The sequence below is a fragment of the Mycoplana sp. MJR14 genome (genome assembly GCF_029210525.1).
In the GTDB taxonomy this organism is placed as follows: domain Bacteria; phylum Pseudomonadota; class Alphaproteobacteria; order Rhizobiales; family Rhizobiaceae; genus Mycoplana.
The window spans coordinates 341,592-399,262 of record NZ_JARGEO010000003.1; the positions used below are offsets into that span (position 1 = coordinate 341,592).

The 57,671-nt window shown below is 66.3% G+C and carries 50 protein-coding genes (2 of these 50 cut by a window edge); 28 read left to right on the forward strand and 22 right to left on the reverse strand.

Annotation, left to right across the window (positions count from 1 at the left end):
* The 5 genes in view from P0086_RS09570 to P0086_RS09590 are tightly spaced (at most 60 nt apart) and all read left to right on the forward strand, a layout consistent with a single transcriptional unit that may run on beyond the window.
* Positions 1-74, forward strand: the 3' end of a protein-coding gene (locus P0086_RS09570; RefSeq protein ID WP_275784950.1) for an aldo/keto reductase. Its footprint begins 925 nt before the window's first position; the window shows 74 of its 999 coding nt (coding positions 926-999); the start codon falls outside the window, past its left edge; the stop codon is at positions 72-74.
* A gap of 60 nt (positions 75-134) precedes the next feature.
* Positions 135-1,913 carry a glycerol-3-phosphate dehydrogenase/oxidase gene (locus tag P0086_RS09575; RefSeq protein WP_275784951.1) on the forward strand — a complete coding sequence of 593 codons (1,779 nt, stop codon included), beginning with the start codon at positions 135-137 and terminating at the stop codon, positions 1,911-1,913.
* The gene (locus P0086_RS09580; protein WP_275785268.1) at positions 1,855-2,697 is read left to right on the forward strand and encodes a class I fructose-bisphosphate aldolase; all 843 of its coding nucleotides are present in this window, start codon (positions 1,855-1,857) and stop codon (positions 2,695-2,697) included. The genes P0086_RS09575 and P0086_RS09580 overlap by 59 nt, the downstream gene beginning before the upstream one ends.
* Positions 2,690-4,183: an FGGY-family carbohydrate kinase gene (locus P0086_RS09585; protein ID WP_275784953.1), complete on the forward strand. Its 1,494-nt coding sequence runs from the start codon at positions 2,690-2,692 to the stop codon at positions 4,181-4,183. The genes P0086_RS09580 and P0086_RS09585 overlap by 8 nt, the downstream gene beginning before the upstream one ends.
* Before the next feature lie 52 nt (positions 4,184-4,235).
* Positions 4,236-5,846: a GMC family oxidoreductase N-terminal domain-containing protein gene (locus tag P0086_RS09590; RefSeq protein WP_275784955.1), complete on the forward strand. Its 1,611-nt coding sequence runs from the start codon at positions 4,236-4,238 to the stop codon at positions 5,844-5,846.
* A 136-nt stretch (positions 5,847-5,982) separates the two neighbouring features.
* Here P0086_RS09590 and P0086_RS09595 read toward each other — a convergent pair whose 3' ends face one another.
* Both P0086_RS09595 and P0086_RS09600 read right to left on the reverse strand, forming a co-directional pair.
* Complete coding sequence (locus P0086_RS09595; RefSeq protein WP_112597132.1) at positions 5,983-6,288, reverse strand: hypothetical protein; 306 nt, start codon at positions 6,286-6,288, stop codon at positions 5,983-5,985.
* A gap of 99 nt (positions 6,289-6,387) precedes the next feature.
* Entirely contained in the window at positions 6,388-7,491 is a 1,104-nt protein-coding gene (locus tag P0086_RS09600; RefSeq protein WP_275784957.1) for an FAD-binding oxidoreductase, read from the reverse strand.
* Positions 7,492-7,708: 217 nt separating this feature from the next.
* Between P0086_RS09600 and P0086_RS09605 the strand changes: the two genes are divergently transcribed.
* The 4 genes from P0086_RS09605 to P0086_RS09620 are packed head-to-tail and all read left to right on the forward strand — an operon-like array spanning position 7,709 to position 13,463.
* On the forward strand, positions 7,709-9,784 hold the full coding sequence (locus tag P0086_RS09605; RefSeq protein ID WP_275784958.1) for a hydantoinase/oxoprolinase family protein: 2,076 nt from the start codon (positions 7,709-7,711) through the stop codon (positions 9,782-9,784).
* Positions 9,785-9,790: 6 nt separating this feature from the next.
* Positions 9,791-11,779, forward strand: a complete 1,989-nt coding sequence (locus P0086_RS09610) for a hydantoinase B/oxoprolinase family protein (RefSeq protein WP_275784959.1) — start codon at positions 9,791-9,793, stop codon at positions 11,777-11,779.
* On the forward strand, positions 11,776-12,099 hold the full coding sequence (locus tag P0086_RS09615) for a (2Fe-2S)-binding protein (RefSeq protein ID WP_275784961.1): 324 nt from the start codon (positions 11,776-11,778) through the stop codon (positions 12,097-12,099). Before P0086_RS09610 ends, P0086_RS09615 begins: the two co-directional genes overlap by 4 nt.
* The gene (locus P0086_RS09620) at positions 12,096-13,463 is read left to right on the forward strand and encodes an FAD/NAD(P)-binding oxidoreductase (RefSeq protein ID WP_275784962.1); all 1,368 of its coding nucleotides are present in this window, start codon (positions 12,096-12,098) and stop codon (positions 13,461-13,463) included. Before P0086_RS09615 ends, P0086_RS09620 begins: the two co-directional genes overlap by 4 nt.
* Positions 13,464-13,473: 10 nt before the next feature.
* On the opposite strand, the gene P0086_RS09625 is transcribed toward P0086_RS09620, so the two are convergent.
* Complete coding sequence (locus tag P0086_RS09625) at positions 13,474-14,388, reverse strand: LysR family transcriptional regulator (RefSeq protein WP_275784963.1); 915 nt, start codon at positions 14,386-14,388, stop codon at positions 13,474-13,476.
* A gap of 44 nt (positions 14,389-14,432) precedes the next feature.
* Positions 14,433-15,758, reverse strand: coding sequence for an FAD-binding oxidoreductase (locus tag P0086_RS09630; protein ID WP_275784964.1), 1,326 nt, complete (start codon positions 15,756-15,758; stop codon positions 14,433-14,435).
* A 247-nt stretch (positions 15,759-16,005) separates the two neighbouring features.
* Here P0086_RS09630 and P0086_RS09635 point away from each other — a divergent pair, with 247 nt between their 5' ends.
* Complete coding sequence (locus P0086_RS09635; RefSeq protein WP_112597145.1) at positions 16,006-16,482, forward strand: Lrp/AsnC family transcriptional regulator; 477 nt, start codon at positions 16,006-16,008, stop codon at positions 16,480-16,482.
* An 88-nt stretch (positions 16,483-16,570) separates the two neighbouring features.
* Here P0086_RS09635 and P0086_RS09640 read toward each other — a convergent pair whose 3' ends face one another.
* The 7 genes from P0086_RS09640 to P0086_RS09670 all read right to left on the reverse strand — a co-directional run bounded on the left by P0086_RS09640 (position 16,571) and on the right by P0086_RS09670 (position 25,017).
* Positions 16,571-18,226, reverse strand: a complete 1,656-nt coding sequence (locus tag P0086_RS09640; protein WP_275784966.1) for an ABC transporter ATP-binding protein — start codon at positions 18,224-18,226, stop codon at positions 16,571-16,573.
* A complete protein-coding gene (locus P0086_RS09645; RefSeq protein ID WP_112597149.1) occupies positions 18,227-19,069 on the reverse strand; it encodes an ABC transporter permease in 843 nt (280 codons plus the stop codon). It lies immediately after the preceding gene.
* Between the two features lie 2 nt (positions 19,070-19,071).
* Positions 19,072-20,022, reverse strand: a complete 951-nt coding sequence (locus tag P0086_RS09650; RefSeq protein ID WP_275784969.1) for an ABC transporter permease — start codon at positions 20,020-20,022, stop codon at positions 19,072-19,074.
* Positions 20,023-20,142: 120 nt separating this feature from the next.
* Positions 20,143-21,753 carry an ABC transporter substrate-binding protein gene (locus tag P0086_RS09655; RefSeq protein ID WP_275784970.1) on the reverse strand — a complete coding sequence of 537 codons (1,611 nt, stop codon included), beginning with the start codon at positions 21,751-21,753 and terminating at the stop codon, positions 20,143-20,145.
* Between the two features lie 78 nt (positions 21,754-21,831).
* Positions 21,832-22,548, reverse strand: a complete 717-nt coding sequence (locus P0086_RS09660; protein WP_275784971.1) for an HAD-IA family hydrolase — start codon at positions 22,546-22,548, stop codon at positions 21,832-21,834.
* Positions 22,549-22,788: 240 nt separating this feature from the next.
* On the reverse strand, positions 22,789-24,165 hold the full coding sequence (locus P0086_RS09665; RefSeq protein WP_275784972.1) for an aspartate aminotransferase family protein: 1,377 nt from the start codon (positions 24,163-24,165) through the stop codon (positions 22,789-22,791).
* 12 nt (positions 24,166-24,177) lie between these two features.
* Entirely contained in the window at positions 24,178-25,017 is an 840-nt protein-coding gene (locus P0086_RS09670) for a GNAT family N-acetyltransferase (protein ID WP_275784973.1), read from the reverse strand.
* A 326-nt stretch (positions 25,018-25,343) separates the two neighbouring features.
* Here P0086_RS09670 and P0086_RS09675 point away from each other — a divergent pair, with 326 nt between their 5' ends.
* Both P0086_RS09675 and P0086_RS09680 read left to right on the forward strand, forming a co-directional pair.
* Entirely contained in the window at positions 25,344-26,012 is a 669-nt protein-coding gene (locus P0086_RS09675; protein ID WP_112600572.1) for a haloacid dehalogenase type II, read from the forward strand.
* Between the two features lie 16 nt (positions 26,013-26,028).
* Complete coding sequence (locus P0086_RS09680; RefSeq protein WP_112597161.1) at positions 26,029-27,303, forward strand: FAD-binding oxidoreductase; 1,275 nt, start codon at positions 26,029-26,031, stop codon at positions 27,301-27,303.
* A 105-nt stretch (positions 27,304-27,408) separates the two neighbouring features.
* Here P0086_RS09680 and P0086_RS09685 read toward each other — a convergent pair whose 3' ends face one another.
* From P0086_RS09685 to argE, 6 genes are all read right to left on the reverse strand, one after another.
* Entirely contained in the window at positions 27,409-28,866 is a 1,458-nt protein-coding gene (locus tag P0086_RS09685; protein ID WP_112597163.1) for an NAD-dependent succinate-semialdehyde dehydrogenase, read from the reverse strand.
* 24 nt (positions 28,867-28,890) lie between these two features.
* On the reverse strand, positions 28,891-29,931 hold the full coding sequence (locus tag P0086_RS09690; protein WP_112597165.1) for a tartrate dehydrogenase: 1,041 nt from the start codon (positions 29,929-29,931) through the stop codon (positions 28,891-28,893).
* Between the two features lie 10 nt (positions 29,932-29,941).
* The gene (locus P0086_RS09695; RefSeq protein WP_275784975.1) at positions 29,942-31,405 is read right to left on the reverse strand and encodes an aldehyde dehydrogenase family protein; all 1,464 of its coding nucleotides are present in this window, start codon (positions 31,403-31,405) and stop codon (positions 29,942-29,944) included.
* Positions 31,406-31,563: 158 nt separating this feature from the next.
* Positions 31,564-31,920 (reverse strand): cupin domain-containing protein, encoded by a 357-nt coding sequence (locus P0086_RS09700; protein WP_112597169.1) that lies wholly within the window; start codon positions 31,918-31,920, stop codon positions 31,564-31,566.
* Positions 31,921-31,945: 25 nt separating this feature from the next.
* On the reverse strand, positions 31,946-32,869 hold the full coding sequence (locus P0086_RS09705) for a glyoxylate/hydroxypyruvate reductase A (RefSeq protein ID WP_112597171.1): 924 nt from the start codon (positions 32,867-32,869) through the stop codon (positions 31,946-31,948).
* A 24-nt stretch (positions 32,870-32,893) separates the two neighbouring features.
* The gene (gene argE / locus P0086_RS09710; protein ID WP_112597173.1) at positions 32,894-34,030 is read right to left on the reverse strand and encodes an acetylornithine deacetylase; all 1,137 of its coding nucleotides are present in this window, start codon (positions 34,028-34,030) and stop codon (positions 32,894-32,896) included.
* Between the two features lie 240 nt (positions 34,031-34,270).
* On the opposite strand from argE, the gene P0086_RS09715 reads away from it, so the two are divergent.
* From P0086_RS09715 to P0086_RS09770, 12 genes are all read left to right on the forward strand, one after another.
* The gene (locus P0086_RS09715) at positions 34,271-35,173 is read left to right on the forward strand and encodes a GNAT family N-acetyltransferase (RefSeq protein ID WP_345799310.1); all 903 of its coding nucleotides are present in this window, start codon (positions 34,271-34,273) and stop codon (positions 35,171-35,173) included.
* A 249-nt stretch (positions 35,174-35,422) separates the two neighbouring features.
* The gene (locus P0086_RS09720; protein WP_275784980.1) at positions 35,423-36,325 is read left to right on the forward strand and encodes a DMT family transporter; all 903 of its coding nucleotides are present in this window, start codon (positions 35,423-35,425) and stop codon (positions 36,323-36,325) included.
* Positions 36,326-36,486: 161 nt separating this feature from the next.
* Positions 36,487-36,858 carry a hypothetical protein gene (locus tag P0086_RS09725; RefSeq protein WP_275784983.1) on the forward strand — a complete coding sequence of 124 codons (372 nt, stop codon included), beginning with the start codon at positions 36,487-36,489 and terminating at the stop codon, positions 36,856-36,858.
* 215 nt (positions 36,859-37,073) lie between these two features.
* On the forward strand, positions 37,074-38,177 hold the full coding sequence (locus P0086_RS09730; protein ID WP_275784986.1) for an ABC transporter substrate-binding protein: 1,104 nt from the start codon (positions 37,074-37,076) through the stop codon (positions 38,175-38,177).
* A gap of 29 nt (positions 38,178-38,206) precedes the next feature.
* Complete coding sequence (locus P0086_RS09735) at positions 38,207-39,235, forward strand: iron ABC transporter permease (protein WP_275784988.1); 1,029 nt, start codon at positions 38,207-38,209, stop codon at positions 39,233-39,235.
* Positions 39,232-39,987, forward strand: a complete 756-nt coding sequence (locus P0086_RS09740) for an ABC transporter ATP-binding protein (RefSeq protein WP_112607412.1) — start codon at positions 39,232-39,234, stop codon at positions 39,985-39,987. Before P0086_RS09735 ends, P0086_RS09740 begins: the two co-directional genes overlap by 4 nt.
* Before the next feature lie 257 nt (positions 39,988-40,244).
* On the forward strand, positions 40,245-42,506 hold the full coding sequence (locus tag P0086_RS09745; RefSeq protein ID WP_112597183.1) for a TonB-dependent receptor: 2,262 nt from the start codon (positions 40,245-40,247) through the stop codon (positions 42,504-42,506).
* A gap of 238 nt (positions 42,507-42,744) precedes the next feature.
* On the forward strand, positions 42,745-43,671 hold the full coding sequence (locus P0086_RS09750; protein ID WP_275784992.1) for an ABC transporter substrate-binding protein: 927 nt from the start codon (positions 42,745-42,747) through the stop codon (positions 43,669-43,671).
* A 9-nt stretch (positions 43,672-43,680) separates the two neighbouring features.
* Positions 43,681-44,490, forward strand: a complete 810-nt coding sequence (locus tag P0086_RS09755) for an ABC transporter permease subunit (RefSeq protein WP_112597186.1) — start codon at positions 43,681-43,683, stop codon at positions 44,488-44,490.
* Positions 44,487-45,236, forward strand: coding sequence for an ATP-binding cassette domain-containing protein (locus tag P0086_RS09760; RefSeq protein WP_112597187.1), 750 nt, complete (start codon positions 44,487-44,489; stop codon positions 45,234-45,236). The genes P0086_RS09755 and P0086_RS09760 overlap by 4 nt, the downstream gene beginning before the upstream one ends.
* Positions 45,233-46,450 carry an NnrS family protein gene (locus P0086_RS09765; protein ID WP_112600565.1) on the forward strand — a complete coding sequence of 406 codons (1,218 nt, stop codon included), beginning with the start codon at positions 45,233-45,235 and terminating at the stop codon, positions 46,448-46,450. The genes P0086_RS09760 and P0086_RS09765 overlap by 4 nt, the downstream gene beginning before the upstream one ends.
* A 3-nt stretch (positions 46,451-46,453) precedes the next feature.
* Positions 46,454-47,659, forward strand: a complete 1,206-nt coding sequence (locus tag P0086_RS09770) for an NnrS family protein (RefSeq protein WP_112597189.1) — start codon at positions 46,454-46,456, stop codon at positions 47,657-47,659.
* 13 nt (positions 47,660-47,672) lie between these two features.
* On the opposite strand, the gene P0086_RS09775 is transcribed toward P0086_RS09770, so the two are convergent.
* Positions 47,673-48,332, reverse strand: coding sequence for a TetR/AcrR family transcriptional regulator (locus P0086_RS09775; protein WP_275784997.1), 660 nt, complete (start codon positions 48,330-48,332; stop codon positions 47,673-47,675).
* 131 nt (positions 48,333-48,463) lie between these two features.
* Here P0086_RS09775 and P0086_RS09780 point away from each other — a divergent pair, with 131 nt between their 5' ends.
* The 3 genes from P0086_RS09780 to P0086_RS09790 all read left to right on the forward strand — a co-directional run bounded on the left by P0086_RS09780 (position 48,464) and on the right by P0086_RS09790 (position 53,997).
* Positions 48,464-49,663, forward strand: coding sequence for an efflux RND transporter periplasmic adaptor subunit (locus tag P0086_RS09780; protein ID WP_112597193.1), 1,200 nt, complete (start codon positions 48,464-48,466; stop codon positions 49,661-49,663).
* Positions 49,660-52,800, forward strand: coding sequence for an efflux RND transporter permease subunit (locus tag P0086_RS09785; protein WP_275785000.1), 3,141 nt, complete (start codon positions 49,660-49,662; stop codon positions 52,798-52,800). Before P0086_RS09780 ends, P0086_RS09785 begins: the two co-directional genes overlap by 4 nt.
* A 105-nt stretch (positions 52,801-52,905) precedes the next feature.
* The gene (locus P0086_RS09790) at positions 52,906-53,997 is read left to right on the forward strand and encodes a lactonase family protein (RefSeq protein ID WP_275785003.1); all 1,092 of its coding nucleotides are present in this window, start codon (positions 52,906-52,908) and stop codon (positions 53,995-53,997) included.
* A gap of 13 nt (positions 53,998-54,010) precedes the next feature.
* Here P0086_RS09790 and P0086_RS09795 read toward each other — a convergent pair whose 3' ends face one another.
* Genes P0086_RS09795 through P0086_RS09805 form a run of 3 tightly spaced genes read right to left on the reverse strand, consistent with a single transcriptional unit; the run spans position 54,011 to position 56,159 of the window.
* On the reverse strand, positions 54,011-54,802 hold the full coding sequence (locus tag P0086_RS09795; protein WP_275785005.1) for an IclR family transcriptional regulator: 792 nt from the start codon (positions 54,800-54,802) through the stop codon (positions 54,011-54,013).
* Positions 54,803-54,837: 35 nt separating this feature from the next.
* Entirely contained in the window at positions 54,838-55,563 is a 726-nt protein-coding gene (locus P0086_RS09800; RefSeq protein WP_275785007.1) for an SDR family oxidoreductase, read from the reverse strand.
* Between the two features lie 53 nt (positions 55,564-55,616).
* Positions 55,617-56,159, reverse strand: coding sequence for a 2,4'-dihydroxyacetophenone dioxygenase family protein (locus P0086_RS09805; protein ID WP_112597202.1), 543 nt, complete (start codon positions 56,157-56,159; stop codon positions 55,617-55,619).
* A gap of 201 nt (positions 56,160-56,360) precedes the next feature.
* Here P0086_RS09805 and P0086_RS09810 point away from each other — a divergent pair, with 201 nt between their 5' ends.
* Positions 56,361-56,783, forward strand: coding sequence for a hypothetical protein (locus tag P0086_RS09810; protein WP_162702332.1), 423 nt, complete (start codon positions 56,361-56,363; stop codon positions 56,781-56,783).
* Between the two features lie 329 nt (positions 56,784-57,112).
* On the opposite strand, the gene P0086_RS09815 is transcribed toward P0086_RS09810, so the two are convergent.
* Positions 57,113-57,671, reverse strand: the final stretch of a protein-coding gene (locus P0086_RS09815) for a site-specific integrase (protein ID WP_275785010.1). It continues 599 nt past the right edge of the window; the window shows 559 of its 1,158 coding nt (coding positions 600-1,158); its start codon lies off the right edge, out of view; the stop codon is at positions 57,113-57,115.

A 57,671-nucleotide genomic window follows, 5' to 3' on the forward strand; every position in this document is an offset into this window, starting at 1 on the left:
TGACGCTTTCCGACGAGGAGGTCGCACATATCGGCGAGTCGGTGGCCCGAAACCTGGTCGATCTCGACCGCTAGCTTCGATCTACAGCATTTGAACCTTGGGACACCGGCGGCAAACCGGTGAATGGGACAGCTATGCCCGCATTTCGCAACGATGCCGTCAGACGGATCCGGCAGGACGGTGACTTCGATGCCGTGGTCGTGGGCGGCGGTATCAACGGGATCGCCACCTATCGCGACCTGGCGCTCCAGGGGCTGCGCGTTCTTCTGGTGGAGCGCGGCGACTTCGCCTCCGGCTGCAGCGCGGCTCCCTCGCGGATGATCCATGGCGGCTTGCGCTATCTGGAAAACGGCGAGTTCGGCCTGGTCGCGGAATCCTTGCGGGAAAGGGATGCGCTGCTGGCGCTGGCGCCACACATGGTGCATCCCCTGCCGACGACCATCCCGATCATGTCTTTTTTCAGCGGCCTGTTCAACGCGGCCGCCGCCTTTGCCGGGTCGAGCGGCCCGCCGACAAGCCGGGGTGCTGTCGCGATCAAGATCGGGCTCGCGCTCTATGACCTGGTCACGCGCAAACGGCGCCGGTTGCCGCGCCATGAATTCCGCAGCCGGAAGAAGACGCTTCAAAAATGGCCCCGGCTGACCCCGGCCTTGCGTTGTTCGGCGACCTACCACGATGCCTGGATCCGCCAGCCGGAGCGGCTGGCCGTGGAACTGATCGTGGACACCGCGCGCGATGCACCCAAGGCCATCGCGCTCAACTATGCCGAGATGCGGCACGGCGGCGACGGCTATCACCTCGTCGTGGAAGGCATGGACGGCACGCTCCCGATCAGGCCCCGGGCCATCGTCAACGCCACAGGCGCCTTTATCGATGTCACGGCCCGCACGCTCGGCAGGACCGGCACGGAGGGGCAGCCCATCGTCTCCGGCACCAAGGGATCACACCTGATCCTCGACAGTCCGGAACTCTACAAAGCCCTGAACGGTCATATGATCTTCTTCGAAAACAGAGACAACCGGGTCTGTATCCTGTTTCCCTATCTTGGCCGGGTGCTTGCCGGATCCACCGATATCAAGGTGGAGCGACCGGAGCGGGTGCGGTGCGGGCCGGAGGAGCGGGACTATATCCTCGAAGCGATCCGCTCTGTGTTTCCCGGCATTCCTATCGATGCCTCGGATATCGTGTTCAGCTTCAGCGGCATTCGCCCGCTGCCGCGCAGCGATGCCGCGTTCACCGGGCGCATCTCGCGCAGCCATTTCGTCCATCGCATCGAGGGCGATCCGCCGCAATTCTGCATGGTCGGCGGAAAATGGACGACGTTTCGCGCCTTTGCGGAGCAGACGGCCGACGATGTTCTGGCGCATCTCGGGCGCAGGCGGACGACGGGCACGCTGACGCGGGCCATTGGCGGTGGCCGCGATTTCCCGGGCTCAAGCGGACGGCTGGCCGAACAATTGCGGCAACGGGCCCCGATCGACGCGAACCGCGCCCGGCACCTGGCCGAGACCTATGGCTCGCGGGCCTTCGATCTCTTGGATTTCTGCTCGTCCTATCCCGACGACCGGCCATTGCTTGCCGGACTTGCCATGACCGAAGCCGAGATCGCCTGGCTGATCCGTAGCGAACATGTGCGCCATCTCGGCGATCTCGTGCTCCGTCGCACCGATCTCGCCATCACCGGCGCGATCAGCCTCGACCTGATTGGCGCGCTCGCCCGGATCGCCGCGCGCGAACTCGGCTGGAGCGAGCAGCAGGCGGCGGCAGAGCAGGCCCACCTCATCGATGAACTCGACGCCATGCACGGCGTCTCGCGGACAACTCTCGAAAACAGATGCAAGGAACACCCAGATGATGCGTATTTCCCCCAAAGCACGGATGAACCGTCTCTTTCGGAGCGGCGGCTGCCTTGACGTTGCCGTCGATCACGGCGTCTGCAACGAGCCCAGCTTTCTTGTGGGACTGGAAAACATGGCCGCGATCGTGGATCGGCTGGTTGATGCCGGCCCTGACGCCATCCAGATGGCCTATGGACAGGCGGACCTGCTGCAACAACGTCCGGCGCGAGACAAGCCGGCGCTGGTCATGCGCATCGACATGGGGAACCCCTACAATTCCACGCGCCATCGCGTGATGTGGTCGCAGTTGCAGAACCATGACGAGCCGCTGATCGGCGCGCTGGAAATGGACGCCGCTTGCGTGGTGGTGAACCTGTTCATGCTGCCGGACGAGCCGGAACTGTTCCGCCAATGCGTCGAGAATATCAGCCGGGTCAGAGCGGATTGCCACCGCTACGGCATGCCGCTGATGATCGAGCCGCTGGTCATGCTGCCGAACGACGTCCGGGGCGGCTATCAGGTGGATGGCGACACCGAGAAGATCGTCACCCTGGTGCGGCTCGCCTCGGAAATGGGCGCCGACATCATCAAGGCCGACCCGACCACCGATCCGGAGGATTTCCACCGGGTGATCGAGGCGGCGCGCTGCCCGGTCCTGGTGCGCGGCGGCGGCAAGGAGAATTTGCGCACCGTGCTGGGAAAATCGGCTGCCTTGATGAAGCAGGGCGCAAACGGCATGGTCTACGGCCGCAACATCTATCAGCATGACAATCCGAAGGCCGTGGTATCGGCGCTGATGGCGATCATCCATCACGGCGCGGGCGGCGACGAAGCGTGGGATATCTACAATCGTGGCTGACGCAATCTATCTTCTGGGTCTAGACGCCGGCAATACCGTCATCAAGGCGGTCCTTTTCGACGAGACCGGGCGGCAGGTCGCCCATCACGCCATCGACGGCAAATCGAGCTATCCGGCGCCGGGCCAGGTGGAACGCGATCTCGGCGAACTCTGGCGCAATTGTTGCGCGGCGATCCGCGAACTGCTGTCCCGTTCAGGTGTCGATGCCGGTTCCATCGCCGGTATCGGCTGCGCCGGCCATGGTAACGGGCTCTACCTGCTGGATCGGGCCCATGAACCGCTTCTCGGCATCCAGTCGCTCGATGACCGTGCCGCGGCCATCGCCCGGGAGATCGACGCGGCCAATGGCGGTGAATTGCAGCGAAGATGCCTGCAACGGCCGTGGCCCGCCCAGACGCCGAGCCTGCTGGCGTGGGTGAAGCGACATGCGCCCGAGATCTATGCCGCCACAGGCGCGGTGCTGTTCTCCAAGGACTACGTCAACTTCCGGCTGACCGGTGAACGCGCCAGCGACATTTCCGATCTCAGCGGCGCAGGTCTGCTCAACATGCCCGGGGGCACGCTGGACCGGGGCCTGCTCGATCTCTATGGGCTCGGGGACGCGCTGTCGCTCTTTGCCAGGCCGGTCGATTCCTGCGAGATCGTCGGCCGGGTCACACGCGAAGCGGCCCACCTGACCGGGCTCGCCGAGGGAACGCCGGTCATCGGCGGCTTTTTCGACGTCGTGTCCAGCGCCATGGGTTCGGGCGTGGTGCGACCGGGCGAGGCATCCGTCATCGCGGGCACCTGGAGCATCAACCAGGTCTTCGCCGCGGCGCCGGTGCAAAGCCCCGACGTGTTCATGGTGGCGACCTTCGGCAGGGATCGCTACGTCAACATCGAATCCAGCGCGACATCGGCGGCCAATCTGGAATGGTACGTCCACCGGCTGCGCGGTAGCCATGGCGAACAGGCCTTCGAGCGGTGCAACGAAGCGGTCGCAGCGGTATCGCCCGCAGCCGACGATCCCTTCTACCATCCTTTCATCTTCGGGTCCCGCCTGGGGGCGGAGTTTCGCGGCGGCTTCTACGGGCTGGCCGGCTGGCACGGCGAGGGGCACGTGCTCCGGGCATTGTTCGAAGGCGTCTGTTTCGAGCATCGCCGCCATATCGACGTGCTGCGGGCGGCGGGCCTTCAGGTCGATGCCGCCGTCATGTCCGGCGGCGGGGCGCGCAGCCCGCACTGGCCGCAGATCATGGCCGACGTGCTCGGCCTGCCGATCGGGGTCGCCGAGGCGCGCGAGACGGGCGCACTGGGCGCGGCGATCGGCGCGGCCGTGGCCGTCGGCCTCCATCCCGACCTTGAAACGGCGGTATCGGCCATGACCCGCATGGCGCGAAACCACCAGCCGGATCAGGCGCTTCGCCAGCACTATGAGCGGCGCTACGGCCTCTATGGCGCGTTGACGGATCGGATGCGCGGCTTCTGGTCGGCGCTGAAATCCTGACCCTCCCTCCCTGAAGCATCGGCAATCCGATGGATCGACGAAAGGACAAGACATGTCTCAGGCGACCAGGCTTGATGGCGTCTACGACTACATCATCGTCGGGGCGGGAACGGCCGGCTGCGTGCTGGCGGCACGGCTGACCGAAGACCCGAGGGTCAAGGTGCTGCTGCTCGAGGCCGGCGGTTCCGATCTCTATCACTGGGTCCATATTCCGGTCGGATATCTCTATTGCATCGGCAATCCGCGCACGGACTGGATGATGACGACGGCGGCCGAGCCGGGGCTGAATGGACGCAGTCTCGCCTATCCGCGCGGCAAGCTCCTGGGCGGCTGCTCCTCGATCAACGGCATGATCTACATGCGCGGCCAGGCCGGCGATTATGACGGCTGGCGCGATCTGGGCAACCAGGGCTGGGGCTGGTCTGACGTGCTCCCCTATTTCCTGAAATCCGAGGATCACCACGGGGGCGCGAACGCCTTCCATGGATCGGGCGGCGAATGGAAGGTGAGCCGCCAGCGCCTGCGCTGGGAAATCCTGGAAGCGGTGCAGCAAGGCGCCCGCGAATTCGGCATCGAACCGCGCGCCGATTTCAACGACGGCAACAACGAGGGCTCCGGTTTCTTCGAGGTGAACCAGCACAGGGGCCTGCGCTGGAGCGCCGCCCGCGGCTTCTTGAAGGGCGCGCTGAAACGGAAGAACCTGCGACTGATCAAGCACGCGCTCGTGCAGCGGCTGACGATCAGGGACAAGCGCGTCACCGGCGTGCGTTTCAGCACGCCCGGCGGGGAATTTGCGGCCGAAGCCGCAGCCGAAGTCCTCCTGGCGGCCGGCGCGATCAATTCGCCGAAACTGCTCGAGCTTTCCGGTATCGGCAATGCGGACCTGCTCACGCGTCTTGGCATCGCAGTGGCCGTCGACCGGCCGGCGGTCGGAGAAAACCTGCAGGACCATCTGCAGATCCGTACCGTCTACAAGGTCGCCAATACTCTGACGCTGAACCAGCTCGCCAACAGCCTTGCCGGCAAGATGAGGATTGCCGCCGAATATGCGGTGCGGCGCTCGGGAGCGATGTCGATGGCGCCGAGCCAGTTCGGCATGTTCACACGCTCGGGGCCGGCCGAGAAGACGCCCGACATCGAATACCATGTGCAGCCGCTGTCGACCAACCGGCTGGGCGAGCCGCTTCATCCCTTCCCGGCCATCACCATGTCGGTCTGCCAGCTCAGGCCGACCAGTGTCGGGACATGCCACATCACCGGTACGGATGCGGCGACCCAGCCGGAGATCCGGCCGAACTATCTCGCCACCGATCACGACCGGCGGGTGGCCGTCGCGGCGATGAAACAGGCCCGCAGCATCATGACGGCGCGGGCGCTGCAGCGCTATCGCCCGGAGGAGATGCTTCCCGGGATCGAACATCAGGACGATGAAGCGCTGATCCGCCGCGCCGGAGACATCGCCACCACGATCTTTCACCCCGTCGGCACCTGCCGCATGGGGTCGGATGCCGAGGCGGTCGTCGATCCCTCGCTCCGGTTCGTCGGCCTCGATGGACTGCGGATCGTCGATGCCTCCATCATGCCCCGCATCGTCTCCGGCAACACGGCGTCGCCCGTCGTCATGATCGCGGAAAAGGCGGCAGACATGATTCGCCGTGCCTGACCGTGACAGTAGCATCACCCTGATCATGCGCGACGGTTGACGGTGGACCCAATCGACTTCGATCGAGCGATCCTCGCCTTCGCTGCTGGATTTCCCGCCGGCTGCCGTGCCCTTGCCACGCGGCGGAGCGGTTTCGTCAGATCCCTGATCCGTCGAGCTGTTGGGCATCGTCGCCTTCCCATGGGGAGGGCGCGGAGGCGCGGTCGAGGTTCGCCGAGGGCATCGGCATCCAGCACTTCAGCTCCGGCTCGGCATAGGCGATGATGCGGCCGGGGGAGGAGTCGGAGGCGCGCCAGCCTTCGGCGCCGAACCGATCGCCATGCGACCAGTAGGCGACATCGACTTCCGCCGGCCCCTGTTCGGACGAGCGAACAGTGACCAGGATCCGGCTACCGTCTTTCGGCGCACTTGCCATGTGGCGCCACCGGGCTGGTTCGTCCATCGTGCTTTCTCCTCCCTTGCCACGGACCAGTTTCGCTTCGCCATCGAAAGCGGTCAACCCGGACCTCGCTTCATCCCGCGGCAGGCCGGCGGGATTGCTTCAAAATCGATCGATCCTGAAATCGTGGAGAAAGACATCGGTAGCGCCGGTGGTCATCACCTCCGCCATGACGTCGCCGACGCCGGGGCCAAGCTGGAAGCCGTGGCCGCAGAAGCCGAAGGCATGGAACAGACCCGGCGTCGTGGCGGAAGGCCCCATCACCGGGAGGCCGTCGCCGACATAGCCCTCGCAGCCGGACCAGGTGCGGATCACGGCGACATTGGCGAGCGCCGGCAGGATCGGCAGCAGGGCCCGCAGTTGTCCGGGAAGACGCGCCGGATCCGCCTTGGCATGTCCGCTGTCCAGCGACACATCGGTCCTTTCCGCCCCGCCGCCGAAGACGATGTTGCCGCGCTCGACCTGGCGCAGGTAGCCGCCGCCATGGTCGTGCGCCCACACCCCGACGACCGGCAGGATGCGATGGGGAAGCGGTTCCGTCACGCCCATCTGCGGGCCTTTGGCGACGATCGGGACGGTCTCGCCGAACCGGGCGGCGATGCGCGCGCCCCAGGCGCCCGCCGTGTTGAGCATCGTCTCCGCGGCGTAGGCTCCCCTGGAGGTCTCGATCCTGAAGCCGGAGGCGGACGTCCCGATCGCCGTCACCTCCGCGTCCTCGACGATCTCCGCCCCCAGACGCCTCGCCGCCTCGGCGAAGGCCGGCGCGATCAGTCGGGGATTGCCGCTCCCGTCCTTCGGGGAAAAGGATGCCGCGATCGCCTTCGGGCCGAGGCCCGGAAAGCGGCTGCGGATCTCGGCCGGCCCCAGCTCCTCGAGATCGACGTCCCACGGCCTGGCCGCCTCGGCGAAGGCGCGCATCTCGTCAAGGCCGGCCTGGCTGAAGATCAGCCGCAGGTGGCCGGTGGCACGAAACTCCACGTCCCGGCCCAGCATCCTCGCGGCCTCTCCCCACAGCGCCAGCGAACGGCGGGCCAGACCGAGCTGGGGGATATAGCGGCCGCTGCGACGGATGTTCCCGAAGGATGCGACCGTCGCCCCGCTGCCGACCCGATTGCGTTCCAGGAGTGTCACCCGCACGCCGCGCCGGGCGAGAAAATATGCGGACGCGGCCCCCATCAGGCCGCCGCCCAGAACGATCGCGTCCATCTGTTCCCCGCGCTTCTGAATGGATTTCCAGCCTGCGCGATCTGGCAGGACCAAGTCAAAGTCGAGGTTTTGCCTTCTCCATAAGTCAGGCCTATGGGGTGGCCGGGACCCGGCATAAGTCGACCTTATGGCTCCTGCCCGTTTCGATCTTGGACCCTGCCGCGCCATTCGTGCCAGCCTTGCGGCATCACGGAGAAAGGGAACCGGAATGGTCAGCATGTCAGCGTCCGCCGCGAGCGAACTCGTCCAACAGGACTGGAAGATCGGCGTCGATATCGGCGGAACGTTCATCGATTTCTGCGCGCTGGAGACCCGTTCGGGTCGCGTCGCCTCCTTGAAGGTTCTGACGACCCCCGATGATCCGGGCGCCGAGCTGATGACGGGCCTCACCCTGCTCGGCGAGAGGGAGGGTCTCGACCCCGCAACCATCACCCGCTTCGTCCACGGCACCACCGTCGGCATCAACACCGTCATCCAGCGGCGTGGCGTGACGCTCGCGCTGCTGACCAATGCGGGCTTCGAGGATGTGATCGAGCTGGCGCGTCTGAGAATGCCCGACGTCTACTCGCTCTTCTGCTCCCGGCCGGAGCAGCTGATCGCGCGCGACATGGTCTTCGGCATTCCCGCCCGCCTGCGGGCGGACGGCAGCGAGGTGGAGCCACCGGATCTGGACGCGGTCGCCACGGCCGTCGCCAGGGCGAAGGCCGGCGCCGCTGCCGGCATCGTCGTCTCGTTCCTGCATTCCTGGCGCAACGACGCCCATGAGGCGGCGGTCAAAGAGGAGATCGCCCGCATCGCTCCCGAACTCTTTGTCTTCACCTCCTGCGAAGTCTGGCCGGTCATCCGCGAATACGAGCGGACCACCACGGCCATTCTGAACGGATACGTGCACCCGCGCGTGTCCGGCTATCTGGCGGCGCTGGAGGAGAAGCTGCTTTCGCGCGGCGTGACGGCGCCGGCACTGCTCACCAAGTCGAACGGCGGCGTGATGAACGCCGACGAAGGCAAGCGCTCCTGCGTCCAGATGTTGCTTTCCGGGACCGCCTCCGGCGTGATCGGCGCGGCCTGGCTCGCCCGTCGCGCCGGCGAGAAGCATATCCTGACCCTCGACATCGGCGGCACGTCGGCCGATTTCGCGCTGATCATCGACGGCGAGCCGCAGTTCGGCACCGGCGAACTGATCGGCGAGTTCCCCCTGCACATTCCGTCCGTCTCCGTCAGTTCGATCGGCATCGGCGGTGGCTCGATCGCCAGCGTCGATGCGCAGGGCGTCGTGAGGGTCGGACCGGAATCGGCGGGCTCGACACCGGGACCTGCCTGCTACGGGCGCGGTGGCATGGAAGCCACCGTCACCGACGCCATGGCCGTCTGCGGGTGGCTCGGCCACAGCCAGATGGCCTATGGACAGCTGCAGATCGATGTCGGGCTGGCCCGCGCGGCTGTGACGCGGCTGGCGGAAAAGATCGGCCGCACGGCAGAGGAGGCCGCCCAGGCCATCCTCGATATCGCGATTTCGGAAATGTTCGTGGAAGTCGAGAAGCTGGCCTCGCGGGCCGGCGTCGATCTGCGGGAGTTCACGCTGATGCCGTTCGGCGGCGGCGGACCGATGCTCGGAGCGTTCCTTGCCCGCGAGTTCAAGATGGCGAGGGTCATCGGCCCGCCGCGGCCCGGTGTCGTCTCGGCGCTGGGCGGCCTGGTGGCCGACCTGCGCGGCGACTTCATCCGCACAGTGTTCACCCATCTCTCCGACGCGGCGGCGCCGCAACTGCGCGCGGCGCTGGAATCGCTTGCGGCGGAGGGGCGCGGCTGGCTCGCCAGGCAGGGCCATGCCGGGGCTGCGACGCTGAATGTCTCTGCCGACATGCGCTATGTCGGCCAGAGCTTCGAGATCGAGGTGCCGATCCAGGCGGCCTGGATCGCCGAGAACAGGTTCGGCGCTATCGAGGAAGCCTTCCACGCCATGCACGCCCGGCTCTACGACTTCCACGATCCGGACGGCGCGATCGAGATCGTCAACCTGCGCCTTTCGGCAATCGGCGCCGGCCCCGCACTGGACCTCCCGGTCGACACCGGCGAAGGCGGCAAGACGGCGCAGCCCGAGCGCGAGATCCCGGTCTTTACAGGTGGGGCCTTCGAATGGATCGGCCTTTATCGGCGCGATCGTCTGCGGCCCGGCAGCTCCTTCGCCGGCCCCGCGGTCGTTGCCCAGGAGGATACGACCTTCGCGATCCCGACCGGCACGCATGTCGAGGTCGACCGTCACCTGAACCTGCATCTCACCTTCGCGGAGTAACAGCCCATGTTCGATCCTTTGAACCTTCAGGTGTTCGCCAACCACACGCGGGCTGCCGCCGAGAACATGGCCTATACGCTGCAGCGGACGGCGCATTCCGCCTTCGTCAAGGAGACGGAAGACTTCACGGTCATGCTGATCAACCGCAAGGGCGAGACCTTCGGCGTGCCGATGGGGCTGGGTGCGACGTGGTATCCGGGGCTGACCTATTCCCGGGCGATCGAGATGATCGACGACTATAGGCCCGGGGATGTCGCGTTCACGAACGATCCCTATTCCTGCTTCGTCGCGACGCATGCGCCGGATACGCATCTGTGGAAGCCGGTGTTCTTCGAGGGCGAGATCATCGCCTGGACGGGCGGCCATATCCACAACACCGACATGGGCGGGGCGGTGCCGGCCTCGCTGTCGCGGGCCCTGACCGAGATCCATCAGGAGGGCATCCGCTTCCCGCCGATGAAGCTGGTCAACGAAGGTGTCTTCGACGAGGACATCCTGAAGATCATGACCACGAACGTGCGCAAGCCCGATCTCAACATCGGCGACATGAAGGCTCTGGTCGGCGCCCTGAACACGGGGGAACGGAAGATCCTCGCCATGGTCGAGAAATTCGGCAAGGAGGCCTTCCTGGAGGGCACCGAAGTGCTGCTCGACCATGCCGAAGCGCAGGCGCGCGATCTGCTGCGCTCCATGCCGGACGGGACCTGGGAATTCGTCGACTATGCCGACGAGGATTCCGTCGAGGCCAATCCGTGCCGCCTGAAGCTGACGCTGACGATCCGCGGCGACGAGGCGCTCCTCGATTTCACCGGTTCGGACCCGCAGCTCGGTTCCTCGCTCAACGTGCCCTCGGGCGGTGATCCGCGCCACACCATGCTTCTGGTCGGCGTCTACTACGTGCTCTACACGCTGAACCCGAAGATCCTCCTGAACACCGGGCTGACGCGGCCCTTCACCTGCATCACGCCGAAAGGCAGCGTGCTGAACCCGATCGCGCCGGCGGCCGTCGGCATGCGTTCGCTGACCTGCGCCCGCCTGCGTTCGGTCATCTTCGGTGCCTTCAACCAGGCCGTGCCGGACAAGCTGCCGGCCGCGCCCGCGGGCAACAACTGCATCGTCAACGTGATGACCACGGACGAACGGAACGGCCGCACCGTGATCGCCGCCGTCAATCCGGTGGTCGGCGGCGGCGGCGGCATGCCCCATCGCGATGGAACCAACGGCTCCGGCGCCGATGCGGCCTATCTCAAGAACACGCCGATCGAGATCACCGAGACGGAAGTGCCGATCGAGTTCGTCAAATACGGGCTCGCCAGGGACAGCGGCGGCGCCGGACGCTGGCGCGGCGGCCTTGCCACCGAAATGGCCTTCCGGGTCTTTTCGCCCGGCAGCCGCATCACCGCCCGCAACCGCGACCGCAGCTTCTTCCGCCCCTGGGGCACGCTGGGCGGCAAGGCTGCCGGCCTGTCGGACATGGTTCTCAATGCCGGCGGGGACGACTACCGGCGTCTCGGCAACATCGACACCGCGATCCTGCAGCCCGGCGACGTCCTGGAGATCCGTTCCGCCGGCGGCGGCGGGCGCGGCAATCCGCTCGAGCGCGAGACCTGGCGGGTGGCGCAGGACGTCGCGCGCGGCTACGTCTCGCCAGAGGCCGCGGAACGCGACTACGGGGTCGTCGTCCGAAACGGCGCGGTGGACGAGGCGGAAACCGAGAAACTCAGGGCGGCCCGCACGGCATCTTCCGCGCACTTCCACTATGGTCCCGAGCGCGAGGGCTACGAGGCCCAATGGACGCCGGCAGCCTACGACCTGTTGACGGACATTCTGCAGGGACTGCCCATCCACTGGCGCTTCTTCACCAAGACGGAGATCTTCCGCCGCATGAAGGGTCGCGCGGGAGCCGAAGGCGTGGCCGCCGCGTTCGCGGATGTCCGGGCGCGGTTCAGGGAGATGCCCGAGCCCGCGATCGCCAGAAGAGAGGCTGCCGAATGACATCCGGACCGCAGGCCGCCGGGCAGGCAGGGCGAATGGTGCGCCTTGCCGAACGGGACAGGCCACGGGTCCGGTTCCGGCTGGACGGTACCGATTGCGCCGCACTTGCCGGCGACACGGTGCTGACCGCGGTGCTGGTTTCGGCGCCCGCCGTCCGGCAGTCGGAGTTCGGACCGGAGCGGCGGGCAGGTTTCTGTCTCATGGGCGCCTGCCAGGACTGCTGGCTCTGGCAGGAGGACGGCGGGCGGCTTCGCGCCTGCTCGACGCTGATCGCCGAGGGCATGCAGTTGCGGACCGTGCCGCCGGAGGATTGGCCATGACGGTGCCCGGTGCGGAAAGAATTGTGATCGTCGGTGCCGGCCCGGCCGGCATCCGCGCCGCCGAAACGCTGGTGAATGCCGGCATCCGGCCGGTGGTGATCGACGAGGGCATGAAGGCCGGAGGCCAGATCTACCGCAGGCCGCCGGAAGGATTCACGCGCCCGCCCGAGACGCTCTACGGATCGGAAGCCCGCAAGGCTGTCACCCTTCACACGCTGTTCGACCGTATGGTGGCCGCTGGCGAGATCGACTACCACCCACGGAGCTCGGTGCTGGCGATCGCCGGCAATCTCCTGCAGGCGCTGGCCCCCGGCGGCCGCAGGGACATCAGCTACGACCGCCTCATCCTCGCCACCGGTGCCATGGATCGGCTGGCGCCGGTTCCCGGCTGGCAGGCGCCCGGCGTCTACAGCCTCGGGGCCACGCAGATCGCTCTGAAAGCCCAGGGTGTCGCGCTCGGCCGCCGGATCGTCCTGGCGGGATCCGGCCCGCTTCTGACCCTGGTCGCCGTCCAGTTGCTCAAGGCCGGCGCGGAAATTGCTGCAATCCTCGATACCTCCTCGCTCGGCGACCAGATGGCCGGACTTCCGGGCATGATGGTGCGGCCCGGCCTGGTTCTGCGCGGCCTTGTCATGCGCGCAAAACTCGGCCGGCTCTATCACGCCGGCGTCAGGCTCGACGGCATCGAGACGGACGGACGCGGGCCGGTCGGCATGCGCTGGCGGGACGCGCGCGGCAGACCGCATTTCACCGAATGCGACATGGTCGGGCTCGGGTGGCACCTGCGCGCCGAAACCCAGCTTGCCGGCCTGGCGGGCTGCACGTTCGACTATGACGGGGACTGGGCGCAATGGCTGCCGCGCACCGATCGGATGGGCCGCGCTGGCGAAGGGCTCTATCTGGCCGGCGACGGGTTGCGGATCCTGGGCGCGGACGGGGCGGAAGTCGCGGGGCGGCTTGCGGCGGCGGCGTGTCTTGCGGACATGGGCCTGCCCTCGCCGGATGTGGCGGCCGATCTGCGCCGGCTGGATCGTTGCGAGCGCTTTGCCCGCGCCATGGCACGCGCCTTTCCCTGGCCCGCCGAAAGCGTCCGCGCCGTACCGGACGAGACGATCGTCTGCCGTTGCGAAGGCGTTACGGCCGGCCAGTTGCGCGAGAGCGTCGCCTATGGCGGCGGCGAAGCCAACCGGGTCAAGTCGCTCGCACGTGTTGGCATGGGGCGCTGCCAGGGGCGCTACTGCCAGCTCGCCGGCGCCGAGTTGATTGCCGGCAAGGCCGGGATCGATGTCTGCGACGCGGGGCGGCTGCGGGAACAGGCGCCGGTGAGGCCGGTGCCGATCGGCGCTTGGGTTCGCGATGCCTGACCGGGCAGCGTCAGGCGGTCTTCGGCGCCGGACTCTCCGCATTCAGGACCGCAACGCAGGCCGCCCGAAGGTCGTCGCGCATGGCGAGATGGCTTCCCGTCAGCGGGCGGTCCCGGCTGGTCAGCAAGGCGATCGGTACGGAAATCTTCTGCTGGAGCGGCCGGCGGACGAGACCCGGAAACTGCTGCCACGGCAGGAGGCCGTCGACGATCGCCACGCCAAAGCCGTCGCGCACGAAGGGAAGGGCGGTGATGGAGATGTCGATTTCGATGGCCGGGTTGAATATCTGCTTCTCCGCCGCTGCCGCGGCGACCAGCAGTCGGCCGGGCAGGGTGCCGGCACGGTAGGATATCAACGTTTCGTTCTGGAGGTCGGCAAAGGCGATCTGGGTCCGTTCGGCCAGCGGATGTCGTTCGGGGACGATGCAGACCAGGTCGGTATGCCCGAGCGTCTCCACATCGATGCCCGTACGGGGCTTGTTGTTCATAACGAGGCCGAGCGGTGCGTCGCCGTCGCGGATCATGTCGACGATGTTGACCAAGGGGGCGATCAGCGAGCGCACGACGATATCGGGATGGGACGCGCGAAACGAGAGCAGCGCCCTGGGCACGATCGACATCGCCGGCGGCGCCGAAGCCGCCACCCGGATCAGCCCGGTACGCCCGAAACGCATGTCCGTGGTGCGTCTGCGTAGGGCGCTGAGCTCGGAAAAGATCCGCTCGCATTCCGGATAGAGCTCTTCGGCTTCCCGGGTCGGGATCAGCTTGCCGCGCACCCGGTTGAACAGCTTGAAACCCAGCTGGTCTTCGGCATGCAGCAGGATCTGGCTGAGCGCCGGCTGCGATATGTTGAGCATGGCAGCGGCGCCGGTCACCGTCCCGTTCCGCATCAGCATGCAAAAGACCTCGAGTTGCCGTGCCTGCATTCGGACGTCCTGTGGTTCTCAATGGCAGCCTGGCGTATCGGAAATCAGAAGTCCGCCACCTTGCCCCAGGCGGATGCCTGGAAGCGCTTGGGATGGTAGGGCTCCGGATCGACGATCGGGGTGGCAGCGGTGACGATGTCGGCGATCAGATGACCGGCGCCGGGACCGATGCCGAAACCATGGCCGCTGAAGCCGGCGGCCAGGATGAAGCCCGGAACGGTTGCCACCTCGCCGATGGCCGGCACGCCGTCGGGGGTCGAATCGATGTACCCGGCCCAGCTAGCCGCAATACGGCGCCCGCCGATCGAAGGGAGAAGCTCGATGGCGCGCTGATGCGTCAGCCTGACCGTCCTGCGGTCGACGGCCGGATCGAGGATGCGCATCTGCTCCATCGGCGTCGGGCGGTCGAGACGCCAGCCGGCCAGGCTTTCGTGGCCGCTGCGGATGCCCTCGAGGCCTCCCGGCGACAGGCTGCGCCAGCGGCGCATGAACATCGGCAGGAACTGACCGGCGAAGCGCATGTTCTGGGCCGTGGGATCGACCCGTCCCCGCCCGCTGATGGCCAATGTGTGACCGCCGTCGCCCCGCCTGGTCACCGAAACGCGGGCCGTGTGAAGGGCATCGGGCAGATCGCCCGCGCCCGGCTCGACCGACAGGATCGAGGAGCGGACCGAGGCCTGCGGAAAACGGATGCCGAGCTGGCGGCAGAAGGACGAGGCCCAGGCCCCGCCGGCGAGAACGGCGATCTTCGTTCTGATCGTGCCATGTTCCGTCACGACTGCCGAAAGCCTGCCGCCTTCCAGCTCGATGCCGCGCGCGGCGCAGCTCTGGTGCACCGTGCCGCCCAGCTTCGCAATGGCCCGGGCCACCGCCGGCGCGGCATTGGCCGGATCGGCGGTCCCGTCCGAAGGCGAGAACACGCCGCCCTTCCAGGTGCGGCCGGTCGCCTTGCCGCGCTCGCTGGCCTCGGCGCTGTCGAGCATGCAGGTGGTCACGCCTACCGTGCGGGCAAAGTCCCTCCAGCGGGCCCAGCCAGCCAACTCTTCCTCATCGTCGCTCAGATAGAGCAGGCCGCAACGCCGGAAGCCCGTATCCTCGCCGCTCTCGGCGGCGAAACGCTCCCAGAGGTCCAGGCTGCTGGTCGCCATCGGAAGCTCGCGCGCGTCACGGTTCTGCTGGCGGCACCAGCCCCAGTTGCGGCTCGACTGCTCGGCACCGACACGGCCCTTCTCGACGAGCGCCACCTTCAGGCCGCGCCTGGCCAGGTAGTAGGCGGCAAAGACGCCGACGATGCCGGCGCCGATGACGACCGCATCCGCAGCCTGCGGCAATCCGGCGTCGGTTTCCACGAGCGCGAGCGGTGCTGGCATGAATTTCAATCTCCCGGGGCGTGACCTGGTTCGGGCTTCAGCATAGTGGTGGCGGCCGGGTGGAGGTTGCCGCACATGCCCGCGGGACAGCACAAGATTCCGCGCGTGGCCGACGATCCAGCGTATTGTGCCGGTCGTTCTTGCGCAGAATGAAATAGACAAGGAAAGCCAGAGTGTTAATGTCAATTCGAAATATTTGCGGCATAAAATGCTGCAAGCCGCCGGCCGCCGCAGGAGGTGTCAGCACGTGAAGCTCGACCGAATCGACATCAAGATCCTCTACGAACTGCAAAAGAACGGCCGCATCACCAATGTCGAGCTCGCCGAGCTGGTCAATCTCTCGCCCAGCCCCTGCCTGATGCGCGTCAAGAAGCTACAGCAGGAGGGGTATATCGAGGGCTATTCGGCCCAGATCAACATCGGCAAGCTTGGCCAGACACTGACCGTCTTCACCGAGGTCACGCTGAAAAATCACCGGCAGATCGACTTCGCACGCTTTCTTGCGGCGGTCGAAAAAGTCGATCAGGTGATCGAATGCCATCTGGTGTCGGGCGGGTACGACTACATGCTCAAATTCGTCACCGCCGGCATCGGCGAGTATCAGACGATCATGGAGCGGCTGACCGACATGGACATCGGCATCGACAAGTATTTCAGCTTCGTCGTCCTGAAGTCGCCCATCGTCAAGGCGCACATGCCGCTCACCAGCTTGTTCATGGTATAGCCGGCCGGGTCGCCTGCGGCGTCGGCCGAGGGCGCCATGTTCTGCCTAAGCCGACGCATCCTTCTGTTGCGACTCGGCGGATCGCCGTTCAGCCATGCACATAGGTTTTGACGAGTTCGGGGTCGCGTTCCAGGCTGTCGAGCCAGCCGGGGTCGAGCTTCGGAACGGATGAAAACAGCAGTTGCGAATAGGGGTGCTGCGGAACCTTCGAGCGTGCAGGCGTGATTTCCTCGACCTTGCGACCGTTGTACATCACGACGATCTCGTCGCAGATGGCTTCGACGACCGAGAGATCGTGGCTGATGAAGATGTAGGACAGCGCGAGTTCCCGCTGCATCTCCTTCAAGAGATCGATGACGGCGGCCGCCACGACCGTGTCGAGGGCCGAGGTGATCTCGTCGCAGACGATCAGCTTCGGCTCGGCGGCGAGAGCCCGCGCGAAGTTGACCCGCTGCTTCTGGCCGCCCGAGAGCTCGGCCGGCGTGCGGCTGCGAAGGGATTTCGGCAGGCGAACCATGTCCAGCAGTTCGTCGACCCGCGCATCCCGGGCCTTGCCCTTCATGCCATGGTAGAACTTGAGCGGACGACCGAGAATCTCCTCGATCGACTTGGCAGGATTGAGCGAGGTGTCCGCATGCTGGAAGACGATCTGCAGCTCGCGTAGCTGTTCCCGGCTTCTCTGGCGGGCGGATCGGGCGAGTTCGCGTCCGTCGAGGGTCAGTTTTCCGGCCGATGCAGGCAGGATGCCGGCAATCGAGCGCGCAAGCGTGGACTTGCCGCAGCCGGATTCGCCGATAATTCCGAGATTGCGGCCTCTTTCCAGGGAAAGGCTTGCCTCCTGCACGGCTTTGACGAGCGGCAGGCCGTCAGCCTGAGTCGGGCCGTAGCCGGCGATCAGACCGCTCACCTGGAGGAGCGGCCTGCTTTCTGCGACGGCAACGACGCCGTCGCCGCGCGCCTTGGGTTCAAAGGCCGAAAGCAGCTCGCGCGTGTAGGGATGCCTGGCGTTCGACAGGATGTCGGCGGTGTTCCCGACCTCCTGGACCTCGCCACCGCGCAGTACGACGATCCGGTCCGCGATCTGGGCCACGACTGCGAGATCGTGCGATACATAGACGCCTGCGCTGCCGCTCTTCTTCATCACGGCCTTGAAGGCGCGCAGCACCTCGATCTGGGTCGTCACGTCGAGCGCTGTGGTCGGCTCGTCAAAGATGACGAGCTTCGGATCGGCAATCAGCGCCATCGCCGCGGCGAGGCGTTGCAACTGGCCCCCGGAAACCTGGTGGGGATAGCGGTAGCCGATCCCTTCGGGATCCGGCAGCGACAACGCCCTGAACAGCGCTATGGCCTTCTCCCTGGCCTGCGCCAGCGGCATCAGGCGATGGATGCGGGTGACCTCGACCACCTGGTCGATGATGCGCTTGGAGGGATTGAAGGCTGCGGCGGCCGACTGCGGCACATAGGAGACCTCCAGGCCGCGGACCTGCGCGCGCTGGCGCTCGCTCAGCGCCACCATGTTCTTGCCGGCGACCGTGACACTGCCGCCCGAAATCCTGCAGCCGGGACGGGCATAGCCCATGATCGTCAAGGCGATCGTCGTCTTCCCCGATCCGCTTTCCCCGATCAGGGCGACAATCTCGCCGGGCGCTATGTCGAGATCGATGCCCTTGATGATCTCGAGGCGGCGTCCGGCGTCTGTGGTCGCCTCCACCTTCAGATTGCGGATTTCAACGAGGTTTTCCATTCAGGCGCTCCGATCGCGGATCTTCTTCGGCAGGTTGTCGATCAGCAGGTTGACGCTGATCGTCAGGCTCGCGATCGCCAGCGAGGGGACGATCACGGCAGGTGCGCCGAACGGCAGGCCGCCGATATTCTCGTGAACCAGCGCGCCCCAATCCGCATAGGGCGGCTGCACGCCGAGGCCGAGGAAGGAAAGGCCCGAGAGAAGCAGGACGATGAAGACGAAACGGATACCGAAATCGGCCAGCAGCGGGCCGATGATGTTCGGCAGGATCTCCGAGAAGACGATGTAGGAGATGCCCTCGCCGCGTGTGCGGGCGACGGTAATGTAGTCCATTGTGTTGACGTTGACGGCCAGCGACCGGGCGAAGCGATAGGCGCCGGGCGTATAGATCACCGCCAGCATGACGACCAGAACGCCCAGCGACGAGCCCACGGCGGCGGCGATCACCAGACCGGAAAGCTTGCTCGGAATGGAATTGAGCGCATCGAGCAGGCGGCTCAGCACCGTATCGAACCAGCCGCCGATGACCGCGGCCGCCATGCCGAGCGCTGCGCCGCTGAAACAGGCAAGGCAGACGGCGGCGAGCGAGATGCCGACGGTGTAGCGGGCGCCCATGATGATGCGCGAGAGCATGTCACGGCCCAGATAGTCGGAACCGAGCAGGAGCTTGCCGCTCATCGGGCCGAAATAGTCCTCGTCTATGATTTCGCCGACGGGATAGGGGACGATATGGGGTGCGAGGAGGGCGACGAGCGCCCAAAAGAGAATGATCGAGAGGCCGATCATTCCAACCCAGCTGAACCGGTAGCTCGGTCTGCGAGACAGGGCGGTGGATGTGGTCATGGTCAACGCACCCTCGGATTGGCCAGGATTGCAACGATGTCGGCGAAAGTGATGAGCGTGAGATAGCCGACGCAGAAGATGATGGCGCAGGACTGGATCAGCGGCAGATCACGGGTGGAGACGCCGTCGACCATAAGCTTCGCAATGCCTGGATAGTTGAAGATCGTCTCGACGATGATGACGCCGCCGACCAGGTAGGAGAGGGACAGCGCGATCGCATTGGCGATCGGGCCGACCGCGTTCGGCAGGGCATGCAAAAGGACCCCCCGCCAGCGTGATGCGCCCTTGAGGATCGCCGCCTCCACGTAGGGCGTGTTGATCGTGTCGATGACGGCGGCGCGGGTCATGCGGATCATCTGGGCGGAGACGACGAAGGTCAGGGTGATGACCGGCATGGCATAGATCTTTAGCACCTGCGCGAAGGACGTCGCGTCGCTGGCGAAGGACAGCGCCGGCAGCCATTTGAGATAGACGGAAAACAGCAGAACCGCCGAGGTGGCGATCATGAATTCGGGAACCGAAATGATGCCGATCGTCAGCACGGTCACGACGCGGTCGTAGACGGAGCCGCGAAACATGGCGGCGGTGATCCCGAGTGCAAGCGACAGCGGCACGGCAAAGAAGGTCGTGATGCCCGCAAGACGCATCGTGTTGAAAAAGCGCGTGCCGATCAGGTCCGCGACGGGGACATTGTTGACATAGGAGGTCCCCAGATCCCCGTGCAGCAGGCCGACCAGCCATCGCGCAAAACGCAGAAAGGCAGGCTCGTCGAGATGCATTGCGGCCCTGAGGCCGGCCACGGCTTCCGGTGTCGCGGCCTGGCCAAGCAGGATCGTGGCGGTGTCGCCGGGCAGCATTGCCGTGGCGAAGAAAACCGCGAAGGAAACGATCAGCAGCGTCAGGGCGGAACTACCGAGCCTGTTGGCGATGAGCCCGAGGACATAAGTGCGCAATATGGTTTCCCTGCCTGAAGAATTGGAAATCGCCGGCAACCCCCGCGGACAAGGCGGAAGGTGAGGTCAGGCTTAGCTTCGGCGGCAGGAAGGATATCCCCTGCCGCCGGGTGATCGGCCTCAGGCGTCGAGCCAGACGTATTCGGCAAAGGCGTAGCCCATCATGCCGCCGAGCGGATTGGCCTCGAGGCCCTTCAGGTTCGCCGAGATCGCATCCACGTTCGAGATGAAGACCGGGATGACGGTGCCGGCTTCCTCGGAAATCATGACCTGCATCTGGCCGTAGATCTCCTTTCGCTTGGCCTCGTCGAGAAGGCCACGGGCTTCCACCAGCATCTTATCGAATTTTTCCGACTTGTACTGGCTTTCATTCCACGGTGCGTTGGAGGCGTAGAGCAGCGAGAACAGGATATCCGGCGTCGGCCGCGGGTTGATATTGCCGAAGTGAACCGGTGCCTTGAGCCAGTAGTTCGACCAGTAGCCGTCGGAAGGAACGCGCTGCACGTCGAAGTTCATGCCGATCTCGGCGCCAGACTGCTGGACGATCGTCGCCATCTCCACCGCCGAGGTCGGCGCCTCCGACGTGATCATCGGGATCGACTGGCCGAGCAGGCCGGACTTCTGGAAATGGAACTTCGCCTTTTCCGGGTCGAAGGCCTTCGGCTTGAGTTCCGCATTATGATAGATGCTGGCCGGAGGAACGGGCTGGTCGTTGGCGATCTCCGCCAGGCCGCGCAGCACCGATTTCTGGATCTGCTGGCGGTTGATCAGATGCTTCATGCCCATGACGAAATCGGCCTTGTCGCCCGGGGCGAGGTCGAGGCGGATGTTCAGGTCGGTATAGTTGCCCGACGTCGTCTGCGACAACGCGAAGCCGGGCTGGCTTTCCACCAGCTTCATCGAGCGTGGCTTGATCGAGGCCGCCAGATGGATGTCGCCGGAAAGCAGGGCGTTGATGCGCGCATTGTCGTCGGTGATCGCAAAGAACTCGAACGAGTCGACATGCGGGCCGCCGGCCTTGAAGTAGTTCGGATTCTTGCTGAAGATCGATTTGACGCCGGGCTCGAAGGTTTCCATCTTGAACGCGCCGGTGCCGATGCCCTTGGAAAAGTCGGTCGTGCCGTCCGCGACGATCATGAAGTGGTGCATGGCCAGGATGGTCGGCAGGTCGGCGTTCGGGTTGGCGAGCGTGATCTCGACCGTCAGCGGATCGAGCGCCTTGACGTCGGTGATCTGCTTGGCGATCGCATTGACCTTGGAGCCGACGGCCGGATCCATATGACGCTTGAGCGAGAAGACGACGTCGTTCGACGACAGGGATTTGCCGTCGTGGAAGGTGACGCCGGAGCGGAGCTTGACGGTCCAGACCTTGGCGTCGCCGCTCTTGATGCTTTCGGCGAGTTCCATCTGAACGGTGCCGCCCTGATCGAGGAACGTCAGGCGGTTGTAGAGAGCGCAGCAGCGGACGTAGTCGGTCGACAGCGACGCCTTGGCCGGGTCGAGCGTGTCGGCGGTGGACGACGACCAGCCTGCCGCCCTCAGGTTGCCGCCCGATTTGGGGGTGGCGGCCACAGCGTTGGTCGCGCGCCCCAGGACCAGGCCGCCCGCTGAAAGCGCAGCGCCCCCCGCCAGCAGCATCGTCAGCAGCTCGCGGCGGGTCGCGCCCCGGCGAATGGCATTCTCGACCATGGCGTCGTCAGAGGCGGTCCAGTTCGTGATCTTGTCGTTCATTTCATTCCCCTTTTTGCTGGTTGGCGGGCGACCCATCTTGCGTGGTTTGGTCCGATGCTTGAAAAGTCCTGAATTCCCTCAGTTTCCGCGTGCTGTCCTTGCAGCCTCGGCCAGTCCGGCCATCGACGTGAAATGATAGTCGGGTCTGGTGAACTCGGCCGGTTCGATCGTGCCGCCATAGCCCGGCTGGGCGTGGCGGCGCTGGATCCAGCAATTGGTCATGCCGAGGTCACGGGAAACGCCGATGTCGTGATACTGGCTCTGGGCCACGTGCAGGATGTCGTCCTTGCTGGCGCCTTCGCGCGAAACGAAATCGAAGACCTGGTGAAAGAAGGCGGGGTCCGGCTTTTCCGTGCCGGTGTCGTCAGCGGTGAACGCGGCGTGGAAGGGATTGCCGAGTGCATTCGAGAAGTGCTCCAAGGCCCAGCGACGGGCGTTGGTCATGGCAATCAGGCGATAGTTCCTTGCAAGCTCCGCCATCGCCTCGGCACTGTCGGGAAACGCTTTCCAGGTCCTGGCGGAATCGCGCAGGCGAATGCCGTAGGCCTCTTCAGACGGCAAGCCGAGCTGCGTCGCGATGGCCAGGTAGACGCGCACCAGGTCGTCCGGAAAGAGATCGGCGTCGTCGGAATAGCGGGCGGCGCGATAGAGCGAGAGCGCTTCTTCGCCGTCGATCTGAACGCCGGCTTCCGTGGCGATCTCCTGCAGGCAGGACTTGAGGCCGCCCTCGAAATCGATGAGCGTGCCGACCACGTCGAAGGTCATGTACTTGAATTCCGGCAGAGATTTTATCAATTCCATATCCCCAGTTAGGTCGCAGGCGACGCGCAACGGCGGCCCGGGGAAAGAATATGCTGTCCCGGGCCTCGGCGTATTTTGATGCAAAGCCCGGATTTTCCGGGGTTTGAGGCCGTCATTGGCTAAGATAGTGCCACTTGGTCCGAACCATTTGCGCCGAATAGGCGGGGCCGTGCGGCACAAAATTCCGAAATTCGGGCTGCCGCGATATTTCGGCCAGCCGGGGTCTGAATCGGCTCAGCCGCGGACGGTGCGCCGGACATCGGGATCCTCCAGGGTCTGGTCCAGCGTCTTTGCCGTGCGCTCGATGATCGCATCGATATCGGCATCCGTGCAGCACAGCGGCGGCGCGTAGCCCAGCACGCCGTTGGCGAAGGCGCGGATGATCAGGCCATTGTTCCAGGCACGATCGAAGACGCGGCGCGCCGGCGCGGCGTCCGCCGAAAGCGGCGTCTTGGCGGCCTTGTCGGTGACGAGCTCGATCGCCGCCAGCATGCCGCGGCCGCGGACATCGCCGACCAGCGGATGGGCCTTGAGGCTTTCCAGGCCGGCCATCAGACGGGCGCCGGCCCTGATGCCGTTTTCCAACAGGCCACCCTCGTAGAGCTTCAGCACCTCGAGGCCGACGGCGGCACTGACCGGGTGAGCCGAATAGGTGTAGCCGTGCCCGACGGCGGATGCGCCTGCGCCGTCGGCGATCACCTGATAGACATGATCGGCCATGAATACGGCGCCCATGGGAACATAGCCGGAGGTCAGGCCCTTGGCCGTGGTCATGAAGTCGGGGACGATGTCGTCCTCGGTGCAGGCAAACAGCGGGCCGGTCCGGCCGAAACCGGTGATGACCTCGTCGGCGACGAAGAGGATGCCGTAGTCGCGGCAAAGGTTGCGCATGGCCTTCATCCAGCCCTTGGGCGGCACGATCACCCCGCCGGATCCCTGGATGGGCTCGGCGTAGAAGGCGGCGACGCGGTCGGCGCCGATGGCCTCGACCTTCTCCTTCAGCGCGGCGAGGGACGCGGCGATGATCGCCTGCGGATCCTCGCCTGCCGGGTTGCGGTAGGGGTAGGGCGAGGGGATCTTGTGCTGCCACTCGAAGGGAATGCCGAAGCCGGCGTGGAAGTTCGGCAGCGCCGTGAGGCCGGCACCGACCGTCGACGAGCCATGATAGCCCTGCTCGATCGAGATGAACTGGTCGCGCAGCGGCTGGCCCCTGGCGATCCAATAGTAGCGGATGAACCGAATGGTGCTGTCGACGGCATCCGATCCGCCGAGGGTGAAGTAGACGTGGTCGAGATCGCCGGGTGCGCGTTCGGCAAGCTCGGCGGCAAGCCGGATGGCCGGCTCGGAGCCCAGGCCGAAGTAGGCGGTTGCGTAGGGCAGTTCCCGCATCTGGCGTGTCGCCGCCTCGACGATCGAATCGTGGCCATAGCCGGCATTGACGCACCACAGGCCGGCAAAGCCGTCCACCAGCTGGCGCCCCTGCGCGTCGGTGACGGTCGCGCCCTTGGCGGAGGCGAGAACACGTACCCCCTGCTGTTCGTGGCCGCGATAGGAGGCGACGGGATGCACGAGATGGGCGCGATCGAGTTCGATGAGGGAATTGCTGAACATGGTGTCTCCGGATCAGCCGAGGGCCTGGTTGGCCAGGGCGAAGGTATGAACTGTCGATGCGGCAGGGCGGACGGGCAGGGGGCGCGCCATGGCGACGCCACCGCCGACATGAGCGAGAGAGCAGTCGATGAGCCAGGGGGCGAGACCGGTGCCGGCGCCGGTGTCGACCCTGAGAAAGGCGCCGGTGCGGCGGCTCATGAAATGCGCGACGAGCGCCTTGGCGTCGTCGATGCCTGTGGCGACGACCGGCCCGACGACCTCGCCGCGGCCGAAAGCCCGGATGCAGGCGAAGCCGGCGATGCCGGCGTTTCGGCGCAGGACGGCGACCTCGCCGATTTCGGCCAGCCTTGCGATCAGTGCCGAACGGTCGGCGCCGAAGGCTTCGCGGTCGAGCGTGATGATCGCGGCGAGATCTCCGGGGGCCGCGGTCTGCGTCTCCCCGGGCGCCGCCACGCTGCCGACGATCCCCTGGTGTTGCAGGATGGCGCCGGTTTCACGGAACCCCAGTTTCTCGTAGAGCGGCAGGCCCTCGGCCGTCGCGACCAGGCGAAGCGACCGCTCCCCGGCGAGCTTGAGTGCTGCATCCATCAGGTGGCGGCCGACGCCGCGGCCCCGCATGCGCGCATCGACGATCACCATGTTGATCGTGGCACAGTCGTTGCCGTAGGGCGTCATCAGCGCCGTGCCGACCACCCTACCGGTCTCGTTCACGGCGACGACGCCCTGGCTGAGATCCAGCACGGTCTGCCAATCGGGCAAGCGGTGCGGCCAGCCGGCCTGGCGCGACAGGGCGGCGGCATCCTCCAGGTGCTCGATGCCGAAAGCTCTGGTTTCGATGTCCCCGACGTGCATGGACAGTGCTCTCCGTTTCCGCCCAGAGTTTCGAGGCGAAGGAGCCGGACGAGTATCCGAAGGCGGTGCCGGCGGCGGTATCTTTCGCCAAAGCGGCGGCATCGTTCCGCATCTTATGCCGTGCGTCGGCGATCAGGCGCCGGGACGCGCCATGACATCGCCGACCGCGCCGGCCGCCGTCTGCAACCAAATGCCAAAGCGGCGACGCGATACGGAACATTCTGCTTCGGATTCCGGCAAATCAGTCGGCCCTGATGCCGGAAGCGGTCTTATGATCGTGTTCTCACCCGAAAGGCTCGATGGGCCATCACGCAAGGACGAAGCGCATGACTACCTTCCGCCCGAAATACATCACCTTCGATTGCCACGGCACGCTCATCAACTTCCAGATGGCCGAAGCTGCCCGCGACCTCTACGGTGATCGTCTCGACGAGCCGCGCATGCTGCAGTTCATCAAGAACTTCGCGGCCTATCGGCTGGACGAGATCATGGGCGACTGGAAACCCTATGCCGACGTCGTCCACAATTCGCTGGAGCGGACCTGCAAGCGAAACGGCGTCGCCTTCAACGACGAAGATGCCAGGATGGTCTATGAGCGGGTGCCGACCTGGGGTCCCCATGCGGACGTTCCGGCGGGTCTTGCCAAGGTCGCAAAGGAAATCCCGCTCGTCATCCTGTCCAATGCGATGAACGACCAGATCCCCTCCAACGTCGCCAAGCTCGGCGCCCCCTTCCACGCCGTCTACACGGCCGAGCAGGCCAATGCCTACAAGCCGCGCTTCCAGGCTTTCGAATACATGTTCGACATGCTCGGCTGTGGTCCGGAGGACATCCTGCATTGCTCCTCGTCCTTCCGCTACGACCTGATGTCTGCCCACGACCTCGGCATCAAGAACAAGGTCTGGGTCAATCGTGGACACGAGCCGGCCAATCCCTTCTATGGCTATGTGGAAATCTCCGACATTTCCGGCCTGCCGGGCGTCGTCGGTCTCTGAGGAAAGGCCGAAGCCGATGAAATACGTCTCCTACTGGCACGACACCGCGCCCCGTTTTGCGGGCGCCGTCTCGGGGCCGATCGAAGGTCACTACGACGTTGCCGTGGTCGGCGGCGGCTTTACGGGGCTCGGCGCGGCGCGGCAGCTCGCCATGGCCGGCGCGAAAGTCATGGTGCTGGAATCCGAGACGGTCGGCTTCGGGGCTTCCGGCCGCAACGGCGGGCATCTGAACAACGGCCTGGCCCATAGCTACCTCGCCGCCAAGCGTGAACTCGGCAAGGAGCGGGCGATCGCGCTCTACAGGGCGCTCGACGCGTCGATCGACACGCTGGAGGCGATCATCGCCGAGGAAGGCATCGACTGCGACTTTCGCCGTGCCGGCAAGCTCAAGCTTGCGTCGAAGCCGCAGCATTTCGAAGGGCTCGCCAGGAATTTCGAGGCGGTCCATGCGGAGGTCGATCCGGACACGGCGCTGCTGTCGGTCGATGATCTCAAGCGCGAGATCGGTTCGCCCTTCCACGGCGCCATGCTGTCGAAGAAGAGCGCGATGATGCACATGGGGCGCTACGTCGTCGGCCTCGCCGAGGCGGCCGGGCGGCGCGGCGCGATCATCGCCGAGAAGGCGACGGTCACCGACATTTCGAAGGCGGGCGCCCGGCATGTGTTGAAGACCGCGAGAGGCAGCGTGACGGCCGACAACGTCATGATGGCGAGCGGCGCCTACACGACGCCGAACTTCGGCTATTTCCGCCGCCGGATCATGGCGGTCGGCAGCTTTATCATCGCCACGCGGCCGCTCACCGATGAGGAGATCGCCGCGACGATGCCGGGCAACCGCACCTGCGTCAACAGCATGAACATCGGCAACTACTGGCGCCTCTCACCGGACAACCGGCTGATCTTCGGGGGCCGGGCGCGGTTCTCGGCGACGTCGGACCAGCGGTCGGATGCCAGGAGCGGCGCGATCCTTCGCGACAGCCTCAGCCGCATCTTTCCGCAACTGTCGAGTGTCGAGATCGACTATTGCTGGGGTGGCCTGGTGGATATCACGAAGGATCGCTACCCCCGGGCCGGTTATCACGACGGACTATGGTACGCCATGGGCTATTCCGGCCACGGCGCGCAGCTTTCGACCCACCTCGGCATGGCGATCGCCGACGCGATCCTCGGTCGGCCCGACCGAAATCCAGTGAAGGGGCTCGAATGGCCGGCGGTGCCGGGTCATTTCGGCAAGCCCTGGTTCCTGCCGTTGGTCGGGCTGTACTACAGGATGCTCGACAGGATCCAATGACCGCCGGGCGTGCCTCTCAAGGCACTGGCCGTCGTCGTCGCAAACAGAAAGGTGGGGCTGCGAGCGCAGCCCCACCTTTTTCTTGACCCCGCGTGTGCAGCAGGCTCAGGCGAGGCCGCCGATATGGAAGGTCTTGGCCTCGAGATACTCGTCGATCCCCAGCTGTGATCCCTCTCTTCCCAGGCCCGACTGCTTGACGCCGCCGAACGGTGCCACCTCGGTCGAGATCAGGCCGGTGTTGAGCCCCACCATGCCGAATTCGAGCGCCTCGCCGACGCGCCAGGCCCGCTTGAGGCTTTCCGTATAGAAATAGGCCGCCAGCCCGTAGGGCGTGCCGTTGGCGATGGCGATCGCCTCCTCTTCGGTCTCAAAGCGGAACAGCGGCGCGACCGGCCCGAAGGTCTCTTCGCTGGCAAGCTGCATGTCGATGGTGGCGCCGGTCAGGACGACCGGGGCCGTGTACTGCCGTCCTGCCGGCAGTTCGCCCTTGGCGGTGACGATCCGGGCACCCTTCGCCAGCGCGTCCTCGAGGTGGCGGTTGATCTTGGCGATCGCCGCATCGTTGATCATCGGGCCGATCGAAACACCCGCTTCCGTGCCGGGACCGACCTTCATGGCGTTGACGCGCGCCGTGAGCTTTTCGGCGAAGCGATCGTAGACGCCCGCCTGAACGAGGATGCGGTTGGCGCAGACGCAGGTCTGGCCGCCGTTGCGGAACTTCGACACGATCGCGCCCTCGATCGCGAGATCGATGTCGGCGTCGTCGAAGACGATGAAGGGCGCGTTGCCGCCGAGTTCGAGGGAGAGCCGCTTGACGCTGTCGGCCGCGCCCCGCATCAAAAGCGAACCGACCGGTGTCGAGCCGGTGAACGAGATCTTGCGCACGGTCGCGTTGGCCATGATCTCGTTGCCGATCTCCTTCGGCATGCCGGTGACGATGTTGACGACACCAACGGGGATGCCCGCCATTTCGGCCAGCACGCCGAGTGCCAGGGCCGAATAGGGCGTGAACTCGGAAGGCTTCACGACGACGGTGCATCCGGCGGCGAGCGCGGGCGCGATCTTGCGGGTGATCATCGCGTTCGGAAAGTTCCAGGGCGTGATGATGCCGCAGACGCCCACCGGTTCCTTCAACACGATGATGCGGCGGTCGGCGGTCGGCGATGGTATGGTCTGGCCGCCGATGCGGCGCGCCTCTTCGGCGAACCACTTGACGAAGGAGGCGCCGTAGCGGATCTCGCCGCGTGCCTCGTCGAGCGGCTTGCCCTGCTCGGTCGTCAGGATCAGCGCGAGATCGTCGATATGCTCGATCATCAGCGCGTACCAGGCTTCGAGCAGCGCAGCACGCTCGGCATGCGTGCGCCTCTTCCAGGCCGGGTAGGCCTTGTCGGCAGCCTCGATCGCCGCACGTGTCTCCTCGCCCCCCATGTCGGGTACGGTGCCGATCACCGCCTGGCTCGCAGGATCCGTGACGTCGATGCTCTTGCCCGACCGGGCCGCGACCCACGCGCCGCCGATCAGGCCTTCTTGGCGAAACAGGGAGGGGAGTTTCAAATTCCGCATGCTTGCGATCCTCGGGTACGATTTCTACAGGGCGGCAAGGAGCGCCGCGGTGATGGCGTCCGTCCGGTCCCTGCCGGGAGCCGTGCCGATGCCGGCCGCCGTGGTGGCCTCGATCGCCTTCATGACGGCCCCGGCGGCATCCTTTTCGCCGAGGTGGTCGAGCATCATGGCGCCGGACCAGACCGTGGCGATCGGGTTGGCGATCCCGAGATGGGCGATGTCGGGTGCCGAGCCGTGCACCGGCTCGAACATCGACGGGGCGTTGCGCTCGGGATTGATGTTGGCGGAGGCGGCAAAGCCGAGACCGCCCTGGATGGCTGCACCGAGATCGGTCAGGATGTCGCCGAAGAGGTTGGAGGCGACCACCACGTCGAGCGTTTCCGGCGCCATCACCATCCGCGCCGCCATCGCGTCGATGTGATAGCTGGTGACCTCGACGTCGGGATATTCCGCCGTGAGCTGCTTCGTGACGTCGTCCCAGAAGACCATCGAATATTTCTGGGCATTCGACTTGGTCACCGAGGCGAGCTTGCGGCGCCGCGACCGGGCCTGTTCGAAGGCGAAGCGCAGGATGCGCTCGACGCCCTTGCGCGTGAAGATCGACGTCTCGACCGCCACCTCGTCCGCCGTGCCCTGGTGGATGCGGCCGCCGGCGCCGGAATACTCGCCCTCGGTGTTCTCGCGGATGCAGAGAATGTCGAACCTGGTCGTCTTGAGCGGCCCCTCGACGCCGGCCAGCAGGCGGTGCGGACGGATGTTGGCGTATTGCGCGAAGCTCTTGCGGATCGGCAGCAGCAGGCCATGCAGCGATACGGAATCCGGAACCTCCGCCGGCCAGCCGACGGCGCCGAGCAGGATCGCGTCAAAGCTGCGCAGGATGTCGATGCCGTCTGCCGGCATCATCGCGCCGGTCTCCCTGTAGAAGGCGCAGGACCACGGGAACACGGTCCCCTTCAAGGCAAATCCGTGCGCCCCGGCTGCCTTCTTAAGCACGGACCAGGCGGCTTCCGTCATGTCGCGGCCGATGCCGTCGCCGGGGATCAGGGCTATCGTGTGTGTCTTCATGGTTTCGTCCTCAGAGGCTGATCAAGACGCTCTTGCTCTTTCGATTGGCCTGGAAGGCCTCCCGGCCGAGATCCTTGCCGATGCCGGACTGCTTGTAGCCCCCGGTCGGAAGGATGTGGTCGCGCGAGCGGCCGTAGCGGTTGACCCAGATGGTGCCGGCCTGCAGCCGCCGGGTAAGGCGGATGGCCCGGGAAAGGTCGCTGGTGAAGAGGCCGGCGGCCAGTCCGTAGCTCGGATGGTCGGCAAGGTTCATGGCTTCCTCTTCGTCCTCGAAGGTCTGCAGCGTCAGCACCGGCCCGAAGATCTCCTCGATGACGGCGGGAGAGCGCTGGTCGACGCCGGCGACCAGGGTCGGCGCATAGAAATATCCCGGCACGTCCATGGAACGGCCGCCCGTCAGGCATTCGGCACCGGCTGCAACGGCGGCGGCGACGATGTCGTCGATGCGCTGGCGCTGCCGTTCGGAGATGATCGGCGAATACTGGCTCGCCGCATCCCAGGTCGGTCCCGGCACGACGCGCTTCATCTTCTTGAGGATGGCGTCGATCAGCGGTGCTGCGACACTCTTCTCGACGATCAGCCGCGATCCGGCGACGCAGGCCTGGCCGGCATTGCTGGTGATGCTCGCGGTCACGGCCGCCGCCGCCCGGTCGATATCGGCATCGGCGAAGACGAGCTGCGGGCTCTTGCCGCCGAGCTCCAGCGTCATCGGCTTGACGCCGGTGCGCGCGATGTTCTCCATGATCGCCGCGCCGGCGCGGGTGGAGCCGGTGAAGCTGATCTTGGCGATGTCCGGATGGCCGGTGATGGCATTGCCGGTGGTCATGCCGTCGCCGAGCACGACGCTGATCAGGCCGGCCGGAAGGCCGGCGCGTGCGGCGAGTTCCGCCAGCCGGAGCGTCGAGAACGGCGTCATCTCAGATGGCTTCAGCACGACCGCGTTGCCGGCGGCGAGGGCCGGACCGAGCTTCCATGCGGCCATGTTGATCGGAAAGTTCCAGGGTGTGATCGCGCCGACGACGCCGTAGGGCTCCGTCATGATCATGCCGAGACTGCCATCGTCGGTCGGCACCAGGTCGCTGCTGTCCTTGTCGGCGAATTCGGCGAAGAAGCGGATCTGCTCGGCCGAGATGGCGATGTCGCCCTCGACGAGGTGGCCGACCGGGCGCGTCGAGGCGACCGCCTCCAGCCTTGCCAGCGACACGGCGTCCTGTTCGATGAGGTCGGCCCAGCGATGCAGGACCTTCAGCCGTTCACGGGGACGGATCCCGCCCCAATTGCTTTCCTTGAGGGCCGACTTCGCCGTCTGTACGGCCCGGTCGACGAGATCGGCGCCGGCAATCGGACAGGCGGCGTAGGCCTTGCCGTCGGACGGCCGGCGCATCGCGATGACGCCTTCGCCCGCCACCAGGCGATCGCCGATGAAATGCCCCACCGGCAGGGCCAGGCTGTCAGGATCGAAACTCAGGCTCATCGGGATGTCTCCGTCATCTGACTGCAACGCTACCGGATCGCCAGGACAGGTTGCTCCGGTAGAGGGGACGGCCGCAGCCGAAGTCACCGTTTTGGCGGCGTCGCACAGCGTATTCTGCGGCGCGGGCCTGAAACGGGTGCCGCGCCGCTGCGCGGGCGTCAGGGCGTGACGGTGACGTAGATCTTGCGGACGGTTTCGATGGTCTTCCAGACGCCGACGAAGCCCGGCTTCATGACGAAGCTGTCGCCGGCCCTGTAGACGACCGGCTGGCCGCCGTCAGGGGTGATTTCGACGACGCCGGACAGGATGTGGCAGAACTCGAAGGTCTGGCCCTTGATCGAGCGGGTGACGCCCGGGGTCGCTTCCCAGACGCCGGTGTGCACCAGTTCGCCATGGGCCTCGTCCTGCGCCCAGGTCTTGAGCTGGGGATTGCCGGAGATCAGCCGGTCCGGCGCGGGCGTGTTTTCGCGCGGTGCGAAGGAAGGGTTGGTCTCGATGGTCTTGAGGAGCGACATGGCATTCCTTTCGGGGGTTGAGGTGTCAGTAGCCGCGCCGGCGGTCGACCAGGCCGATCGGATCGAGCCCGGCGCGCAGCCGCCTGATGTTGTCGATGACGGCGCGCGCGGCGGTATGGGGCTGTGTGATGCTGGCGATGTGCGGGGTCAGCAGGATGCGGGCGTCACGCCAGAACGGATGGCCGGGCGGCAGCGGCTCCGGGTCGGTGACGTCGATCACGGCGCCGGAGATGTGACCGCTGTCGAGCGCGGCGAGAAGCGCCTCCTGGTCGAGCTGCGGCCCGCGGCCGACATGGATCAGTCCGGCGCCTTTCGGCAGTTGGCTGAACAGCCTGGCGTCGAGGAAGCCGCGGGTCTCGTCCGTCAGGGGCAGAAGGCAGATCAGCACGTCGGTTTCTGCCAGCATGGCCTCCAGACCCGCCGGGCCGGAGAAGCATCGGACGCCGTCTATCTCCCGGGCGGAGCGGCTCCAGCCGGACAGCGGAAACCCGAACGGCTTCAAACGCTCGAGCACGGCCTGGCCGAGGTTGCCGAGCCCCAGCACGCCGATGCGGCGTTCGCCGGCCTGGGCCTGCGGCAGGACCTGCCAGACCTCGTCCTGCTGCTGCCGCAGATAGGCCGGCAGGTTGCGGTGGAGCGAAAGAACGCCGAGGACGACGTATTCCTGCATCATCCGCACGATGCCCTCCTCGACCATGCGCACGATCTTCACGTCGTCTGGAACGCTGGCGGTGCTGAACTGGTCGATGCCGGCTCCGGTCGAGAACAGCACCTCCAGATCGCGGTAGCGCGCCAGGTTCTCCGGCACGGTCCAGGTCATGAGGTAGCGCACCTCACCGGGATCGACCGTCGCCGGATCCATGGAGAACGGCAGGTCGGGGATTTCGCGGGCGAAGGCGTCCCGGAATACCTGGCCGCGGGCGGCATCGGAATTGAAGAGAAAGGTCATCGTCCGGATCCGCTCCTGGCTCGTTCAAGCGTCCATGCGGCAATGCCGCCCCAGTGCTTCGATCAGCGACTGGCAGGCCGCGAGTTCGCTTGCGAGAATGAATTCGTTGGGCTTGTGGGCACGCGCAATGTCGCCGGGGCCGCAGATGATCGCCTCGACCCCGGCGCGCTGGTAGAGCCCGGCCTCGGTTCCGTAGCTGACGGCGGCGAGCGGCTCGATCCCCGTCAGCTCCTTCAGCAGACCGGCGAGGGGAGAGGACGGGGCGAGGGAGAGCGCCGGATAGGCGCTGAGGACCTGCCAATCGACCCCGAAGCCCTTTGACGCCAGCGCCTCGGCGGCTTCGCGCACCGGCGCCAGCAGCGCTTCCGGATCAACGGACGAAATGGCCCTGGCCTCCAGCTCCAGGCTGCAGAGTTCGGGAATGATGTTGACGGCCTGACCGCCGCCGATCGTGCCGATCGACAAGGATGAGTAGGGCGGTTCGAATTCGGCCCCGAACGGTCCTTGTGCAAGGTCGATGGCGGCTGTGACGGCCGCCTGCTGCACCTCCGTCATGGCGTGGATCGCGTTGAGGCCGAGATCCGGCCGGGAGGAGTGACCCGAACGGCCCGTGAGTGTCACCCGTGCCGCCGCCTTTCCCTTGTGGGCGAGAATGGCCCGCATCCCGCTCGGCTCGCCGATGATGGCACCGAGCGGTGGTGCGCACAGGTCCGGCAGGCGAGCGATCAGATGTGGCACGCCGCGGCAGCCGGCCTCCTCGTCATAGGAGAAGGCCAGGTGGATCGGCGAAGAGAGCGGGCGCGCGAGGAACGAGGGGACGGCGGCCAGGACGGCAGCCAGGAACCCCTTCATGTCGGTCGTTCCGCGTCCGTAGAGCCTGTCGCCCTCGATCCGCAACAGAAAGGGATCGCCGTCCCAGCCTGCTTCCCTGGCCGGGACCACGTCCATGTGGCCGGACAGGATATAGCCCGGCCGGTCGGCGGGGCCGATCGTGGCGAAAAGGTTCGCCCTGTCGCCTTCCGGCCCGGGAAGGATGTGCGCGGTAACGCCGAAGGACCTCAGATGGTCGGCGATCCATTCGACGATGCCGCCATTGGGCATGCCGACCACCGACTGGAAGCCGACCAGCTCTCTCAGGATGTCCGTGGCGCGCGTCATCATTGTTCCCGTTCCAGGATCTGTCACGCCCAGCGGTGTTCCAGCAGCGCGAACAAACCAATCTTGACAATCAAAGTAGAGGCACAGGAAACCAATAGCTGCCGAAAGACGAAGCGATACGGTCAAATCTTGTGCCGGCTTTCGCTTCAGCAGTGAAATGTTTCGCAGGATCTCCACTAACATGGCCGCCGGGACATCCGGGCGCTTGGCCCCGGAGGAGGATTTGTCATTTCGGCTGGGTGGATGATGGATAGCGAACTACCAGGGACGTTGAGTGTCGACAACTTCGAGATGCGCTTCGCCGACATCGCGAGTATCGAGCTTTCCCAGTTGCAGGCCCTGTCGATCTCGGTGGAATGGCCTCACCGGGCGGCGGACTGGCAGTATCTCCTCGACATCGGCAAGGGCTATGTCGCGCGCGACGAGATCGGCCGCATCGGGGCGTCCGCCATGTGGTTTCCGCATGGCGAGGGTTTCGCCACCTTCGGGATGCTGATCACCTTGCCGAGGCTGCAGGCCAACGGCACGGCGAAGTGGCTGATGAACCGGATCATGGCCGATTGCGGTCATGATTGCATCCGTCTCAATTCGACCCGCGAGGCCCGGCGGCTCTATGCGTCTCTGGGCTTCCTGCCGAAGGGGAAGGTCTATCAATGTCAAGGCACGGTGATGGCCGCCGTGGAGCTGCCGCCGCTCGCAAGAGACCTCGTCCTGAGGCGGTTGGACCGTGCCGATCTGGATGCGGTCGTCGCCCTCGATGCACCGGCCTTCGGCGCGGCGCGGCGCCTGCATCTGGCGCGTCTGTTCGACAGTTCGATATGCTACGGTCTTTACCAGGGCCAGCAGCTGCGGGCCTTTTCGATGCTTCGCCGCTTCGGGCGGGGCCATGTCGTCGGCCCGGTGGTCGCCGCTCGCGACGAGGACGCCATCCGGGTCACCCAGCCACATGTCGCAGCGCATGTCGGCCGTTTCCTGCGCATCGACACGCACTTCGAAACCGGCGCGTTTGCCGCCTTCGTGCAGCAATGCGGTCTTGGCGTCTACAACACGGTCAGGACGATGGTGACCCGGGAGGATGCCAGCTACGGTACCGGCCAGGATGGGGAAGCGGTCGTCTATGCGCTCGCGTCGCAGTCCTTGGGTTAGATGCTGTTGCCGGCTGATCGAGGCGCAAGCACCAGGCCGGGCATCGGCCAGCCTTCTCGCGGTGGCGACCGGGTGCCTCGACAATTGGGAGACAAAGCCGCCCTCGCCCCATCTGCGCCGCCGCCAACCTGAGGTCGTCCACGAAACCCCCTATGCAGCCGCTGGAGGCGCGGCTAAGACGGCTGCGACGAATAGAAGTGCAAAGCGCGACGCGCCTCGCAAGGAACATCGCGCGATGATTGGAAGAACGTGTCCGCCCATATCGAACGTCCCCGCCTCGGAATCGCCCTGCGCATTCTCTCCGGTCTGCTCTTTGCCACCATGGCGGTCTGCGTCAAGGCCGTGTCCGACACCGTTCCGGTGGGCGAGATCGTCTTCTTCCGCTCCGCCTTCGCCTTGTTCCCGCTCGTCGTCTTCCTCTGGCTGAGGGCGGAGTTCCCGCAAGGGCTGACGACGCGCCGGCCGCTCGGCCATCTCCTGCGGTCCAGCCTCGGCGCGGCAGCCATGTTTGCGTCGTTCGCCTCGATTGCACGGCTGCCGCTCGCCGAGGCGACGCTGCTCAGCTACCTGTCGCCGACCTTCACCAGCCTGGCCGGCGTGTTCCTCCTCTCCGAACGGGTGACGGTCTGGCGGATCGGCGGCGTGGCGCTCGGGCTGATCGGCGTGATCGTGCTGGTCTGGCCGGAAATCGGCCAGGGTGCGGTCGACGACGAACGGCTTTGGGGCTATGCCTTCGGCCTGCTGATGGGGCTGCTCACCGCCTGCGCCCTCATCATGGTCCGCAGCCTCAGCCACACCGAGAGCCCCGGCGCGATCGCCTTCTATTTCGTCATCGCCTCGATGATCGGCGGTGTGCTCACGCTGCCGATGGGCTGGGTGGCGCCGGACCTGCGCGGCCTGACGTATCTCATGCTGGCGGGCCTTTTCGGCGGCTTCGCCCATATCGCCATGACACTCGCCTTCCGCCATGCGGAGGCATCGCTGCTGGCGCCGTTCGAATACCTGGCAATCCTGTGGCCGGTTCTGGCCGACATCTTCCTCTTCGACATGCCCCTGTCCTCCGCTTTCGTCGCGGCGCTGCCGCTCGTCCTCGCCGGGGCGGCGCTGGCGGCTGCAGAAGGGCGGCAGCGAAAACGTTCCGGAGCCGGTTGAGGGCTGGAACGATTTGCCACAGCACGTGCGGCCGCCCGGGGCTTCCCTGCTCAAGGGTTCCATGCTCAAAACACGTCTGGATTTGTCCGACATCAAATCGCCGGCTGCCGGTCGTGCTATCAAAGCGATGTCGGAGAAACGCCAGGTAGGGACGTGACCTCGTGAGCGCTTTTGTCAGGATCCTGTGCGCGATCGCGCTGCTGTTCGTGGGCCTTGCCCACCAGCCGCCGGCCGCCGCCATGGTCGGCGACCAGCGCCTCGACCTTGCGGCCTATGTCCTTCCGGACGGCACGCATGCGGATCTCTGCCTCTCCGGCGACGGCAGCCATGACGACGAACCGATGCCCGCGGAGCTCTGCGACGCGTGCCTCATCGCATCGGCCATCCTTCTGCCCGCGCCGGCGGACGTCTCGGGTCAGCCGCTGGCAATCGTCCTGGCGGTTCTCGCGCCGCCGCAGGCCGAAACATCCCATCGCCGGGTCTTCCCGCCGAATGCCGCGCCTCGGGCGCCGCCCCTCCTGTCATTGGCTTGAACGCGCTCCTGACCGCCGATTGCCTGCGGTTCGAGCGTGTTCGGTGATCGCCGCGCTTTGCCTTGCACCTGCCGGAGCACGTGATCGTGCTGCGGACGCGGAGTGAAAGCGGGCGCGTTCGCACACGGATTCCAGTGCTCTCGCGCAAGAGACGTCGTCGACGCGGTCGCGATGGCACCCGAATTCCCGATCCATTCTCCTGACAGGACAGACCCATGAACAAGTTCCTCATCGCCACCGCCATCGCCCTCATCGGGCTCGTCAACCCGGCCTTGGCCGACATCACGCTGACCGACGCCAAGGGACGTACGGTCAGCCTGCCGAAGCCGGCCGAAAGGGTCGTGCTGGGCTTCTACTACGAGGATTATCTGGCCGTGGCGGGGCCCGGCGCCATCGACAAGGTCGTGGCGCTGTCCCTCTCCACCTGGAAGGACTGGCGGCCCAACCAGTTTGCAGCCTATGAAAAGGCGCTTCCCGGCCTCGCCGCCATCCCGGACGTCGGCAATACCGAAGACAATACCTTCTCGATCGAGAAGGTCATCGCGGCCAAGCCCGATCTCCTGATCCTTGCGGCATGGTCCTACGACGCCCTCGGCGAGAGCATCAAGCAGATCGAGGCTGCCGGCATCCCGGTCGTCACGCTGGACTACAACGCACAGACCGTCGAGAAGCACGTCGCCTCCACGATCGCGCTCGGCAAGGCGATGGGCGCCGAAGACCGGGCCGAGAAACTCGCCGCCGGCTACCAGCGGGCGATGGCCGATATCGAACGGCGTATCGAGCAAGCCGGCCCGACCCAAAAGAAGGTCTATGTCGAACTGGCGCAGAAGGGACCGGCCGAGACCGGCAACTCCTATGGCGACAGCATGTGGGGCGCGCTGGTCGACAGGCTCGGCGGCCGCAACATCGCCAAGGGACAGGTCGGCAACTGGGGGCCGCTCAATCCGGAGTATGTCCTGGCCCAGAGGCCGGACCTGATCTTCCTCGCCGGCTCCGAATGGGTCAACAAGCCGCAGTCGGTGCAGGTCGGCTTCGGAGCCGATCCGGCGGTGACCGAGGCGCGCATCGCCGCCTACCTGACGCGTCCCGGCTGGTCGGATCTTCCCGCCGTCCAGAACGGCGGCGTCCATGCCATCTACCACGGCGGCGCCCGCACCATCTCCGACTATGTCTACGCCCAGTACATCGCCAAGCAGCTCTACCCGGACGCCTTCAAGGACGTCGATCCGGCGAAAAACCTCGAAGACTTCTATCGCGCCTGGCTGCCGATCGAGGCGAAGGGCGTGTTCGTCCTCCCCTACAAGGGCGTGGGCCAATGAGCCCTTCTGCCTTGGATCACGTTGGAAGGATGCGCGGCGAATACCGCCGCGCATCCCTCAGGAAGACGGCCGGGCTGGTGGCCGCTGCCGGACTGCTTGCCGTCCTGATGCTGCTGGATCTGACGACCGGTCCGTCGGGGCTGCCATTGACGGATGTCTGGACCGGTCTTGCGGCCGGCCCGGCCGGCGACGACCGCATGGTGGCGACCATCCTGTGGCAGTTGCGCATGCCGCAGACGGTCATGGGCATGCTGGTCGGCGCCTGCCTCGGGCTTGCCGGCTTGCAGATGCAGACCATTCTCGACAATCCGCTCGCAAGCCCCTTCACCCTCGGCTTCTCGGCCGCGGCCGGCTTCGGGGCAGCGCTGGCGATCATGTTCGGCGGTCTTCTGCCGGTGCCCGGCTTCCTCGTCGTCCCGGCCGCCGCCTTCGCCATGACGCTTGTCGCCTCGGCGCTGGTCTATCTGCTTGCGACGCTCCGTGGTGCCTCTCCGGAAATTCTCGTCCTCGGCGGCATCACCGTGTCCTTCTTCTTCCAGTCGCTGCAGTCGCTGATGCAGTTCCTCGCCTCGCCGGAGGTCCTGCAGCAGATCGTCTTCTGGCTGTTCGGCAGCCTCCTGAAGGCGACATGGACCAGCGTGCAGGTGACGGCGGCCCTTCTTCTTTTGTGCCTGCCCTTCGTGTTGCACAACGCCTGGGCGCTGACGGTGCTGAAGCTCGGCGACGCCAATGCCCGCAGCCTCGGCCTGACGGTCGACCGCGTCCGCCGCCAGACCTTCCTGCTGGTGGCGCTACTGACGGCCGCGGCGGTGTCCTTCGTCGGCACGATCGGCTTCGTCGGCCTGATTGCCCCGCATGCCTGCCGCATGATCGCCGGCGAGGACCATCGCTTCGCCCTTCCGCTCTCGGCGGTCATGGGCGCGATCATCCTGGTGGGCGCCTCCGTCGTCGGCAAGATCATTTCCCCTGCCGCCGCCATTCCCGTCGGCATCGTCACGGCCATCGCCGGCATCCCGATGCTCTTTGCGGTCATCATTCACAAAGGAAGCCGTCCATGAACGACGCTCTCATCCTTGACGACGTTTCTATCCGCCTCGGCCGCCAGGTCATCCTCGAAGGGATCAATGCGCGGCTCGCCTCCGGCCAGATCGTCGGCCTCGTCGGCCCCAACGGCACGGGCAAATCGAGCCTGCTCGGCGCGATCACCGGCATGATCCCCTTCAAGGGCGAGATCACCTTCGCCGGCCGGGGCATCGATCTGCGCGGGGTGGGCTACATGCCCCAGCATGCCGCGGTGCGGGCGCAGCTGAGCGTCCTTGAGGTCGTGCTTCTCGGGCGGCACGAAGGCCTCGGCTGGCGGATGGACCCCGGACTGCTCGCTGCGGCCACCGACATCTTGGCCGGCTTCGGCATCGCCGAGCTTGCGCCGCGGCCGATCCACACGCTGTCGGGCGGCCAGCAGCAGCTGGTGCTGCTGGCACAGCGCATGCTGCGGGAGCCGCGGCTCCTGCTGCTGGACGAAGCGACCAGCGCCCTCGACCTCGCGCATCAGATGAAGGTCTTCGATCTCCTGAAGGCCTATGTCCGGCGCACCGGCGCGCTCGTCATGATCGCGATCCACGACCTGAACCTCGCCGCCCGCCATGCGGACAGCGTGCTCATGCTCAGGCGCGGCGGGCTTGCCGGCTCCGGGCGTTTCGGCGATGTCGTCACCCCTTCGGCGCTGCGATCGGTCTATGGCGTGGAAGCGGAGTTCGTCACCGGCCCGACGTCGGGCACGGTGGTGCTGCCCGTCTGTGCGGTCGCCTGAGGCCCTGCGGCGGGACGAAGGGTGGACGGAGACCGGAATCGCGGCGCTGTTTGCCCTGGCGCAAAGAACAGTCTTCCCGCGTCCACTACCGGCGAGGCATGAAACGCGAACCGGTCTTCACTGCCAGACTGACACGGCCCCGCTGCTTCCTGCGCAAACGCTGTCGGAAGCCGCAAGGCCGGGAGTGCGAGGCATAGGTTCTCAGCTTTCCCGCTTCCCTGCGGCTTGCATCAAGTTTGTGGGGAAAGGAAGCAACGATGTTTCGAACAATGTGCCGCGCATCCCGGGGCGGGCGGCATCGGGGCCTGTCACGGGTCGCCATTCTTCTCTTGTCGTCGACGACGCTCTGCGGCACGGAGGCCCTCGCGCAGTCGGCCGGGCCCGGCGCGCCGACGGTGCTCGATCCGATCGTCATCCAATCCGGTTGGGACAATTCGATCGACTACATTCGCGAACGGCTGGCCGTCCTTCCCGGCGGCGTGGCCCTCGTGGAGGCCGATCTCTACGACAACACGGTCGCACCGACGGTTTCCGACGCGCTCGCCGGCGTTCCCGGCGTCGTCGTACAGAACTTCTTCGGGGCGAACGACCAGCCGCGCATCCAGATCCGCGGGTCCGGCCTGCAGCAGAACCCGGTCGAGCGCGGTATCCTGATGCTGCGCGACGGCCTGCCGATCAATCGCGCCGACGGGTCCTACATCGTCGGCTTCGCCAATCCGAACCAGGCGCAGGCGATCGAGGTCTACCGCGGCTATCTCGCAAACCGGCTGGGCGCCACCGTCCTCGGCGGCGCGCTCAACTTCATGTCGCCGACGGCATCGACCGCGCCGGGAACGCAACTCGTCGTGGGTGGCGGCAGCTTCGGCCAGGCCGGCGCATCCGGAAGGACCGGCTTCGACGGCGAGCGCCTCGATGCGTCGGCCTATTTCGACGTGACCCGGCGCGATGGTTTCCGTGACTACAACAGCTCCGAACGCGTCGATATCGGCGGCAACATCGAGGCCGAGTTGTCGGACATCACAACGACGCGGCTCTTCTTCGGCTACACGGATCTCGGCTTCGACGTTCCCGGCCCGATCAACAAGGCCGCGCTGGAATCCGACCCGAAGCAGATTTCCAAGGGCCCGATCGTGACGCCGACGGGTGTCATCAACCCCGGCCCGAACGTCGTTCGCGACCGGCCGCGCCGGGACGCAAGCCAGTACCTCATCGGCTCCCGCACGACATTCGATCTCGGCGATCACCTGATCGACGTCGGCCTGGGCTATACCTATACGGACGACACCTTCCGCTTCCCGATTTCGGCGGGCATCCGCGACACTGCGGGCGGCGACTTCACCGGTCTGCTGCGCTATGCCTATGCGCCGGACGACGCCAGGCTGTTGCCGTTGTTCGAAACGACGGCGCAGTACACGATCGGCTCGGCGGATCGCAGCTACTACCAGAACGAGGCCGGCCGGCAGGGCGCCCAGTTCGGCGAAAACGAACTCGACGCCTCGACACTCTCGCTCCACTCGGGCTTCAACATCCCGCTCGGGGCGGCATGGACCGTGTCCCCGGGGCTGTCCTATGCGCACGCGACCCGCAAGAACACCGATACCTTCGGCGCGCCCACCCGTCCGACGATCGCGTTCAATCCGGCCAATCCGGCCATGCCGCTGCCGAACGGCGCCGTGCCGACGGTGAGCACCGACTACGACCGCAGCTATCATGCCTGGACCCCGAGCCTTGCGGTGAGCGTCGAGCCCGCCCCCCAACAGTTTCTGTTTGCCGCGGTCAGCCGCAGCTTCGAGCCGCCCACGCATGACGACCTGCTGGTGACGATCAACGGCACGCCGAACAGCAGCCCCGGTCGCCCCGCGCCCGGCGACCCGTCATTGCCGGCAGCGGTCTTTTCGACACCCGATCTGGAAGCCCAGACCGCAACGACGCTGGAGTTCGGCTGGCGCGGCAGCGTCGGCGAATTCGGCTGGGATGCGACGACCTACTATTCCTGGATCGACAACGAACTGCTGAGCCTTCGCGACGCCACCGGCGCTCCGCTCGGGGCGGTGAATGCGGACGAGACGACGCATTTCGGCGTCGAACTCGGCCTCACGGCCGAACTGGGATACGGCGTCACCGGACGGCTCGCCTACACCTACCAGGACTTCCGCTTCGACGACGACCCGCTTCGCGGCGACAACCGCCTGGCCGGCGCGCCTCGCCATGTCATCAATGCCGCCGCGACCTATCAGGCAACCGACGCCTGGTCGGTGGCGGCAAACATCAACTGGGTGCCGGACAAGACGCCTGTCGACAACATGAACACGCTCTGGGCCGATCCCTATGTCGTCGTCGATCTGGGAACCGAATACCGGATCAACGAGCGGGTGTCCGTCTTCGGCCAGATCACGAACGTGTTCGACGAGAAATACGCCTCGTCGACCCTGATCGTCGACCAGGCGACCCCCGACCAGGCAGCCTTCCTCCCCGGCGACGGACGCGGGTTCTATGCGGGCCTGAAGACCAGCTTCTGACGACCGCTCCTTCCGTCCGCATGCGGCGGCGTGGCCCCTTGTGCCGCGCCGCCGCCCTGCTTGCGTTTTCGCAAAGATATCCCGAACCCCAGCCCTTATTCATGAGGTGTATGGTCATGTTAAATCAGCAGGTTGCCCTATGAGCCGGAAACATCTCTCGCCGACGTCCTCTCCGCGGGCGACCGTATCCGGCGTTTCCCGGCGCGCCGTCTGTGCAGGCTTGGCCTCGAGCCTTGCCATGCCGTGGATCAGACGCGCTGCCGCAGCTCCGCTCGCGACGCTGGAACTCCATGGGCCGCCGGCAAGCCCGTCGATCACGCTTGCCTATGCGGCCGGTGCCGGGCTGCTGCGGAGCGTTGCCGACAAGGTCTCCTTCAAGGTCTGGCGCACGCCCGATGAAATGCGTGCCGGCCTGACCTCGGGCAACATGCAGGCTCTCGTCATGCCGGTGACCGCGGCCGCCAACCTGCACAAGCGGGGCCTGGGCGTCAGGCTCGCCAACGTGATGACGAACGGCCTTCTCTACGTCATCTCGTCCGACGACACGCTCAGGACCATCGCCGATCTGAAAGGGCGCCGGATCACCGTGCCGTTTCCGAACGATACCCCGGAGGTGATTTTCGATGCCGTCCTGGCCCACAACGGCCTGACGGAAGACGACGTGACGGTCGAGACGGCGGGAACGCCGATCGAGGCGATCCACATGCTGCTCGCGGGCAGGATCGACATTGCCCTGGTGCCGGAACCGGCCGCGACGGCTGCGATCCTCAAGGCCGCGGCATCGGGCAGGGCCATCCATCGCGCGATCGACATGCAGGTCGAATGGGGCAAGGTGACGGGGCTCGGGCCGATCATGCCGCAGGCGGGTCTCGCGTTCACCGACGCCTTCCTCCAGCAGCATGCCGACATGGTGGAGCCGATGCTCGCGGCAATCGCAGAGGCGACGGCCGCCGTCACCGCACGCCCTTCGCTGGCTGCCGGCCACGCGGCCTCGGCGCTGGAACTGCCCTGGCCGGTCATCGAGAAGTCGATTCCCTTCTCCAATCTCGTCGCCACGCGGGCGTCCGATGCGCGGACTGGGCTCGAAGCCCTGTTCTCGGCGATCGCCGCCGTCAATCCGAAAATCATCGGCGGCGGCATGCCCGACACGTCGCTCTATCTCTGAGGCCTTCCGATGTCGGCGGCTGCTCATCGCGCAGGACGGCTGGGGAAGTTCCTCTGGTCCGGTTGGGCGGGCGTGGCCGGGCTCTCGGTCTTCGCCGCCGCCTGGCAACTGGGCCACGAGGCCTATGGCAGCTTCATCCTGCCTTCGCCGGCCGAAACGTTTTTCACGCTGACCGTGATCCTCGGTGAGCCGGAGGCCTGGCGGCTGGCGGGCATGACGGCGGCACGGGCCGTGGCCGGCTTCGTCGTGGCGGGCCTTTCCGGAACGGTTGCAGGAGCGGTTGCCGGCTATCATCCGGCCGTCCTCAGGCTTGCCCGGCCGCAGCTCACCTTGATGCTGGGGGTGCCGCCGATCGCATGGATCGTGCTTTTGATGATCTGGCTCGGCACCGGTGGCGCCACGGTGATCGCGACCGCGGCCATCGCCTGCCTGCCGGTTGTCTTCATCGGCGCCTCGGAGGGGATCGCGGGACGCGATCGCGGCCTGGACGACATGGCGCGCGCTGCCGGCGTCGGGCCGATCGCACGGCTCTTCAAGATCGTTTTCCGGCAGATGCTGAACACGCTTTTCCCGGCGCTCGTCATGGCGCTGGGGACGGCCTTCAAGGCCGCGATCATGGCCGAACTCCTCGCAAACGCTGGCGGGGTCGGCGAGGCGCTGGCGGTCGCGCGCGCCAATCTGGACGTGGCCGAAGCCCTGGCATGGATCCTGATTTCCGTCACCTCGCTCATCGCCATCGAATACGGGCTGTTGCAGCCGCTGCGGGCCGAGCTCGAGACGTGGCGCGAGGCGGCGCGTCCATGGGGCGTGAAGCGATGAGCGTCCTTGTGCTGGAAAATGTCGGCCATGCCTTCCTCGGCCGCACCGTCCTTGAAGAGATCGACCTTGCGATCGCCGCGGGCGAACTCGTGGCGCTGGTCGGGCCATCGGGATCGGGAAAGAGCACGCTCGCCCACATCGCCGCCGGGCTCGTGGAGCCGAGGAAAGGGCGTGTGACACGAAACTATCGCCGGCATGCCGTCGTTTTCCAGGAACCGCGGTTGATGCCCTGGGCCACCGCCGGCGACAACATCGCACTCGGTCTTGCACCGTCCTCCGCCGGCCGGCGTCAGCGTCGGCTGCAACTCCAGTCCGTCGCATCGAGGGTTTCGCTCAACGCCGAGGATCTTGCCAAATTTCCCTCGCAGCTGTCGGGCGGAATGCGCCAGCGTGTCGCGATCGCCAGGGCGCTCGTGGCGGATCCGGACTTCGTCTTCTTCGACGAACCGTTCACGGCCCTGGACGTGGCGCTGAAGCGGCGGATGCAGGACCTCGTCATCGAGACGGTCGCCCATTCCGGGCTTTCCAGCCTCTTCATAACCCATGACCTGGCCGAGGCCGTGCGCATCGCGCATCGCATCGTCGTGCTGGACCGAAGCGGTCGCGGCATCGCCGGCAGCCGCGAGATCCCGCTGTCACCGGGCATGCGCGACGACCGGACGGTGTTCGAGATCGCGCAGGCATTCCTTGCCGGCGATGCGCTCTTTGCCCATGTCAATGAAATCGACGAGAGGATGCGCGCATGACCGTCGCGATCCTTCGGCCGGCCGCGCGCCGGGGCAACCTGCTCACTATTGTGTCCGACGAGGGCCTGCGGCTGTTCTTTCCGCTGGCGGCCCTGCACGCGGCGCTGTGGCCACTGCTCTGGGTCGTCGCCTGGCGCTTCAGCCTGCCGATGATCGACGCGACGCTGCCCGGCCAGTGGCATGCGCAGGAAATGATCATCGGTTCCTTCGGCGCAGCGCTGATCGGTTTCCTCACCTCCGCCCTTCCGGAGTGGACCGACAGCCCGCGCATGAAGGGCTGGCCGCTGTTCCTCCTCGCCGCCGTCTGGGCCGTGGGACGCCTCGCGGGATTTGCGGGCGCCGAGCCGCTCATCGTTGTCGCCGCCGTGGCCGATCAGGCCTGGCTGCTGTTCCTTCTGGCCTACACTCTCTCGGCCTCCTGGCGCCGGCGGACCACGGCATTTGCAGGGTTCGTCCTGTTTCTCGCCGCGCTGGCCGTCAGCGCCGGCGCCTTGCGGCTCGCCATGCTGCGCGGCGACGCAGACGCCGGCGAGATCGCCATCCGCATCGGCGCCTTCGCCTTCCTCGGCCTGCTCGCCCTGGCGCTCACGCGCATCACGGTGCCGATCACCAACCGCGTGCTCGACCCGACCGAAGCGACCTCGCCCTATCGGCCGCATCCGGGCCGGGTCAATCTCGCCCCCGGCCTGGTCGGGCTGCTGCTGGTCGGCGAATTCGCCGGCCTGTCCGAACCCGTGCGCGGCTACCTGATGATCGCGGCCGGCGCTGCCTTTCTCGATCGCGTCGCCGAGGGCTTCATCGGACGGGAAGCGATACAGGCCGAAATCCTGGTGCTGACCTCGTCCTGCGGCTTCGCCGGAGCGGGGCTCCTGCTGGGCGGACTGTCGCTGATCGGCCTGCCGCTCTCGTTTGTCGGCGCCGTCCACCTGATGATGATGGGCGGGCTTGGCATCGGCGTGCTTGCGGTCCTGTCGATCGCCGGCCTGCTCCATACCGACCGGCCGCTCCGGTTTGCCCGGCAGACAAAAGCGGCCATCGGCCTGATGGTCGCAGCCGTGATGCTTCGCCTCGCGCCGGAATTCGCGCCCGGTCTCGATCTGCGCGGCGGGCCGCACGGTGCGGCGGCAGTCCTCTGGGCGCTCTCGTTCGTCCTGTGGCTGGGTGTCTACGTTCCCTACCTCTGGCGCGCCAATCCAAACCCCGAAGGAAACTGACCCATGGCGACCCTTGTGCCCACCAAGCCGTCATCCGCGATCAAGGTCTTCTTTTCCGCAGGCTTTCGTCCCTTCTTTCTCTTCGGGGCGCTCCAGCCGGCGGTGATGATCGCGCTCTGGGTGCCGTGGTTTCTCGGTTTTCTGCATCTGCCGTCGGCCCTGCCGCCCATAGCCTGGCATCAGCACGAACTTCTGTTCGGCTATGTGCCGGCCGTCATTGCCGGCTTCCTGCTGACCGCGGTTCCGAACTGGACCGGCCGCAAGCCGCTTTCCGGCTGGCCGCTTTTGCTGCTCTTTGCCCTTTGGCTGGCCGGTCGCCTGGCGATCGCCTGTTCGGAGCAGATCGGCATCAATTTGGCCTTGATCGTTGCCGCTGCCTTCCTGCCGGTTCTTGCCGTGATCGTGCTGCGCGAACTGGTGCTTTCCGGCAACCGGCGCAACTACAAGGTCGTGCTGGTGCTCTCCGTCCTGTCTGTCTCCGAGTTGCTGTTCTTCTACGAGGTGGATCGATTCGGCTTCGTCGAAATCGCCGATCGGCTGGCGATCGCCACGATCATCCTGCTCATCGCCATCATCGGCGGGCGCATCATTCCGATCTTCACTGCCAACTGGCTGCGCCAGCGCAATTCCGGACGCCTGCCGCCGGCCTTCGACCGGTTCGATCTGGCCTGCATGGGTCTCACCTTTGTTGCGCTCGCCGCTTGGCCCGTCGCCGCGCGCGTCGAACCCATCGTGTTGCCAACCGGCATCCTGATGCTGCTTGCAGGCTCGGCGCAGTTCGCACGTCAATTGCGATGGGCGCCCTTCAGGACCTTCGCCGAGCCGCTCGTCACGATCCTGCACCTTGCATTTCTGTTCGTGCCGGCCGGGTTCCTGCTCTTGGGGGTTGCGCTGTTGCTGGACGATGCCGGCCTGCAGACGGCGGGCGTCCATGCCTGGACGGTGGGTGCCATCGGGGGCATGACGCTGGCGGTGATGACGCGCGCCACACGCGGACACAGCGGCCAGGCGCTGCACGCACCCCTGTCGACGGTTCTGGCGATCTATGCACCGGTCATGACCGCAGCCTTCGCCCGGCTCGCCTCGGCGCTCATGCCGGAGCAGACAATGCTGCTGCTGCCGCTCGCAGGCGTCTGCTGGAGCGTCGCGTTCCTCGGATTTGCGCTGCTCTACGGACGGATGCTGCTCGGCCGCCGATCACCGCCATAGGCAACAGGCCGCCTCAGACCTCGCGCGGCCGCATGCCCTCGGCCATCATGGCGAAGCAGCGTCGCAGATAGGCGGGGCGGTCGTCTCCGCCCGGCCATTGCGGAGCATCTGTGGCCTTCAGCGACATCGCCCCGAACACGACGTCCATCAACATCCTGGCTGCGACATCGGCATCAGGCACGACCAGGCGCCCCCGGGCCTTCTGCCGCTCGAGCCAGGCAGCCAGAAGCCTGTGCGCATGTTGCGGGCCTTCTGTGTGAAAGACCGTCGACAGTTCCGGAAACTGGCGGCTTTCGACCAGAAGCATGGTCATCAACGCATCGCGTTGCCGCGTTGCCTCCTGGTCGAGGTCGATCTGGAAGATCCGGCCGAGCGCCTCCTCCAGCGGCATGTCGTCGTAGTCGCCCGGGAGCGCCAGCATGCTCTGCCGGTGCAGGGCGACGACGGCGGAGAAGAGGTCGGTCTTGCCGGGAAAGAACCGGTAGATCGTACTCAGGGACATCTGCGCGGCGGCGGCCACGTCGCCCATCGTCGTCCGTGCGTACCCTCTTTCCAGGAGACACGTCCATGCCGCCCGGGTCACCGCTTCCTTCTGCGCGGCGTCCGAGGCGACCTTCGGCCGACCGCGCCGGCGGCGCGTCGACAAGTGCCCCTGGCCCGGCCCTGCACGCATGCTCGTCATCCCCGAATTGACAACGCTACCGCCTCACAATAATCGTAATCACAATTACTGTAAATATCGCGGTGCCGTTTCGACGACTGGAACGGTGGCGGTGACCAAACGTGAACGAGGTTGTCCACGGCATGAGACTGGCAAGAAAACCGGGCGCGCTCGCAGCGCTTCTCCTCCTCGTGGCCTGCAGTCCGCAGGAAGGGCAGACCCCGCCGGCCCCGCCGAAGATCGAGGTGGGATACGTCACGCTCAAGCCGCAATCCGTGCCGCGGACGATCGATCTGCGCGGGCGGGTCGTTGCCTTTGCGACCGCCGAGGTTCGCCCGCAGGTCAACGGCATCGTCCGCAAGATCGCCTTCGCCGAGGGCAGGGAGGTGAAGGCGGGCGACGTGCTCTACGAGATCGACGACGCAAAGTTCAAGGCGGCCTTCGAAGCCGCCGAGGCGGCGCTGAAGAAGGCCGAGGCGGTGACGACCGGGGCGCAGACCACCTATGACCGCAACCGCACCCTGCTCGAGACGCGGGCGGTCAGCACCCAGACGCTGGACGATTCCCAGACCGCCCTGCTACAGGCCCAGGCCGACCAGGAAGCGGCCAAGGCGGACCTGGAGACGGCCCGCATCAATCTCGACTATGCCACGATCCGCGCGCCGATCGGCGGCGTGATCGGCGTGTCGAACGTCAGCGTCGGCGCGCTGGTCACCGAGAACCAGACGGATGCGCTGGCCACCATCCGCCAGGTCGATCCCATCCATGTCGATCTCGTCGATTCCAGCGCCAACTTCCTGCGGATCCGCGAGGAGGTGCGGTCGGGGCGGCTGAGCCGGAAACCGGGCACGCCGATGCCGGTGACGCTGACGCTGGAGAACGGCACGCGCTATGACACGCAGGGACAGATATCGCTGATCGACATGGTCGTCGGCCAGTCGACCGGCACGTTCACGGTGCGCGCGACGTTTCCGAACAAGGGGCGGATGCTGATCCCCGGCATGTTCGTTTCCGCCACGGTCGATCTCGGCACCATGGCCGGCGCGTTTCTCGTGCCGCAGCGGGCGGTGACGCGCGGCGACGACGGCAAGGCGACCGTCTATCTCGTGACGGCCGAGGGCAAGGCGCAGCAGCAGCAGGTCACCACGAGCGGCACGGCCGGAAACGACTGGATCGTGACCGACGGGGTCAAGGACGGCGACCGCCTGATCGTCGACGGCTTCCAGAAGATCTCCGACGGCAGCGCGGTGACGCCGGTCGAAGCCGCCATCGATGACGATGGCGTGGTCCCGCAGGACATCGAGACGCAGGCGGCGGAGACCGGAAAGGGGGCGGGCCAGTGACCCTCTCTTCGCCACGCAACGCACTCGCCAGCTTCTTCATCGCCCGCCCGGTCTTTGCGATCGTCCTTGCGATCGCGACGATGCTGGCCGGGGTGATGGGGATCTATTCCCTCTCCATCTCGCAGTATCCGGACATCGCCCCGGTGACGGTGCGCGTCAGCGCCACCTATCAGGGGGCGACTGCCGAGGCGGTCGAGAACTCCGTGACGAAGAAGATCGAGAGCGTCATGACCGGCCTCGACGGCCTTCTCTACATGGAGTCCACGTCGAGCACCGGTTCGGCGTCGATCTCGCTCACCTTCGCCAACGGGACCGATCCGGAGATCGCGCAGGTGGAGGTGCAGAACAAGCTGTCGCGGGTGGAATCGCAGCTGCCGGAATCCGTCCAGGACCAGGGGGTGCAGGTCAACCGCTCGCCGTCGGGGATCCTGATGATCGGCAACATCATCTCGCGCGACGGCCGCTATACCTCCGACCAGCTCTCCGACATCATGTCCAGCCAGATCGAGGAGCGCATCGAGCGGCTGGACGGCGTCGGCTCCGTGCAGGCGTTCGGCTCGGGCTATGCCATGCGCATCTGGCTCGACCCGGCCCTGATGGAAAAGTACGAGCTCGTTCCCGACGACGTCACCGCTGCGATCGGCGCGCAGAACGTCCAGGTCGCCGCGGGCTCGATCGGGGCGACGCCCGTCGTCAAGGGGCAGCAGCTGAAGGCGAGCATCATCGCGCGCACGCAGATGACCTCGGTGGACGAGTTCGAGCGCATCATCCTGAAGACCGCCTCGGACGGGGCGGTGGTGCGCCTGGCGGACGTGGCGCGCGTGGAGATCGGGCTCGAGACCTATGGCCAGAGCTCGACCCTCAACGGCATGCCGGCTGCGGGCTTCGGCGTCCAGCTGGCATCCGGCGCCAACGCCATTTCGACCGCGCAGCTCGTCCACGCCGAACTGGACAGCCTGGCGGGGTCGCTTCCGGAGGGCGTGGAGATCGCCTATTCCTACGAAACGACGCCGTTCGTCGAACTGTCGATCGAGAAGGTGGTGCACACGCTGATCGAGGCGATCGTGCTCGTCTTCGTGGTGCTCCTGCTGTTCCTGCAGAACCTGCGGGCGACCATCATTCCGATGATCGCCGTTCCCGTCGTGCTCCTGGGCACGTTCGGCGTCCTCGCCGCGCTCGGCTATTCGATCAACATGCTGACGATGTTCGCGATGGTGCTGGCGATCGGCCTTCTGGTCGACGACGCCATCGTCGTGGTGGAAAACGTCGAGCGCATCATGCGCGAGGACAAGGTGTCGGCGCGCGAGGCGACGGAGCGGTCGATGGGCGAGATCACCGGGGCGCTGATCGGCATCGCCCTGGTGCTGACGGCCGTCTTCATCCCCATGGCGTTCTTTTCCGGCTCGGTCGGCGTCATCTACCGGCAGTTCTCGGTCACGATCGCCAGCGCGATGCTGCTGTCGGTGCTCGTCGCCGTCATCCTGACGCCGGCGCTCTGCGCGATGATCCTGAAGCCCGCCCACGGCGGCCCGATCGCCCGCTGGCTCGGCTGGTTCGACAGGGGGTTCGACCGCGCCACCGGCCGCTATGCCGCAGCGGTCGGCTGGCTGGTCGGGCGTCCGCTGCGCGTGCTGGCCGTGTTCGGGGTGCTGTTTCTGGCCGCCTACGGTCTCTATGCGAAGCTGCCCACCTCGTTTCTTCCGGAGGAGGACCAGGGGGTTCTGATGACCCAGATCACGCTGCCCTCCGGCGCCAATGCCGCCCGCACCCAGGCCGTGATCGACATGGTGCGGGACTACTATCTGAACGACGAGAAGGAGGCCGTGCAGAGCGTGTTCATGACGCTCGGATTCGGCTTCGGCGGCAGCGGCGAGAATGCCGCGATGGGGTTCGTGCGGCTGAAGGACTTCGACCAGCGCACGGACAGCCGGCTTTCCGCCGCAGCCGTTCAGCAGCGCGCCTCGGCCCATTTCCGCAAGATCCGCGACGCCGAGGTCTTCGTTCTCGCTCCCCCGGCGATCCATGGCCTCGGCCAGAGCAGCGGCTTCTCGATGTATCTCGAGGACACGGCCAACCGGGGACGCGACGCGCTGATCGACGCCAGCAACAGGCTGGCCGACAACGCCCAGTCGAATGCCGTCGTCGCCGACATGCGCGGCAACACCCGCACGCTGGAGGCGCAGCTCAAGATCGACATCGACCAGGAAAAGGCGAGCGCGCTCGGCGTCAGTCTCAGCGACCTGAACAGCCTGATCACCACCGCCTTCTCCGGCACCAATGTCAACGACTTCGTCTACAAGGGCGAGATCAAGCCGGTCTATGTCCAGGCGGACGCGCCCTTCCGCATGCAGCCGGACGACGTCAGCCGGTGGTCGGTGCGCAACGGCGAGGGCGAGATGGTGCCGTTCAGCGCGTTCGCCACCACCGAATGGGTGCAGGGCTCGCCCTCCCTGGCCCGCTTCAACGGCACGGCGGCGATCGCCATGGACGGAGCGGCCGCGCCGGGCGCGAGCTCCGGCGATGCGATGACGGAGGCCGAGCGGCTCGTGGCCGCGCTCGACGGCGGCTATACCGCGTCCTGGTCCGGGCTGTCCTATCAGGAACGGCTGGCGGGCTCGCAGGAGGCGCTTCTGTATGCGGTGTCGCTCGTCGTGGTCTTTCTGTGCCTCGCCGCCCTTTACGAGAGCTGGTCCATTCCCTTCTCCGTCATCCTCGCCGTGCCCGTCGGCGTCTTCGGCGCGCTGTTGTTCGCCGTCGTCTTCGGCCAGTCGAACGACGTCTATTTCAAGGTGGGATTGCTGACGACCATCGGGCTGACGGCGAAGAACGCCATTCTGATCGTGGAATTCGCAAAGGACCTGATGGCGCGCGGAAAGACGGCGGTCGAAGCGGTGACGGAGGCCGCACGCCTCAGGCTGCGGCCGATCGTGATGACCTCGCTCGCCTTCATCCTCGGCGTGCTCCCGCTCGCGCGTGCCACCGGGGCGGGCTCTGCAGCGCAGAACTCGATCGGCATCGGGGTGATGGGCGGGATGATCTTCGCCACCATCCTCGGCGTCTTCTTCGTTCCGCTGCTGTTCGTGACCGTGCAACGGTTGACCGGCAAGAAGCCGTCGCCTGTCTTGTCGCCCGGTTGAGCGGCATCGCCGGGCGAGGCTTTCGCCGCCCCGCCGGTCCGGCTACAAGCCGCCTGTGACCGCGCGCGCCGGCGTCGGCCCGTCAGAGTGGAGGAAGCATCGACCATGGCAGAACCGACAAGCCCGCCCGCGGCCTTCACCCTCGTCGTCGGCAGCTACACCCACTCGCTGCCGCATGTGGAAGCGCGCGGGCAGGGGATCAGCGTCCTGCGCCTCTGTGCTGAAACCGGCTGCATCACGCCGGTATCGAGCTTTACGGACCTGCGCAATCCGACCTATCTCGCGCTGGCCGACGACCACCGCATGCTCTACGCGGTGGAGGAGCTGCCGCTAGAGGACGGGGCATCGGCCGTGGCGCTGCGCTTCGAGCCGGGCAGCGGTGACATCGCGCTTCTTGCCCGCGTGGAGGCGGTGGGCGACTGCCCGTGCCATGTTTCGCTCGATCGGCAGGGCCGAAGGCTCTTCGTGTCCAACTATGTGAGCGGCAATCTTCTCACCTGCGCGCTGGATGCAGCCGGCCTGCCGACGGGCGCTGCCGTGAACCTGCAGCGCTCCGGCTCCGGGCCGAACGAGAGCCGGCAGGAGGGGCCGCATGTCCACCAGGCGATGGCGACGCCGGACGGCAGCCGGCTCCTCGTCTGCGACGCCGGCACCGACGAGATCGCCGTCCATGCGATCGGGGGCGCCACCCTGATCGATCCGCAGCCGGACCTCGTGGTGAAGACGAAGGGCGGCCACATGCCGAGGCACCTGGCATTCTCGACCGATGCGACGAAGGTCTTCGTCGTGCACGAACTCGGCTGTTCCGTGAGCTGCTATGCCTATTCGGACACCGGGATGCGGCTGCTCGACGAGGCCTCGACCCTGCCGGACGGTTTCGAAGGCCAGTCCGCCTGCGCGGCGATCCGTGTCCACCCGGGCGGCCGCTTCGTCTATGCCTCCAACCGCGGCCACGACACCATCGTCGCCTTCGAAGCTGATCCCGGTGCGGGCGCGCTCAGGCCGATCGGCTGGTATTCCACCCGCGGGGCGGTGCCGCGCGACTTCGCGATCGATCCGGGCGGGCATTATCTGGTCGCCGCCAACCAGGACAGCCATTCGCTCTCGGTGTTCTCCATCGACCAGCAGACCGGCGCGCTGACGCCGGTCGGCGAACCCTACGGGATCGGCAGCCCCGTCTGCGTGCTGTTCGCCTGACAGCTTCGGTGCGTCAGCCGTCGCATTCGCGGGCGATGTCGCGGACGCACTCTGCCATGGCCTGGGTGATTAACCGGGCATCCGTCTCCTCGAAGCGGTAGCGCGGCATGCTGACGCTGATGCAGCCGAGCGGCCGGCCGTCACGGCCGACGATGGCGCGGCCGTAGCAGCAGATGTCGTCCTCGTTCTCCTGGATGTCCAGCGAATAGCCGCGCTCGCGCGTGGCATGAAGCTGTCGTTCCAGCGCCGTTCGGTCGGTCACGGTATGGCGGGTGCGGGCCGGAAGCGGCAGCCGGTCGAGAACGGCCTGCAACGCCTCGGGATCCAGGGTCGCGAGCCAGGCCTTGCCGACCGAGCTCGAGTGCAGCGGAACGCGCGTGCCGATGCGCGACATCATCCGCACCGTGCGGTTGCTCTCGAGCTTGTCGATGTAGACCATCTCGTCGCCGCTCGCGATCGCCAGGTGGATGGTCTCGTCGAGCAGGTCGCGAAGCCGCGTCAGCGGGGCCTGCGCGGCCTGCCGGAAGTCGGACCGTTCCCAGCCGCGGGCGGCGAGGCTCAGGAGCCGCGGGCCGGGCAGGAGCGTGCCCGATCCGCGCGATTCCGTCAGCATGCCTTCCGCCTTGAGTGCGGCGACGATCCGGTAGACCGTCGGGCGCGGCAGGTCGACCAGCGTCGCGAGCCGGGCCTTGGTCGGCGGATCGTTGCTGTCGCAGACGGCCTGGAGCACGCGCATGAAGCGGGAAAAGGCCGCCGTGCCCGGCACCTCTTCGCGTGGCGATCCTTCGTGCGCGTCCTTGCTCATCGGCAGTGCCGGTCTCCGGGCTTCGTTTCGTTCGTCTACGCCACCAGGTAGCCGCCGTCGACCGGCATGACAATGCCCGTGACGAAGGCCGCCGCCGGACTGCACAGGAACGCCACGGCGCCTGCAACGTCGTCCGGGCGGCCCCAGCGCTTCAGCGGCGTGCGCTCGAGGATGGGGCCGGCGCGCGCCGGGTCGTCCTGCAGGGCCTGGGTCAGCGGCGTGGCGATCCAGCCGGGGGCGACGGCGTTGACCCGGATGCCGTCCGCGGCATAGGCGATGGCGAGCGACTTCGTCAGCTGGGCGACGCCGCCCTTGCTGGCGCTGTAGGCCGGCACGAGACCGCCGCCGAAGAAGGACAGCATGGAGGCGGTGTTGACGATCGCGCCGCGGCTTTCGGCCAGTCTGGCGCGGGCTGCCGTGCAGACCCGCATCGTCCCGGTGAGGTTGACCGCGAGCACGGTCTCGAAGACGTCGAGCCTGTGTTCCTCCTGCCGCCTGATGACGCCGGCGCAATTGACGACGATATCGAGGCGGGGAAGGCTGTCGACCAGCGCCTGCACGCCGCTCTCGTCGCAGACGTCGAGTTCGCGCGTCTGCACCCTCGCTTCGGCGGACGGCGCGACCTTGTCGGCGCCGAGCCCGGCCGCGATGACGTCGGCGCCGAGGGCTGCAAGGGTGGCGGCGATGGAAGCGCCGATGCCGGTCGTGGCGCCGGTCACGAGCGCCACCTTTCCGTCGAAGAGATCAGATTGAAACGTCATGGGCCTGCCTGAGGGATCGGGACACTACCGAGGGTGAATTGGCGGGAAAGCCGTCAGCGGATGAACTGGTCGACATAGTCCGCTCCCAGGCCCACGGCCTCGTAGTGCTTGCGGCACATGTCGATCTTGGTGAACACGTCCTCGTAGCCGTTGTTGTTGCCCCAGGGGTCGACGTAGTACATGCAGCCGTTGACCTGGAAGTAGGTGATCATCTCCTCCACGCCCTCGTCGACGACCAGCGTATGCGTCTCGCCCGGCGGCTCGAAGGCATAGGAGCCTTCGGTGGCGACCCAGTCATGCTCCAGATAGCGCCAGCTCCCCTTCAGCACCAAGGCATGCACGGGTCCCGGATGCCGGTGGCGGCTGAGGACACCGGCGCGGCGGACGCGCAGCAGGTTCATCCAGTAGCCGGCCGAACGGTTGAGGCAGAGCGGGCGGAACCAGACCTGGTCGGCCTGCGGAACCCAGATGCGCTCGTCGAGGGGGATGGCGTTGGCGACGACGAGGTCCGGCAGGATCTCCGCCGGCTGCGGCTTCTGATAGGGCATCCGGCGCTGGGTTTCCGGATCGGTGTCGGCTGGGCCGCCGTTCGTCATCGTCTCCTCCAATTGTCCATAATGTGGACATATGTCCATAAAGTGAACTCTGCCTTGAGAGGACAGACGTGTCAAGCGGACTGGACGGCGCCTCAAGGCGCTCTGGTCGGCCATAGCCTACCGTACCTCAGAAGTGTGGGCCGGAAACCTGGCTCCTCAGGATCGACCAGAAGATCAGCTGCCGGAGCCCCGTGGCCGAGCATGGGGTCCCTGATCGACACCAAGGGCAAGATCATCACCGGCACATCCAAGGCCGACACTCTGACCGGCACAGTGGAAGCAGATACAGTGGATGGCAAATCGGGTGCCGATACGATGCGCGGCGGCAAGGGCGACGATCTCTGCATCGTCGACAGCGGGAAGGACAAGGTGGTGGAAAAAGCCGGCGAGGGCATCCTGGTCAAGGCCTTGGTTAGCCGACATGTTGCCATTCATAAAGCTCGTCACCTTCGACAAGGGAGACTTTCTGCTGTGAGGCGAAGGCAGCCGTTGCGATCGATACGGGCATCAAGAAGGGGCGGCGACCGCACGGGCCGCTTCCCGGGCGTTCACGATCATGGCCTCGCGAAACCGGGTCCGCTCCGCTGTCGGTCCGAAGACGGTTGGGCATGGCTTGGCCCGTGACCACGTATGAAAGCGCGAAGGCCGTGGAAGTCTCGTCTATTCGGGCACCAGGCCATCAAAAGACCTTCAACATCGCCACGACCATGGCCTGGCCCATAGCATTGGCCGCCCGAGCGAATTTCGTCGGTCCCGTCGCGCCGCCATTGCTAGGTTCGCACCCTTTTCTGCGACGACGGCACTGACCCGTCAGCCGCCTATTGGGCGAAGTCGGCCCGTGATTCGATGGTTGTCGTCTCCGTAGCTGGCCTCACAGTTTCCGAAATAACTGAGACGCTGGCCACATCGAAAGTCGGTGCGCTCAGGCAGACCCTCGCGCTACCAGTCCCTCTTCAGACGATCAACCGTGCCGCCCTGCCGCGCTTGCGGTCCGGATTATTGTAGTAGGCCGCCGCCTGCGTCACCGACCTGTGCTGGGACTGCTGCATCGCCTCCGGCAACGGTATGCCGCGATTGGCTGCTTCGGTCAGGTAGCCCGAGCGCAGTCCGTGGGCAGAGAACTTTTGCGGATCGAACCCGGCCTTGGTGCAGCGGGATTTTAGGATCAGGTTGATCGACTGCGGGCTAAGCGCGCGACGGTCAACATTGCCCCACTGGTCGATGCGGCGGAACACCGGGCCACTATCGATCCGCGCCTCCTGCAGCCAGCGTTTCAGCGCTTCCACCGGCCGGCCGATCATCAGCGACCGGGCATCGTCGTCCGGACCCGTCGTCTTGGTGCGGCCGAGGCGGATCGCCAGGCAGGGCAGGGGAGGGGAGGCCGGATCGTCGGGCACGGCGCGGACCGGCTCCTCCTCTACCAAGTCTCCGACGCGAAGGTTGGCGATCTCCGAGCGTCGGCGTCCGCCTGAGGCAAAGGCGGCCAGGAGTATGGCGCGATCGCGGATGTCG

Bases quoted from the DNA above. Each gene is read 5' to 3' on its own strand.
- P0086_RS09685 (WP_112597163.1), bottom strand. From the start codon at position 28,866: ATGCGGAATTTGAAACTCCCCTCCCTGTTTCGCCAAGAAGGCCTGATC.
- P0086_RS09690 (WP_112597165.1), bottom strand. From the start codon at position 29,931: ATGAAGACACACACGATAGCCCTGATCCCCGGCGACGGCATCGGCCGC.
- P0086_RS09665 (WP_275784972.1), bottom strand. From the start codon at position 24,165: ATGTTCAGCAATTCCCTCATCGAACTCGATCGCGCCCATCTCGTGCAT.
- P0086_RS09670 (WP_275784973.1), bottom strand. From the start codon at position 25,017: ATGCACGTCGGGGACATCGAAACCAGAGCTTTCGGCATCGAGCACCTG.
- P0086_RS09675 (WP_112600572.1), top strand. From the start codon at position 25,344: ATGACTACCTTCCGCCCGAAATACATCACCTTCGATTGCCACGGCACG.
- P0086_RS09575 (WP_275784951.1), top strand. From the start codon at position 135: ATGCCCGCATTTCGCAACGATGCCGTCAGACGGATCCGGCAGGACGGT.
- P0086_RS09790 (WP_275785003.1), top strand. From the start codon at position 52,906: ATGGCAGAACCGACAAGCCCGCCCGCGGCCTTCACCCTCGTCGTCGGC.
- P0086_RS09655 (WP_275784970.1), bottom strand. From the start codon at position 21,753: ATGAACGACAAGATCACGAACTGGACCGCCTCTGACGACGCCATGGTC.
- P0086_RS09740 (WP_112607412.1), top strand. From the start codon at position 39,232: ATGAACGACGCTCTCATCCTTGACGACGTTTCTATCCGCCTCGGCCGC.
- P0086_RS09595 (WP_112597132.1), bottom strand. From the start codon at position 6,288: ATGGACGAACCAGCCCGGTGGCGCCACATGGCAAGTGCGCCGAAAGAC.
- P0086_RS09610 (WP_275784959.1), top strand. From the start codon at position 9,791: ATGTTCGATCCTTTGAACCTTCAGGTGTTCGCCAACCACACGCGGGCT.
- P0086_RS09770 (WP_112597189.1), top strand. From the start codon at position 46,454: ATGGCGACCCTTGTGCCCACCAAGCCGTCATCCGCGATCAAGGTCTTC.
- P0086_RS09695 (WP_275784975.1), bottom strand. From the start codon at position 31,405: ATGAGCCTGAGTTTCGATCCTGACAGCCTGGCCCTGCCGGTGGGGCAT.
- P0086_RS09760 (WP_112597187.1), top strand. From the start codon at position 44,487: ATGAGCGTCCTTGTGCTGGAAAATGTCGGCCATGCCTTCCTCGGCCGC.
- P0086_RS09625 (WP_275784963.1), bottom strand. From the start codon at position 14,388: ATGCAGGCACGGCAACTCGAGGTCTTTTGCATGCTGATGCGGAACGGG.
- argE (WP_112597173.1), bottom strand. From the start codon at position 34,030: ATGATGACGCGCGCCACGGACATCCTGAGAGAGCTGGTCGGCTTCCAG.
- P0086_RS09715 (WP_345799310.1), top strand. From the start codon at position 34,271: ATGATGGATAGCGAACTACCAGGGACGTTGAGTGTCGACAACTTCGAG.
- P0086_RS09750 (WP_275784992.1), top strand. From the start codon at position 42,745: ATGCCGTGGATCAGACGCGCTGCCGCAGCTCCGCTCGCGACGCTGGAA.
- P0086_RS09640 (WP_275784966.1), bottom strand. From the start codon at position 18,226: ATGGAAAACCTCGTTGAAATCCGCAATCTGAAGGTGGAGGCGACCACA.
- P0086_RS09800 (WP_275785007.1), bottom strand. From the start codon at position 55,563: ATGACGTTTCAATCTGATCTCTTCGACGGAAAGGTGGCGCTCGTGACC.
- P0086_RS09755 (WP_112597186.1), top strand. From the start codon at position 43,681: ATGTCGGCGGCTGCTCATCGCGCAGGACGGCTGGGGAAGTTCCTCTGG.
- P0086_RS09645 (WP_112597149.1), bottom strand. From the start codon at position 19,069: ATGACCACATCCACCGCCCTGTCTCGCAGACCGAGCTACCGGTTCAGC.
- P0086_RS09795 (WP_275785005.1), bottom strand. From the start codon at position 54,802: ATGAGCAAGGACGCGCACGAAGGATCGCCACGCGAAGAGGTGCCGGGC.
- P0086_RS09605 (WP_275784958.1), top strand. From the start codon at position 7,709: ATGTCAGCGTCCGCCGCGAGCGAACTCGTCCAACAGGACTGGAAGATC.
- P0086_RS09730 (WP_275784986.1), top strand. From the start codon at position 37,074: ATGAACAAGTTCCTCATCGCCACCGCCATCGCCCTCATCGGGCTCGTC.
- P0086_RS09765 (WP_112600565.1), top strand. From the start codon at position 45,233: ATGACCGTCGCGATCCTTCGGCCGGCCGCGCGCCGGGGCAACCTGCTC.
- P0086_RS09745 (WP_112597183.1), top strand. From the start codon at position 40,245: ATGTTTCGAACAATGTGCCGCGCATCCCGGGGCGGGCGGCATCGGGGC.
- P0086_RS09735 (WP_275784988.1), top strand. From the start codon at position 38,207: ATGCGCGGCGAATACCGCCGCGCATCCCTCAGGAAGACGGCCGGGCTG.
- P0086_RS09680 (WP_112597161.1), top strand. From the start codon at position 26,029: ATGAAATACGTCTCCTACTGGCACGACACCGCGCCCCGTTTTGCGGGC.
- P0086_RS09620 (WP_275784962.1), top strand. From the start codon at position 12,096: ATGACGGTGCCCGGTGCGGAAAGAATTGTGATCGTCGGTGCCGGCCCG.
- P0086_RS09590 (WP_275784955.1), top strand. From the start codon at position 4,236: ATGTCTCAGGCGACCAGGCTTGATGGCGTCTACGACTACATCATCGTC.
- P0086_RS09615 (WP_275784961.1), top strand. From the start codon at position 11,776: ATGACATCCGGACCGCAGGCCGCCGGGCAGGCAGGGCGAATGGTGCGC.
- P0086_RS09810 (WP_162702332.1), top strand. From the start codon at position 56,361: ATGGGGTCCCTGATCGACACCAAGGGCAAGATCATCACCGGCACATCC.
- P0086_RS09775 (WP_275784997.1), bottom strand. From the start codon at position 48,332: ATGCGTGCAGGGCCGGGCCAGGGGCACTTGTCGACGCGCCGCCGGCGC.
- P0086_RS09780 (WP_112597193.1), top strand. From the start codon at position 48,464: ATGAGACTGGCAAGAAAACCGGGCGCGCTCGCAGCGCTTCTCCTCCTC.
- P0086_RS09700 (WP_112597169.1), bottom strand. From the start codon at position 31,920: ATGTCGCTCCTCAAGACCATCGAGACCAACCCTTCCTTCGCACCGCGC.
- P0086_RS09630 (WP_275784964.1), bottom strand. From the start codon at position 15,758: ATGCCAGCACCGCTCGCGCTCGTGGAAACCGACGCCGGATTGCCGCAG.
- P0086_RS09580 (WP_275785268.1), top strand. From the start codon at position 1,855: ATGCGTATTTCCCCCAAAGCACGGATGAACCGTCTCTTTCGGAGCGGC.
- P0086_RS09600 (WP_275784957.1), bottom strand. From the start codon at position 7,491: ATGGACGCGATCGTTCTGGGCGGCGGCCTGATGGGGGCCGCGTCCGCA.
- P0086_RS09805 (WP_112597202.1), bottom strand. From the start codon at position 56,159: ATGACGAACGGCGGCCCAGCCGACACCGATCCGGAAACCCAGCGCCGG.
- P0086_RS09705 (WP_112597171.1), bottom strand. From the start codon at position 32,869: ATGACCTTTCTCTTCAATTCCGATGCCGCCCGCGGCCAGGTATTCCGG.